This window comes from Ulvibacter antarcticus, from assembly GCF_003688405.1.
In the GTDB taxonomy this organism is placed as follows: Bacteria; Bacteroidota; Bacteroidia; order Flavobacteriales; family Flavobacteriaceae; genus Ulvibacter; species Ulvibacter antarcticus.
Window position 1 is genome coordinate 230,686 of record NZ_REFC01000012.1, and the last position, 57,671, is coordinate 288,356.

At 35.9% G+C, this 57,671-nt stretch carries 37 protein-coding genes and 1 pseudogene (2 of these 38 only partly in view); 13 read left to right on the top strand and 25 right to left on the bottom strand.

All coding sequences use genetic code 11. The annotated features are described in order from the left end of the window. The 6 genes in view from BXY75_RS05895 to BXY75_RS05920 are tightly spaced (at most 34 nt apart) and all read right to left on the bottom strand, a layout consistent with a single transcriptional unit that may run on beyond the window. On the bottom strand, positions 1–214 hold the beginning of the coding sequence (locus tag BXY75_RS05895) for a carbohydrate kinase family protein (RefSeq protein WP_121906789.1). 668 nt of this gene lie to the left of the window's left edge; 214 of the gene's 882 nt are visible here — the first part of the coding sequence; the start codon lies at positions 212–214; the stop codon falls past the left edge of the window. Then, positions 215–1,711, bottom strand: a complete 1,497-nt coding sequence (locus BXY75_RS05900) for a mannitol dehydrogenase family protein (protein WP_121906790.1) — start codon at positions 1,709–1,711, stop codon at positions 215–217. It abuts the gene before it with no gap. A 14-nt stretch (positions 1,712–1,725) separates the two neighbouring features. Beyond that, positions 1,726–2,694 carry an ABC transporter permease gene (locus BXY75_RS05905; protein ID WP_121906791.1) on the bottom strand — a complete coding sequence of 323 codons (969 nt, stop codon included), beginning with the start codon at positions 2,692–2,694 and terminating at the stop codon, positions 1,726–1,728. 29 nt (positions 2,695–2,723) lie between these two features. Further along, on the bottom strand, positions 2,724–4,238 hold the full coding sequence (locus BXY75_RS05910; protein ID WP_121906792.1) for a sugar ABC transporter ATP-binding protein: 1,515 nt from the start codon (positions 4,236–4,238) through the stop codon (positions 2,724–2,726). Between the two features lie 18 nt (positions 4,239–4,256). Continuing rightward, positions 4,257–5,321, bottom strand: a complete 1,065-nt coding sequence (locus BXY75_RS05915; protein WP_245962927.1) for a substrate-binding domain-containing protein — start codon at positions 5,319–5,321, stop codon at positions 4,257–4,259. Positions 5,322–5,355: 34 nt separating this feature from the next. Continuing rightward, positions 5,356–6,234 carry a hypothetical protein gene (locus BXY75_RS05920; RefSeq protein ID WP_121906793.1) on the bottom strand — a complete coding sequence of 293 codons (879 nt, stop codon included), beginning with the start codon at positions 6,232–6,234 and terminating at the stop codon, positions 5,356–5,358. Positions 6,235–6,483: 249 nt separating this feature from the next. Between BXY75_RS05920 and BXY75_RS05925 the strand changes: the two genes are divergently transcribed. The 5 genes from BXY75_RS05925 to BXY75_RS05945 all read left to right on the top strand — a co-directional run bounded on the left by BXY75_RS05925 (position 6,484) and on the right by BXY75_RS05945 (position 9,704). Then, positions 6,484–7,221 carry an NUDIX hydrolase gene (locus tag BXY75_RS05925; protein ID WP_121906794.1) on the top strand — a complete coding sequence of 246 codons (738 nt, stop codon included), beginning with the start codon at positions 6,484–6,486 and terminating at the stop codon, positions 7,219–7,221. Next, positions 7,221–7,871, top strand: coding sequence for a hexitol phosphatase HxpB (gene hxpB, locus BXY75_RS05930; protein WP_121906795.1), 651 nt, complete (start codon positions 7,221–7,223; stop codon positions 7,869–7,871). The genes BXY75_RS05925 and hxpB overlap by 1 nt, the downstream gene beginning before the upstream one ends. Positions 7,872–8,078: 207 nt before the next feature. Then, positions 8,079–8,693 (top strand): DEAD/DEAH box helicase, encoded by a 615-nt coding sequence (locus tag BXY75_RS05935; protein ID WP_121906796.1) that lies wholly within the window; start codon positions 8,079–8,081, stop codon positions 8,691–8,693. A 70-nt stretch (positions 8,694–8,763) separates the two neighbouring features. Beyond that, positions 8,764–9,405, top strand: coding sequence for a thiamine phosphate synthase (thiE, locus tag BXY75_RS05940; RefSeq protein WP_121906797.1), 642 nt, complete (start codon positions 8,764–8,766; stop codon positions 9,403–9,405). Positions 9,406–9,479: 74 nt separating this feature from the next. Further along, positions 9,480–9,704, top strand: a complete 225-nt coding sequence (locus tag BXY75_RS05945; protein WP_121906798.1) for a hypothetical protein — start codon at positions 9,480–9,482, stop codon at positions 9,702–9,704. 9 nt (positions 9,705–9,713) lie between these two features. On the opposite strand, the gene BXY75_RS05950 is transcribed toward BXY75_RS05945, so the two are convergent. Beyond that, positions 9,714–11,783, bottom strand: a complete 2,070-nt coding sequence (locus tag BXY75_RS05950; RefSeq protein WP_121906799.1) for a TIR domain-containing protein — start codon at positions 11,781–11,783, stop codon at positions 9,714–9,716. Between the two features lie 447 nt (positions 11,784–12,230). Here BXY75_RS05950 and BXY75_RS05955 point away from each other — a divergent pair, with 447 nt between their 5' ends. Further along, a complete protein-coding gene (locus BXY75_RS05955) occupies positions 12,231–14,459 on the top strand; it encodes an APC family permease (protein WP_121906800.1) in 2,229 nt (742 codons plus the stop codon). Positions 14,460–14,731: 272 nt separating this feature from the next. Here BXY75_RS05955 and BXY75_RS05960 read toward each other — a convergent pair whose 3' ends face one another. The 12 genes and pseudogenes from BXY75_RS05960 to BXY75_RS06015 form a co-directional block, all read right to left on the bottom strand. After that, positions 14,732–15,505, bottom strand: a complete 774-nt coding sequence (locus BXY75_RS05960; RefSeq protein ID WP_245962928.1) for a 3-hydroxybutyrate dehydrogenase — start codon at positions 15,503–15,505, stop codon at positions 14,732–14,734. Next, positions 15,495–16,277 (bottom strand): alpha/beta fold hydrolase, encoded by a 783-nt coding sequence (locus tag BXY75_RS05965; protein WP_121906802.1) that lies wholly within the window; start codon positions 16,275–16,277, stop codon positions 15,495–15,497. The genes BXY75_RS05960 and BXY75_RS05965 overlap by 11 nt, the downstream gene beginning before the upstream one ends. A gap of 11 nt (positions 16,278–16,288) precedes the next feature. After that, entirely contained in the window at positions 16,289–18,778 is a 2,490-nt protein-coding gene (locus tag BXY75_RS05970) for a TonB-dependent receptor (protein WP_121906803.1), read from the bottom strand. Between the two features lie 158 nt (positions 18,779–18,936). After that, positions 18,937–20,346, bottom strand: a complete 1,410-nt coding sequence (locus tag BXY75_RS05975) for a hypothetical protein (protein ID WP_147437237.1) — start codon at positions 20,344–20,346, stop codon at positions 18,937–18,939. A 2-nt stretch (positions 20,347–20,348) separates the two neighbouring features. Next, positions 20,349–21,218 carry an alpha/beta fold hydrolase gene (locus BXY75_RS05980; protein ID WP_170152856.1) on the bottom strand — a complete coding sequence of 290 codons (870 nt, stop codon included), beginning with the start codon at positions 21,216–21,218 and terminating at the stop codon, positions 20,349–20,351. Positions 21,219–21,289: 71 nt separating this feature from the next. Continuing rightward, the gene (locus BXY75_RS05985) at positions 21,290–22,795 is read right to left on the bottom strand and encodes a class I adenylate-forming enzyme family protein (protein ID WP_121906806.1); all 1,506 of its coding nucleotides are present in this window, start codon (positions 22,793–22,795) and stop codon (positions 21,290–21,292) included. Continuing rightward, complete coding sequence (locus BXY75_RS05990; protein ID WP_121906807.1) at positions 22,770–24,278, bottom strand: sodium/pantothenate symporter; 1,509 nt, start codon at positions 24,276–24,278, stop codon at positions 22,770–22,772. Before BXY75_RS05990 ends, BXY75_RS05985 begins: the two co-directional genes overlap by 26 nt. Positions 24,279–24,688: 410 nt before the next feature. After that, a pseudogene (locus tag BXY75_RS05995) lies at positions 24,689–25,297 on the bottom strand (NAD(P)-dependent alcohol dehydrogenase); the annotation flags it as partial. A gap of 151 nt (positions 25,298–25,448) precedes the next feature. Then, entirely contained in the window at positions 25,449–26,318 is an 870-nt protein-coding gene (locus tag BXY75_RS06000) for a hypothetical protein (protein WP_121906808.1), read from the bottom strand. A gap of 106 nt (positions 26,319–26,424) precedes the next feature. Continuing rightward, positions 26,425–27,762, bottom strand: coding sequence for a DEAD/DEAH box helicase (locus BXY75_RS06005; protein WP_121906809.1), 1,338 nt, complete (start codon positions 27,760–27,762; stop codon positions 26,425–26,427). Between the two features lie 43 nt (positions 27,763–27,805). Then, complete coding sequence (locus tag BXY75_RS06010) at positions 27,806–28,255, bottom strand: KTSC domain-containing protein (protein ID WP_121906810.1); 450 nt, start codon at positions 28,253–28,255, stop codon at positions 27,806–27,808. Between the two features lie 123 nt (positions 28,256–28,378). Further along, positions 28,379–28,570: a cold-shock protein gene (locus tag BXY75_RS06015; RefSeq protein WP_121906811.1), complete on the bottom strand. Its 192-nt coding sequence runs from the start codon at positions 28,568–28,570 to the stop codon at positions 28,379–28,381. A gap of 660 nt (positions 28,571–29,230) precedes the next feature. Here BXY75_RS06015 and BXY75_RS06020 point away from each other — a divergent pair. The 6 genes from BXY75_RS06020 (at position 29,231) to BXY75_RS06045 (ending at position 46,065) form a co-directional block, all read left to right on the top strand. Further along, on the top strand, positions 29,231–29,683 hold the full coding sequence (locus BXY75_RS06020) for a hypothetical protein (RefSeq protein WP_245962929.1): 453 nt from the start codon (positions 29,231–29,233) through the stop codon (positions 29,681–29,683). Positions 29,684–29,858: 175 nt separating this feature from the next. Next, complete coding sequence (locus tag BXY75_RS06025; protein WP_121906812.1) at positions 29,859–31,169, top strand: hypothetical protein; 1,311 nt, start codon at positions 29,859–29,861, stop codon at positions 31,167–31,169. A gap of 85 nt (positions 31,170–31,254) precedes the next feature. Next, on the top strand, positions 31,255–32,712 hold the full coding sequence (locus tag BXY75_RS06030) for a T9SS type B sorting domain-containing protein (RefSeq protein ID WP_121906813.1): 1,458 nt from the start codon (positions 31,255–31,257) through the stop codon (positions 32,710–32,712). A 1-nt stretch (position 32,713) separates the two neighbouring features. Beyond that, positions 32,714–35,281 (top strand): PorP/SprF family type IX secretion system membrane protein, encoded by a 2,568-nt coding sequence (locus BXY75_RS06035; protein ID WP_121906814.1) that lies wholly within the window; start codon positions 32,714–32,716, stop codon positions 35,279–35,281. 82 nt (positions 35,282–35,363) lie between these two features. Then, positions 35,364–45,038 carry a T9SS type B sorting domain-containing protein gene (locus tag BXY75_RS06040; RefSeq protein WP_121906815.1) on the top strand — a complete coding sequence of 3,225 codons (9,675 nt, stop codon included), beginning with the start codon at positions 35,364–35,366 and terminating at the stop codon, positions 45,036–45,038. Between the two features lie 40 nt (positions 45,039–45,078). Next, positions 45,079–46,065, top strand: coding sequence for a PorP/SprF family type IX secretion system membrane protein (locus BXY75_RS06045; RefSeq protein ID WP_121906816.1), 987 nt, complete (start codon positions 45,079–45,081; stop codon positions 46,063–46,065). A 73-nt stretch (positions 46,066–46,138) separates the two neighbouring features. Here BXY75_RS06045 and BXY75_RS06050 read toward each other — a convergent pair whose 3' ends face one another. From BXY75_RS06050 to BXY75_RS06065, 4 genes are all read right to left on the bottom strand, one after another. Beyond that, positions 46,139–48,202, bottom strand: a complete 2,064-nt coding sequence (locus BXY75_RS06050) for an amidohydrolase family protein (RefSeq protein WP_121906817.1) — start codon at positions 48,200–48,202, stop codon at positions 46,139–46,141. 338 nt (positions 48,203–48,540) lie between these two features. Next, positions 48,541–51,048: an ankyrin repeat domain-containing protein gene (locus BXY75_RS06055; RefSeq protein WP_121906818.1), complete on the bottom strand. Its 2,508-nt coding sequence runs from the start codon at positions 51,046–51,048 to the stop codon at positions 48,541–48,543. Continuing rightward, positions 51,045–51,416 (bottom strand): BlaI/MecI/CopY family transcriptional regulator, encoded by a 372-nt coding sequence (locus BXY75_RS06060; RefSeq protein ID WP_121906819.1) that lies wholly within the window; start codon positions 51,414–51,416, stop codon positions 51,045–51,047. The genes BXY75_RS06055 and BXY75_RS06060 overlap by 4 nt, the downstream gene beginning before the upstream one ends. Positions 51,417–51,680: 264 nt before the next feature. Next, positions 51,681–53,672 carry a TIR domain-containing protein gene (locus BXY75_RS06065; protein ID WP_121906820.1) on the bottom strand — a complete coding sequence of 664 codons (1,992 nt, stop codon included), beginning with the start codon at positions 53,670–53,672 and terminating at the stop codon, positions 51,681–51,683. A gap of 290 nt (positions 53,673–53,962) precedes the next feature. Between BXY75_RS06065 and BXY75_RS06070 the strand changes: the two genes are divergently transcribed. Then, positions 53,963–55,045, top strand: coding sequence for an endonuclease/exonuclease/phosphatase family protein (locus tag BXY75_RS06070; protein WP_245962930.1), 1,083 nt, complete (start codon positions 53,963–53,965; stop codon positions 55,043–55,045). Between the two features lie 67 nt (positions 55,046–55,112). On the opposite strand, the gene BXY75_RS06075 is transcribed toward BXY75_RS06070, so the two are convergent. Then, entirely contained in the window at positions 55,113–56,438 is a 1,326-nt protein-coding gene (locus BXY75_RS06075) for a hypothetical protein (RefSeq protein WP_121906822.1), read from the bottom strand. A gap of 193 nt (positions 56,439–56,631) precedes the next feature. Beyond that, positions 56,632–57,671, bottom strand: the 3' portion of a protein-coding gene (locus BXY75_RS06080) for a monovalent cation:proton antiporter-2 (CPA2) family protein (RefSeq protein ID WP_121906823.1). It continues 823 nt past the right edge of the window; 1,040 of the gene's 1,863 nt are visible here — the last part of the coding sequence; its start codon lies beyond the right edge, outside the window; its stop codon occupies positions 56,632–56,634.

The window sequence follows — 57,671 nt, forward strand, 5'->3', positions numbered from 1 at the left end:
CATCAATTTGAATATGTTCTACACTAATACCGCGTTTCTTAATAAGGTCAATTATTTCTTCACCTTTGGTATCATCTCCTATGCTACTAATTATAGAGACATTATTCTCAAAAGATTTTAGTCTAAATGCAACATTTAAAGGAGCCCCACCAATTTTTTTGTGATTAGGAAAAACATCCCACAATATTTCGCCAAAGCAAACTATATTTTTCATCTAAATTTCATTTAATACATTACTATTAATATCCTTCACCGATTTCTCTATGCCATTCTGTACGATGTTTTGGTACGCTTTGATGTATGCTTCAACAAAAGTTTCATTGCTTTTAAGTTTCCCGAAAATGGATTCTATTTCTAAAAAGGCTTCGGGATTCTTTCTGGATAGGATCGCTTTTTCATTTAAAACTATTTCCATAGCATCTTTAATAATTAGTTGCGTCCCAAATTCATTTACACCGACGCTATATATTGCAAAAGCAGCAATTACAAAAGCTGCATAATCAATGGATCCTTTTTTCTCTAGCTGCTCATATACAACGGGCAAAATGAATATTGGAATTTTTGCTGAACTCTGAGAGCAAATTCTATCAATTTGGTCTTTTATATAGGTATTACCAAACCTTTGTATTAATGAAAATTTATAATTTTTTAAATTTACACCCTCTAAACCTCCTAAAGTTGGGGTTACTTCATTTCCCATATAAATCCTTAAAAAAGAACTAATATCTGCATTACTTGCCGCTTCATCTATTGTAGAGAAACCATATAATGCCCCTAAAATACCTAATACAGAATGTCCTGCATTTAGTAATCTTAATTTCATTTTTTCATACGGAACAACATCTTCGACAAATTGTGCACCAACGGTTTCCCAAGCAGGTCTTCCTTCTATAAAATCATCTTCTATAACCCATTGTTTAAAAGGCTCACAAACTACTGGCCAGGCATCATCTATATCAGAAGATTCTTTTAATATTTCAATATCTAGGGCTGATGTAGCTGGTGTAATTCTATCGACCATTGCATTTGGAAAAGACACGTTTGCTTCTATCCATGCCACCAATCCAGGTTCTGCCACTCGTACATAACTTAAAAGCATCTTTTTAGCTACATGACCATTACCCTGAATGTTATCGCAAGATTGAATAGTACAACCTTTTAAACTGCGTTCTTTTCTAAGCTTTAAAGCTTGTGTTAAATAGCCAAAAATAGTTTTTGGTGCTTGCGGATTATCTAAATCCTGCTGAATTAAAGTATTGCCAAAATTAAATGCACCGGTCGCTTCATCATAATTATAACCACCTTCTGTGATGGTTAATGATATGATTTTAACTTCTGGACTAGCCATTTTTTCAATCACTTTTTTTGGGTCTTCCGGAGCAAATAAATACTCTACAATAGAACCAATTACACTTTTGGTTAAAGAACCGTCTAATTCTTTTACAATCAATGTGTAAAGTCCGTCTTGTTCTTTTAATGTATTGTAAATTTTAGCGTCAAAATCTAACAATGCCACACCACAGATACCCCAATCTTTTGTGGTTTCATCATGTAACAACTGATCTGTGTAATATGCTTGATGTGATCTATGAAAACCACCAATTCCCACATGAACAATACCCGTTTTCAATATAGATCTATTATATTGAGGTACTAATACCTTAGCTGCAATCTGAGACAGGTTTTGATTATTTAGTTTAAAACTGGCCATTGTAGTTAACTTTTTTATTTGCTTTCAAATTTTTGAAGTAATACAGCGAATATAATGATACCACCTTTTACCACTTGTTGTGGGTAAGAAGGTACATTTAACAGATTTAAAATGTTACCTATCAAGCCTAAAATAAGAACACCTATTAGGGTATTTATTGCGGTTCCTTTACCTCCATTTAAACTTGCACCACCAATTACTACAGCGGCAATGGCATCCAATTCCCAAGCCATTCCCATGTTAGGTGACCCTAAATTTGTTCTGGAAGCAACAATTATTGCGGCAGTAGCCGCTAGAGCACCTGAAATAGCATAAACCAAAAATTTGTATTTATTTACTTTTATCCCTGATAATCGGGACGCTTCTTCGTTACTACCTAATGCGATAATCAATCTTCCAAAGACATTGTATCGAAGCATCACCATAGCCAATACAACAATAATTAAAAACACTATAGCAATGTTAGGAATACCTATAGTTGAATTGTTTGCAAAATCTGCCATGAATTCTCCCCCTGGAGATTTAAATGTAATAGGTGAACCCTTAGAGTAGATAAATCCTAATCCTCTTGCTATGGTCATTAAAGCTAGAGTTGCAATAAATGGTGCCATTTTTTGAAAGGCAACCAGATATCCTGATACGCTTCCTATACTAAAACCGATAATAATTGTCAATAAAATTGCTACTGGCAAAATCACTGTATTCACCAAAAGCGCGAAGATAACAGCCAGTAATGCGACTAAAGAGCCTACGGATAAATCGATTCCGCCGGTTAATATTACGATGAGCATACCAATACTAATAATACCTATACCCGATACTTGTTTTAACAAATTGGTAAGGTTTGCCGATGTAAAAAACACATCGGAGATCAATGCTGAAAAAATTACCAGCACTATAAAAATAAATATAGTGTTGTACTTTATTAAAAACTTAAGTATTCCTCCTGGGCTACTAAGCTGTTGTTTTATTGTTAAAGCCATAACTTGGATTTTTTAAAGATTAAACTGGATTATTTTATTGGTTCTCCAATGGAGTAACGTAATATGTTTTCTTCGGAAAATTGCTCTTTCTGTAATTCTCCATAAAAGGTGCCTTGATGCATCACAAGAATACGATCTGAAATCCCCATTATTTCTGGCATATCTGAAGAGATAACAACAATGCCGACGCCTTTTTTTGCAACTTCATTTATAAGGTTATAAATTTCCACTTTAGCGCCAACATCAACTCCTCGTGTAGGCTCGTCAATAATAATTACCTTACTATCTATGCTTAACCATTTAGCTAAGGCTACTTTTTGTTGATTACCACCACTTAAGTTTTTAACATCGACCTCACAACTTGGGGCTTTTATGTTTAACTTATCAATTAGACCTATTACATTTTTAAATTCCTTATCTACCTTTAAAAAGCCCAGATTAGTACAAATAGATTTAAAACTCGTTACACTAATGTTTCTTCTTATTGATAGCGGTAAAAAGACGCCTTCTTCTTTTCTATCCTCCGATACAAAACCAATTTCAAATCCTACGGCATCTACGGGTGATTTTGTTTTTATCTCTTTTCCATTTAAAATAATTGTTCCGGATTGCTTTTTACCGACACCAAAAATAAGTTTGGCAGTTTCTGTTCTACCACTTCCTCCTAAACCAGCAATGCCTAAAACTTCTCCTGGTCTTACTGAAAAAGAAACATCATGAACCAAGTTGTCTCTTGCCGTCAAATTTTTGACCTCAAAAATTGGCTCTTTACCTATTTCAATATCACGTACCGGAAATAAATCCTTTAGATCTCGACCAATCATGAGTCGTATTACACCGTCGGTATCTGTTTCTGAAACCGGTAGACTCCCAGTATCTACACCATCTCTGAGTACGGTAACAGTATCTGCTATTTTAAAGACTTCATCTAAATGATGGGAGATATAAATTATCGATATTCCCTGTTTTTTTAATCTGAAAAGGTTTTCAAATAATTTTTTAATATCGTTAGGGTCGAAAACCGTAGTTGGCTCGTCTAAAATTAAAACCTTGGTATCTTCTGACAAGGCTTTTGCAATTTCAACTACCTGTTTTTGAACAATACTTAAGTCTCTAACTCTCGCAGCAGCATTTATATCAAATCCTAAAGAATCAATTAATTCTTGTGCATCTTTTATTAATTCTTTCCAGTTCATCCAAAATTTACTGGCACCCATTTTATGCAAATAAATATTCTCCGCAACAGATAAGTCATTAACCAATGACAATTCTTGATACACCACACTAATGCCCAAAACTTGACCGTCATGCGTGTTTTTAGGGTTAATTTCTTTACCATTTAACAAAACCTTTCCTCCGTCCTTTTGATGAACACCACTTAAGATTTTCACCAGGGTCGATTTTCCGGCTCCGTTCTCGCCAAGTAAGGCATGAATTTCGCCATGCTTTACCCTTAAGTCCACACCTTCGAGCACTGAAACAGGCCCAAAGCTTTTTGATATTCCGGTCATTTCAACCCGGTATTCACTTTCTGAATTTTCCATATCAATTAGTTTGATTTATTAAAATAATGCCTTAGGATCGTAGTAATTAGCGGCATTCTCTTTTGTTATTAGTAAGGGTGGAGTAAACGATGTTTTTGAAAAATCTGTTTTTCCGTTCATATACTGTATGGCATACGTAACTGCATTTTTTCCAATCTGTACTGGACTATTCATTGCTGTACACCCGTAGAAATCTGTATCCATAATGTATTTAATAGCTTCTTTTTGACCATCGGCACCAGCAACAATTAAAATATCATCAGTTTTTCCTGCTTGAGCAATGGCTTTAATAGCACCTAACACACAAACATCAGACTCAGTGATTACGACGTTGACATCTGGATGTGCTACCAAAACATCTTCCATCGCTTTTAAGCCACCGGCATAAGACCACTCTGTGTACATTTGGGTCTTTATATCTAAGTCGATATGTCCTTGAGTTCTTAGTTGCTCCTCAGTAATGCCTAGTAACAGACCTTCCTTTCGTGTTTTTCCTACTGGATTTCCTGCATTTCCACTTAACAAAGCAATATTCATTTTTTTACTTCCAAATCGTTTAGCTAGCCACTCACCTGCCAATTGGCCATTCGCCAAATTATTAGATTGAATAGTAGTTACAAAATCAGCTGAAGGGTCTATAGAACTATCTATAATAAACACAGGAATACCCGCAGCTTTTGCCGCCTTGGTAACGCCAACTAAAGCATCAGGATCTAGGGGATTTAATAATAACGCATCAATACCTTTGGTAATTAAATCTTCTGTCGCTGCAATTTGCTTGTTAATGTCATTTTGCCCATCCGCCGACAAGAAAATCATACCATTATTTTCTGTAGTGGCTTTAATACTTTGAAATAATGCCTGATAATAAGGGGCATTTAAAGATGGTGTACAATAGCCAATTTTCTTACCTGTAAGGTCGATAGTAGTTTCAACCATCTCCTCATTGTCCTCCGCACTATTTACATCTGTTTTTGTCTGATCGCCTTGCTCAATGCAGCTAAACAGGCTAAAAATAATCGCACTTATCATTATGGGATTCATAAATTGTTTAAGTACCTTCTTAATCTCCATTGTCTTCATAATTAGTTGATTTAAGTTAATATTTATTTTTATTCTAGAATAAAGTAATGTCTAATTGTAGTATTGTTTTTTCCTTTTCAGGATTCCACATAGCAGTGACTTCAATAGGTATATTATAGTTTCCAATATTAACATCCTTCCCAAATGCAGCCCCTACATTAATTATATTCCCTGCGCCTTCTGTATAGAAGGTTTTATCTGTTGTAAAAGACCAAGCCCCACCCGCGAAAAGAGAAAGTTTGTAACCGCCTTTTTCCCAAACCTTGCTTTTTACTTCAAAATATTGAGTCCATGAATCTTTTAAGGATCCATCTTCTTGCAATTCATAATCACCCGAGCCACCGCCGACAATAGTTGCTAAATACAATAATGTGTTTGGTGTTACGTAATATCCAAAATTCACGTCTACAAAATTATAACCTTGCGTTTTATCATAACTCCAATAGTTTAATTTATCCCCCCTCTCCTCTACTCCTGTATAATTATTGTGCGAAACAGCTTCGATAAAAAACTTATCAGAAAAACGATACACACTGTATATCGAAAATTCTTTATAATATGCACTTTCTTTTTCACCAGTTTCTTTGTTTTCAATATCAATAGTCGAAAAACTGGCACCTCCCCAAACTCCAAAAGTAAATTTGGTGTTTCGAGTATTATACTCCAGGCTAGTCGCGAGCATAGCTCCCGGATGTACTACAAATCCATGCCATGTATGCATATTCTTTAAATGTGCGCTGGCATTAAATGCTTTATAGACATCCTTTTCAACTTCAGTCTGAGCAGAAATAAAATTTACGACAAATAACATTAGAATACTAATTGAAAAAGTGACTATTCTATTGTTTCCATTAATCAGAATATTAAAAACTGATATCGACTTTTCTTCAGTATTTAGAGTTGTTGGTTTCATGGATGTAAGGTTTAATGTTAGTGTAATTTATAAACGTCATAAATACGTTTATTTTTCAAATGTATATAAAAAATTTTATATAATATCATTTTATTTGTCATATAAAAGCGAAATTATCAATTATACCCTTCTAATATTGCTATTTTATTAGTATTATTGCTTATTAATTATTTATCAACAACACGTTATTTTTACGTTTATTCTTGTATTTTTGTACAATGTTGTATAAATCATATCTATATTTATCTTATGAAATTTGAAAAAATCCCAAATATTTCAGTAGACTGTGTTGTCTTTGGTTACGATATAAACACAAAATCACTTAATGTTTTAGTTATGAAACGTTATCTAGAATCAAAAACAGGAACTGATGTTTTGGTTGACGATTATGTATTGACCGGTTATCATGTGTACGAGCACGAAACCTTAGATGGCTGTGCAACTCGTGTATTAAAGGAGTTAACAGGCCTGACTAATCAATATAAAAAGCAGTTTAAGGCTTTTGGAAATCCTGATAGACTGACAAATGAAAAAGATCTAATCTGGATTGAAAATGAAGGATTTAATCTGAGAACAATTACCATTGCGTATTACTTTTTATTAAAAACCGAAGATGTTGATCTAAAGAATAATAAACATCAAGAAAAGTGGTTTCCGATCAAGGAATTGCCAGAATTAGGCTTTGATCATAGAAAAATTATACTTGAAGCATATGAGGATTTGAAAGTAAAATGTTTATCAGAGCCTGTCATTTTTAAACTACTGCCCGATAAATTTACTATTAATGAAGTACAAGAATTGTATCAATCTATTTTAGGTGTCGATTTTGACAACAGAAATTTCAGAAGAAAACTTATCAAAAAAAAATATATAATACCATTAGATGAAAAACAAGTCGGTGTTTCAAAAAAACCAGCGCAATTATACATGTTTAGTAAAGATGTATATGAAAAGATGTTTCAGAAAAACTATTTAATTAGCATTTAATGAGCTTAAACACATTTATATTCGACATGGATGGTGTTATTATTGACTCAGAACCTTTTTGGAGACAAGCTCAAATTGAAACCTTATGGAAATACAATATTTCAATAACTGTAGAAGATTGTATCAAAAACACTATGGGTAAAAGAATCGATGACGTAGCCTTAACTTGGTGTCAACTGCACCAATTAAACATTAACCCTAAATTAATAGAAAATGAAATTGTCACAACAGTTATTAGTTTAATTTCTGAAAAAGGGAAGGCTAAAAAAGGTCTGTACGAACTATTAAATTATTTATCGAAAGCCAATTATAATCTTGCCTTAGCAACATCCTCTAGCTTATCAATAATTAATGCTGTTTTTAATAAGCTTTCTATATCACAATATTTTCAAGTTGTTTGTACTGCGGATGATGAGGAATTCGGAAAACCACATCCAGCAATTTATCTAAAAGCTGCAAAAAAACTAGGAGTCAGCCCAACGAATTGCCTAGTACTTGAAGATAGTGTTACAGGTTTAATTGCGGCAAAATCAGCTGTTATGCGAACTATTGTAATACCTGAGAACAAATCAGATCCTAGATTTAGTTTAGCCGATAACATTTTCTCTTCGATGCTAGATGTGATTAGTTATTTAGAGTTTGAAAAATAGTTAAACATCTGTTCTTAACACTTTGTGCTTCAATTCTTCACATCGACTGATCTCGACACAGGCTTTGTCACAAAAAAAAATTACTCACACAGCTTTTATCTTCAATACGATAGAAAAAGGAACTTCAACCCTTAAAATCGTCTGCAGATAGTATCTTTGCCTTAATTATTATAAATAGGACACTAAACAGTCATCTCAATACCTTCTATGCCGTTTACAAAATTAAATTCCGAAATAAAAGAGACACTAGAGTCTTTAGAAATTACTACACCTACCCCATTTCAGAGTAATAGCATTCCTGTTATAAAAAGCGGTGCCAACGTTTATTGTACTGCTCCTAAGGATAGTGGAAAAACGACTACGCTTATCCTAACTACCTTGCAGAAATTAAAATGCAGGGCAATGGGAAACACCCCAAGAGCTGTAGTTCTCGTGGAAAACAAGGAGAAAGCCATGGAATTGTATGATGCTTTTTTAAGATATACTAAATATAACTCGTTACGGGTTTATGTAGGCTACGAAGAGCTTCATGTAGATGTACAAAAATCGGAAATCTTTATGGGGATAGACATTCTTATTTCCACACCGAAGTCGATGAACAGGTTGTTTTTGTTAAATGGAGTCAATACCGCCGAACTAAAGATATTTAGCATTGATGACGCCGATTTTCTAATTCAGAAATCAGCCTATGCCGCTCTTATGTCGATTACACAGAGCATTAAGAAAAGTCAGTATGTGATATATTCAGAAAAAATACACCCTATGCTAAAACGTTTTGAATCGCATTTTATGGAATACTCTAAAAAAGTCACTGCTAACTAAGAGGAACTACTGTTACACCGAAAGAAGAAAGAAGAAAGAAGAATATTAAGTAAGAAACTGATTCAAGAATATGATACCGAAACTACATTATATATCTCAAGGAAGTTCTTCGGAAGAGCAGCTTGAAAACATTCAAAAAGCGTGTACATCCGGTGCAGAATTAGTGCAATTACGTCTGAAAAATGTTTCAGAAAAGAACTTTTTAAAAGTAGCTGAAGCTGCAAGAGAAATCACTTCTCACTTTCAAACCAGATTAATTATTAACGACTATTATAAAATAGCAAAAGAAGTTAAAGCAGATGGTGTACATTTAGGAAAAACAGACTCCTGCCCTACTATTGCTAGAAAGCATTTGTATTCTTGGCAAATTATCGGTGGGACGGCAAATACCTTACAAGATTGCGAAACACTTCTTGATAAACAAATAAATTATATTAGTTTAGGGCCTTTTAGAGAAACTACAACTAAAGATAAATTACCTCCAGTTTTAGGTTTGAACGGTTATACCGCAATTACAGATGTATTGAAAACCGGCACTCCCATTCTTGGAGTTGGCGGCATTACAACAGAAGATGTTACGGCCATACTAAAAACAGGTATTTCAGGAATTGCTGTTTCCGGTGATATTACCCGCGATTTTAGTAAAATACGAACATTTAACCAACTACTAAACGCATCTTCAACAGCAGAACAGCGTTACACATTTGAATAAACCAGCTCATGGCAAACGGTAATAAAAGTTTAACTAATCTCAACTTTAGTATCTTGCATTAATAAAATAGTATTATGAAATTAAACTTATTGTCATGTGATGCTCAGAGGCCAGATAGAAGAGCCATAGCCAATTGTATTTTAGAGATTTCATTAAATATGAATGAATCCTTATCGAATGAACTTACAGACATTCTCTTAGAGGGAGATCTTGTAGATATTGAAGTTGAAGATAAAGACACTGGATCTGTTTTAAGAGCCTTACGGAAGCTATCTATTGATTACGAGATTGTAGAATGAGCCAAATTTTTAGTTCTGTGGTTTTAAAACCAAACCATTTACATCTGGTTTGGTGTTCATCCGCTCAAGAATTAAATCCGGATCCAATAAATAGATCATAAATTCTTCAAGATCTTCTGTGCTCATTACATTACATACAAGTAAAAACCTACCGTCTTCCGAAAATGAAACATAAGGTCCCAATCTTGCCAAGGGATCAAATTTTATAGGGATTATCAACGAGTTTGTAGTATTAAATAATCCTTCTTGTGTTAGAAGATAGTCTGAATTGGGTGACAAAATACTAATGCTATTCCCAATATAAAATTTACCAAAAGCACTATAATTTACTCTTCTTAAATCATGTACAGTATCAAATTTGATTTTATCACCATTTTCAGAAACATATTCGAATCGCTGATTCACAGAAGAGGCATAACGATCGGCGTATGCTGTAATTGTTCCTTTTTCTGAAGGCTTTTCGGGGTTTACTTCTGATTTTTGGTTAACTAAAGGATATAGAATTCCCTTATTTGATTCTTTCAAATACCAATACCTTTTGAAGTTAGCCGACTCACTTACCAGATACTTCTGATCTTCACTAAAATTAAGGAATATTATAGCTTCACCATTATGACCCGATAGTGTCCAGTCACCGGCAATCTGTGTAGCACCATATCTTAATTTCATAAGGCGAATACTTCCATCTTCGGTACCATAGGCTATTTCATCGCCACTTTTATTTATAGCAACCGCTGTCGCATGTTCCGACTCTCGTGAGATGATACGTTCATCATCCATTCTAACTTTTATAAATACGTCGGCCTTAATGACATCATCATAATTTGCATTTCTTAAACTCAAAATAATGTCTTCATCTTCATCAAATACGATGACATCGCTTTGGTAATTAACAAAACGAGAAAAAAGTCCTCTGGATTTTGCCATTAAGTCACCTTGCATATTATATATCGCATTATTAACATGGCTTGTAAATATATCTTCCCCAGTATCTGAAATCTCGGCCTTATCTCTTATAACAATTAATTTGCCCTTGGGTGAAAACGAGACAAAATCGATTCCTTCAGAAGGAGTGTAAAAATTAAATGGTATAAGCTCACCACTCACTTTGGTAAATACCACTGAATCATAGAAGCCGGATTCTTCATTTACTACTAGTGAATTACCATTCAACTCGCGAACTTCTTTGACTATCGATCTCTGCTGAAGTGCTAATTCCGGATCAGGATCAACAATATACATAGGACTAGAATCGTACAATAACTTTAAAAGTAGTTCTGAAAATTCGGTATTCTCCATTTCGAGCGAATCACTAAATCGATATCCTAAAAAAGCAACATTAAAAGCTTCCGTTTTGTTAGTAAAATATAGGAATTGCGCCGTCGACAGATAATTAGAGACTTTTAATTTTGAAGCTTCCTGAACAGCGATATTTTTCTGCTGAAAGGCATAGAAAGCTAGTATTACGGCTCCAATAAAAAAAGCGGTTAATACAGCAATGGCACTATTTCGAAAACGCAAGGTACGTCGGTGTTGTTTTACATCCTCTCCAACCATATCGCCTACCGCCTTTCCATGAAGTGTTGCAGCTAATAGTACTACTTTGGACTGAAAACTGGCATTGTCTAAATGTAATTCTGCTACTTTTTTCTCTCCACGGAAATCTACGTATAAGGGTTCATTTTTGAGGCTTCCTGATAAGTTCTTCGGAAGTGCGTTCGTTTTTCCCCAATTAAAATCATTAGAGGCTTCTTCCCATTCTAATTCGCCTTCTGTTAAAACGACCAGAAAATTATCCATTGATTTATTCGCCATCCAATGCTCTACTTCTTTTTTACACCATATAGATTGAGCCGCTGCCGGAGAAGCAAGGAATATAAAATAATCTGATTCATTTAAAGCTTCCACGATCTTACCCCACAAATTTGGGGAAGCAGATAGATCATTCGAATCGCGAAAAATATTCAATGCACGACGCTTAAAAGTAGGTTTGGCAAACTGCTCAAGGCCTTTTTCCAAGAATGGAGCAAGCTTTGAGTCCTGATCGTGACTATAGGAGATAAATGCACTGTATTTCATTATACATAGCTTCTGAATTAGTTAAATTACAATTTAAATTGATAAAGGAATAGATATTCTAACTTTTCAGATTAAAACTTCATGATTATTTCTTTGAATTATATCTTTAAAAATGATCTGGCGGTTTAAAATTAAATGGAATGCTATTTATAAAATGTATCGTAGATTGATTAAAAATTTGTGGTAAACTTAATTCAAACTACTACTCTTCATCTCACTTCCTTTCTTTGTTGCAAAAGCTTTTGCAATCACTAAAATACTTCACCGAAACTGCTATGGTGGCAGGATAGCTATGACTTCTCGTCGACGATTCGCAAGCAGCTTACGATTCTTAAATCACACAGGATGAGCACCTCACTGAATACTTCAGTACATACTAAATAATAGTTAGCTATCTAAATTTAACTTATCTTTAACAGTATCAGCTAATTAGACTAACGCACAAACATGGCAAAAACAAACAGCAAACCACATAAATTTGGGACTTTTCTAGGCGTATATACACCCAGCATTTTAACTATTCTTGGCTTGGTAATGTACTTGAGATTTGGATGGGTAGTTGGAAATGTAGGTCTAATAAAGACCATTTTTATTGTGATAATGGCGAGTTCTATTACGTTTATTACTGGCTTAAGTGCTTCAGCAATCGCTACTAACATCAAAGTTGGGGTTGGAGGCGAATATTATATGATTTCTCGAAGCCTAGGCCTAGAACCTGGTGGTGCCATTGGTATTCCCTTGTATTTATGCAGAACCTTAAGTGTTACTTTCTACTGTTATGGTCTTTCCGAAGCTATACTAGTGTTATGGCCGGAGCATCAAAGCTTACTTCCATCATTTGCACTACAGGGCCTAACCATTATTTTTATCGTTTTAGTTACTACATTATCCGGGAAAAGTGCAAAACTCGTTTTAAAATCCCAAATTCCAATAATGATTATTGTTGGTGCATCAATTCTCGCTTTAATCATCGGTGTACTTAGCCAGGACATTCATGCACCAATTACGAAAGCGACATATCAAACAGCACCTGAGGGTTTTTGGTATGTGTTTGCTGTGTTTTTTCCTGCGGTTACAGGGTTTACAGCTGGAGTGGGTTTGAGTGGTGATTTAAAAGACCCACAAAAATCAATACCTAAAGGCACACTAGCCGCCGTAGTATCAGGAGCTGTAATCTATCTTATTATACCACTACTTTTAGCAATAACCGGAGCACTTACATTAGAGCAAATGACAGACCCTAATGCCGGTGTAACAATTTGGACACGTCTCGCCATTTTTGGACCATGGATTGTTTATCCTGCCGTTTGGGGGGCCGTTTTATCATCTGCTTTTGGAAGTATTTTAGGAGGACCAAGAATTCTTCAAGCATTGTCTATGGATGGATTAATGCCAAAATTTTTATCGAAACTATCTAAATCTGGCCAGCCTACTATTGCCACTTGGATAAGTGGGTTTCTTGCGATAGCCGCTGTTTTTCTTGGCGGTTTGAACACGATTGCGCAATATGTATCTGTTCTGTTTTTAACGCTCTATGTGGCTGTAAATGTGAGCGCAGCAGTTGAGCAACTTATAAAAGAACCTTCGTATCGCCCAAAAATACAAGTACCTTGGTTCGTATCCATCCTTGGGGCTATTGCAGCGATGGTAGTCATGTGGTTGATTAATCCATGGGCCTTTGTTTTCGCATTGGGCCTTGAGGCACTGATTCTCATTTATTTATTTAGTAAAAAACTGGAACAACAATGGGGTGATGCTTCTACCGGAATTTGGATGCATATGGGTAGATATGCCCTGTTACGATTGAATTCTAAAAATATCCATCCCAGAAACTGGCGTCCAATTATACTTCTATTTGTTCATGAATTAAAAGCACAGTTGCCATTAATTCAACTTATGGAAATGCTAGGGCAAAATAGTGGCTTGTTGACTATTTCAAAACTGATCACTTTTGAAGATAAACAAGAATTAAAAATGCGCAAAGATATTGCCTTTAAAATGCAAAAAGAATTGGCAAAAGAAGGTCTACAGGCTCTAACTGAAGTGAATGTAGTTAACGATCTAAAACATGGTATTTATCAAGTGGCCGCGTCTCATGGCATAGCAGGTATAAAAACCAATACCGTAGTCTTTGGTTGGTCTAGTACTATGGAAGGTAAAATTCAAGAACTACAAATCGTTAATAATCTTGCTGCATCAGGTAAGAATATTCTAATTGCGAATTTTAACGCTCCATTTAATGATCGTCCTAATAAACGTATTGATATATGGTGGCGTGGAGAAGATAGAAATGGTGACTTGATGTTACTGCTCTCTTATCTAATGTGTTTAAATAGAAAATGGAAGAAAGCAGTGATAAGTATCTTTTCTATAGCTGCTTCGGAAAAAGAAAAACTCACATTGGAGCGCCATATAGAGTATTCAATTAACGAAGCACGTATTGATGCCGAAATACATGTGCTTATTAAAGATAGTGAAGACATAGTTGGTATGCTTATCAAAAAGAGTCAAACGGCTGATATTGTTTTTTGTGGATTGGCAAGAAATAATGATGCTTTTGAGAAACGTACACAAACTATGGAGCGTATTGCAAAAAGTTTAAAGGTTGTTGTATTTACCCAGAATAATGGAATGGAGAATGTGATTCCTGTTATTTTCAGTTCGACAATAGAATAGTATATAATAGTGTGTTTTGATATACTTAATACTCATTTCTCAAAATCTAGACATTAAAAAAATGGTATTTCGTGCGTTGTTTTCAAAACCAAGTAATTTGCATCGGGTTTAGCGCTCATACGTCAAGAATTATACGGTTTTCTTCGCAGGAAGAGCTGATGACTTGGTCAAGGCTATATAAAGCTTTCAAACTACATAAAAAATCAATTCAATTTAAAAGAAGCTAATTAAGAAAGTAATAAACCAGTTAGAACGGAGTATTATGAATCTATTTATTGAGCACTCCAACCTCCGTCTAAGGCAAAAGATGTTCCTGTAATAGTAGAAGAAGTCTCTTTTGCTAATAATAATGCCATGTCCGCGATGGTATCAACCGGGACAAATTGTTTGACGGCTTGTTTCTTAAGCATTACTTTTTCTATCACTTCTACTTCAGTCATATGGTGTGCTTTAGCCTGATCTTTTATTTGACCTTCAACCAAAGGCGTTTTAACATAACCGGGGCAAATGGCATTGCATGTAATATTAAAAGGTGCGCCTTCTAAAGCTAAAACTTTTGTCATCCCAATTACACCATGCTTCGCCGCAACATAAGCAGATTTAAATTCTGAAGCTCTCAAACCGTGAACGGAAGAAATATTGATGATCCTGCCAAACTTTTGACTCTTCATTTGTTTCCAAGCAGCTTTTGACGCATAAAAAGCAGCATTCATATTGATCGCAATAATATCCTCGTACTTAGAATTTGGAAAATCTTCTATGGGTGACACATATTGAATACCGGCATTATTGACTAATATATGCAACTTTCCAAAGGAGTTTATGGTTTCCGCGACAAGGTCTTCCACAGCATCCGATTTTAACAAATTCGCTTTAGAAAAAGCTACCTTTACCTCATACTTCTCTCCTATTGCTTTTGCAATTTCGTTCCCATTCGACTCCAAACCGTGAAACATAATTTGATAGCCTTCCTTGGCAAATTGTTTGGCTAATGCCAACCCAATTCCACTTGTGCTTCCAGTAATAAGAACGGTTTTATTCATCATCTAAAAATCTTTTAAGTACTTCATTAAATGCGTCGGGTTGATCTATTACTACGCCGTGTCTGGAATTCTTTATGACACTTAATCTTGCGTCGTACATTCTTTTAACGTATTCTTCCTTAAAGCCGATGGGTGTATAGTCCATATCTGAAGCCACTACCAAAGTCCTTGTCTTTATATTTTTTAGTTTATCTCCCAATCCCCATTCCATCAAGGTTACAAAGGATTGGTAGTAGGCATTATAATCATTGTTCTTACAACGAATTTCAAAGGCGTTTCTCAAATCCACTTGATGTGCTTCAGGAAACATATTAAATGAAATCTCTTCGGCTAATAATTCTAGGCCTTTAGTCTCCATAAACTCGGTTCTGTTCTTTAAAAGATCGTCGCCAATGCTGCCCATATCATTGAAATCAGGACCACTATTGACAATAACCAAATTTTCAACATAGGCAGGATAGCTGGATGCCATTTGAAACGCCACAGCACCTCCCATTGAAAAACCTACAAAAGTTGCTTTTTTAATCTCTAATTGATCTAAGAATGCCTTTATGTCTTCTGTCATCAATCCAACGCCATAAGCATTATCTGGTCTTGTAGAGGCTCCATGACCTCTTAAATCTAGAGCAATTACCCGATACTTTTTAGAAAAGAAAGGGACTTGTGCGTCCCAATCTTTTTTTGTTGATCCTAATCCATGAAGCAATAGAAGTACTTTTCCGTTTCCATAATCTTCATAATCAAGTTCGATATTATTAACTTGTATTTTTGACATGGTTTGAAAGCTTAATTAATTGCTACAGACTTATTTTTAAAGAAGTTGATATTGTATTTCAACTCAAAAGATACTAAGGTCTCTATAACTGGCGATGCCACAAACTCTCTAACTTCTGCGTTAAACAGGTTGGTAAGGCTCACACCTAAAGAAAGACTGTCTGAAAAATTATAACCTGCATTAGCATCTACTGTGAAACCTCCAAGTTGTCCGTAATTCCATGTTCTACCTACTTGCGCATTTTCAACAATTTCATTGACACCATCTCCATCTTGATCTTGTGTTTCAGCCGCGACATTAATACCTGAGAAGAAATCATATTTTTGAACATATCTTCCATAAAGAGCACCGTAAAATTTTCCATTGTTGTAGTGAACCCCTGCGCTAAATTTGTGATTAGGGGTATTGATAGGCAATTCACTCTCCAATACTTGGCCATCTAAATTTCCATCATTGGCAAGGTCATCTTTATCAAGATTACGATCAAAATAAGAATAGTTGAATGAGGTTCTAAAGTTGTCGTCAAAATAATAATTTAATCCAACGTCAACACCATAGGTATCTACATGACCGAAGTTTAAATAAGTTAATACAAAAGCACCCGTTGAGCCTTCTATTACTTCACCAATGGGCTGGTCTCCAATATGAGTTACAAAGTTACCATTTGCCGCATCTGCTATATTTCGTAAAGGACTAATAAAATTATCTGATTGATTATAGTAAGCGTTTGTGTCAATAAATAATTTATCTGAAAGTTTTCCTTTATAGCCTATTTCGTAAGAGTTGATAGTTTCAACATCTAACTTCTCAATTTTAGTCCCATCTGTTAGTGTAAAGCCTTCTCCGTTACCAAGAACTAAACCACCAAACAGATTTCCTTTTAGATTTAAAATTGAAGGTACTGCAATACCTTTTCCGTAAGTTAATCTGAAGGTTCCATTATTTATTTTTTTAGTCACTGCTACTTTTGGAATAAAGTTAGATCCATACAATTCATGATTATCTAATCGACCTCCTAGTAAAAAGCCTAAACCTAAGTCTTCCAGTTTGTATTCCAATTGCGTGTAAAATCCTGTTTGATTTAGATCGATACCGCCATCATCTAAAAGGTAAGTTCCTTTGGAATCTGCCATATCCAGCTGGTACTGTGCGCCCAAGGTTAAATAGAAACTACTCCAATTATTATTGTACTGTCCTTCTGCATTAAAACGTCTTGAGGCATCTTTGAATACGGCGCCACGTTGCAGTACAATTCCTTCACCCTCGCCTGTAGGAAACCATTGCTCTGTAAAAGAACGTTCTCGAGCCTCTTGCTCAGAAAAACCATTTTCTATAAAGGATACATAATTTTGTGTTCGTTGATTCATGGCGTAAGTGTCTTCTGTGTTACTCCATGTATAGTAGGTGTTAGCGAAGAAATTCTTAGACACAAATTTTAATTGAGCTACATCTATGCTCCAATCTTTAATTTGGTTACGTCCAGCACTTGTAATACCAATGTTGTTTGTGTTACTGTGACCATAATATCCATTTATCTCTGAGCCTTTAGTTGGCTTGTAGTATAATGATGCTCCATATTTTTGAGTATCAAAATCACGATCCAATTCAAGTTCCGGATAGCTCTTTGTACCCACATATACTGTATCTGTATACTTATATTCTGTACCCTGAGATCTTTCAAAATGAAATTTATAGGCAAACTTGTCATCAATAACTTGTGCGTGTCTAAGTCTGGCAGTGATTACACTTTGATTTCCAGCACCTATCGCAAAAGTTGTTCCTTCAGATTTTCTTGGATTTTTTGTGATAGTGCTAACGAGGCCGTTGTGTGCATTTGGACCATAGAGTGTTCCATTTGGACCAAGAAGAATTTCAACACGCTCAATATCATCCTTAGTTACGGTTGAAAAAGAGCCCATAGGCAATCCTGTTGCGATCAAAGTAGAAAGTCTATCATCTGTGACTTGTAAATTTTTAGCATTAAAAGCAGAATTGAACCCTCTAATGTTTATTCCCGTTCCTAAGACTCCACTTCTTACAAAATCAACTCCTTTTTGTCTGGCGGCCAATTCACCTACATTAAAACTTGGGAATTCTTCAATATCCCTTGCCGTAATCACATTTACAGTTGCCGGTACATCTGTAATTTTTTGTGGTTGTTTGTTCGCTGTTAAGATCACTTCATCTAAAATCGTATTAGATTCGTTCAATGAGCTATTCAATTGTGTCGTCTTACCTTCAAGTACCGAAATACTTTTGGTAGAAGTTTCGTGACCTACATAAGAGAAAGTAACATCATAAGTACCGACTTCTACGTTTTCGATTGTATAAGCGCCATCAAAATCGGTCATGGTGCCCTTGTTCAAAAACTTAATAGATACAGTTGCACCAGATAAAGGTAAGCCGTTTACATCTGTAACTAATCCATTAATCGTTCCGGTCTCTTGTGCATTAGCTCCAAAAGTAGCAATAAGCATGAGTAATAAGAGTATTTTTTTCATATAGCGAAAGTGTTGATTGAGTTTGTTTAGATGGCAATCTATTATGAAAAAGCAAACATTACGTGGTCAAAACAAAAGGATATAAGTATGACTTTTACGGCATATCCCGTGCTAATTGGCAACTAACTTATTGATATTTAAGACATGTACTTGAATTATTAGATATGTGACTTTAGTTTCAAAAATGCTTCAGGTAAGTTTTTTGAAAGGCGATCGATGACTTTAATCATCAACTGTTTTTGATTTGTAGTAGGATGAACGTCTATAAGTGGTGCTTTTATTTCATTCAATAAACGTTTTGAATTTATTTTACCTTCCATATATCTAGCCAATGATATGCTCCAGGCAATATTTGGGACGTAATTATTTTGTTTCTGTCGCTCACCTTCCTTTTTAATAAGGTCGAATTTGGTGGAAAGTTTGAGCACTTCTTCATATTTCTCTTGTACGATTAGTGTACTAATATAAGAGGTGAAAAAATGGTGCCAACGGTGTTTTAAAACCTCGTTTTTATATTTTCTTAAAAAGGTTTTAGCAGTGGCTTCCGCAAGACTATTTTTTTGAAGTTCAGAAAGCACACGAATTTGATATGAACTGTATCCAATTTTTTGATGATAATTATGAGTTTCTCTATATAAATCAGTATGCTTTTCTAACAATGAAAATGCTTTTTCAGGCTTATTATTTCGCAATAAGATTGCAACTAAATTATTCAAATACATTAAAGTGTCATTGTTGTTTTGCCGAATAGAGAGATAGCCATAAAACTCGGCTTCCTTAAACTCATCTTGTTTAGAATGTAGCAGCACCCGACTTGCATAATAATTAGATAATAGCCGTCTTGAGTACATCTCTCCTAAACTGAAATAAATATCAATTTGATTAAACAACAGTTTTAATTTGTCATTTTCATCGTAGTTGGAGTACATAAACGCAAGTAAAATAAACGCCTGATATCTGTTCTTTCCACTTATTGAAGCTTCGTTAAACACCTCTAATAGCCAATTTTCTAAATATTTTGTATCGTTGTTGTTGAGTGTATATTGGTCGGTGATTTCAGCGGTGGCTGAATAAAGTTTCTCAGTAATTTCTCTGGCTTTAATGTAGGAGGCTTTATTTTCTAGAATAAAACCAGCCACAATCTGATGATCTTTATAGCGCATTCTAACTAATAAATACGATTTATACTCCTTAGCAAGATCGTATAAACTTTGAAAGCTAAAATCAATGTTTTTATAGGATGAAATATAATTTAGAAATTCTTTTTCTTCTTTTGACGAGATCGCATCGGTTAGTATCTTTTTGTTCAAAGACATAATCCAACCAATAGTTGCGTCTACATCGATGCTTAGCAATTTCTTATTAATCCAATCTTTAATATAGGAGTATTTCCTCTTATCAATATCTGCATCAAAGTCCCTAAAAATGTTTTGAGATAAGGCATTTTCAATTACTAGTTTAATAATTTGAAGCTTTTCCTCATCTACAAACTGAAATTGAGTTTCAAGATATTTAGCTTCGTTTGGTAAAATGGTTTTGCTGAATGCTGTAAATTTTTTTAACTTCATTTTCATTTATCATCAACAAATTGCTTTATAAGTATATTGGTTTCGTTCGGTTTTTCAAACTGAACGAAGTGTCCTGCATCTTCAATAAATTTTAAACACACCTTATTAATTTTCTCTATGGCAATGTTTCCTACATCTTTAGTAGTTATTGTAGGATTAAAATACCTATTTGGTATGAGTAGATCCTTGCCTCCAAATATCACTAAGGTTTTTTGAGAGATAGCTTTTAAATCATCATAAACCGAGTCATCAAGCATACCGTAAACACTACTTACAATGGCGTAACAGTGAGCATCGAAATCTGAGGCTACTTTAATCCTTTTTCTATCATCTATCATTTTAGTGACCTCAAATGGTTGTACGTGAAAATTGAGCGCGTAGTTCTTTTCAATTTGTTCATCTGATGTGTTTTTAACCAATTCTGAAGTAAAAAAGGATTTCATTAAAACTACATTTGTTTCTGAAAACTGTTCCAAACCTGCCGGAGCAATTAGGATAAGTTTCTCAATTTCATTAGGAAAGGTGCTTACAAATTTAATGCTTGCTTGTCCACCCATAGAATGACCGATAAGGACAATATTTTTTAACTCTAATTTTTCAATGAATTGATGTAGAATTTCTGAAAAGTATGAAGGGGTATAATCTACATCAGGTTTTGATGATCTGCCATATCCAGGTAAGTCCAGAGCAATGCATGTATAGTCCTTTCGTAGAATTTCGATGTTCTTTGACCAGGCATCGGAATTACTACTAAGACCATGTACAAACAACAGTGTTTTTTCACCGGAACCCTCTTTTATATAGCTTATTTCTAAATCGTCTAAGGTTGTCGTAGACGATGTAAAACTATATGCTGAAAGTAAATCTTTCATAGGTTTGTTTGGATTTTGTGAATATACAGAAGCATTTATTAGGGAGAAGAAAAGCAAGTAGTAAATTAGTTTCATTGAGCTGATTTAATTTCGTTAAAATAGTAATAGAGTTTCTTTCTGGAAACTTTTCCGAGGCTAGTAAGAGGAATTTCATCTAAAACAAATATGTATTTTGGGTGTTTGAACGCCACAAGCTTGGACTTTAAATACTCTCGAATTTGTACTACCGAAAGATCTTCATTCGTTGATGTCACAAAGGCAATACCACATTGTCCCCATTTTTCATCCTTCGCGCTTAAGACCACAGCTTTGCTAATCTCTTCATTCTCTTCAAGAATGGCTTCTACTTCTTGCGGGTAGATATTTTCTCCCCCAGAAATATACATATCGTTTTTACGGCCTTTGATATACATAAATCCTTCGTTATCACTAAAAGCGAAATCACCGGTAGATAGCCAGCCTTTCTTTATTTTATTACTTGTTCTAACCGAATCGTTCCAATATCCAGGCGTCACGATATCACCTTTAATACACAACTCCCCTACTTCATATGGATTTACTTTATCTCCTTTTTTATTTACAATTTTTACGTTCAAATAAAAGTTAGGTTTTCCTATGGAATTAGGTTTTAGCTGTGCCATATTATGATGTAATGAAGTGATGCTTGGTCCTGCCTCTGTTAACCCATAACCCGGTCTTATGTAAATATTTTTTTCTTGTTTCCAATAGTTGACTAATTCTGAAGGCACTCTTTCTCCACCAGAAATAATGTAACGCAATTTTTTTAGGTTCACATCTTTAAATACGGGTGCTTTTTGCATCATCAAAAGCATAGTAGGCAAAGCCATGAACAAAGTTGTTTTATTCAACTCCAACAAACACAATACTTTTTCAGCATCGAACTTTTCCAATATGCCGATATGCGCTCCTTTGTGCAATAATGGTGTTACAAAAATATTCCAACCAGAAGTATGATAAGGTGGTAGTATGTTTACTGTAGAATCCCTAAAAGTAATTCCAAGTTGCATGGATGTGTTTAAACTGTTCCAAAACAACATTTTATTAGTATATATAACCCCTTTTGGTGCCCCCGTGGTCCCTGAAGTATAAAAAATAAAAAGTGGGTTTTCAGCTTTGATTTGAAAGCTTTTCTCAGGAAAATTATTAGCCTGTCTGTAATACTTGGATAAGCTATTAAATTCAACTTTTTCTAAGGCTGGAAATACTAAATGCTCTACTTTATCTAAATGATTTTCAGAATAAATAAGTATTCTTGGTGTGCAATCTAAAATGAGTTTCGATATTTCCGATAAAGAAAGTCGATAGTTCAAAGGAACTATAATAATACCCATCCGCTGACAAGCCACGAAAAGCACCATATATTCTAAACCGTGTTCAGCTAAAACAGCTATTCTGTCGCCTTCTTCCAGTTGCATTTCTGCAAATTTGGTTGTTAACCGATTGGCGTAAAAATTTAATTCTCGATACGAGTAGCTTTCATTGGCGTCGTATGAAGTAATGGCAATATTCTCTGGCGTATAATCCGCCCATTTAGCTGTCCAATCTAATGTGTCCACGTTGTTTTTTTTCGTCTAATTTATAAAATACATATCCGACTATTAATGATGTTACAATTCCTATCGCTGCTGAAACCCCCGGATTGTTTACCGGCTCCTGCATATAAGGTGTTATTCGTCCATAATATATACCAAAATGTACTACGATAGCCGTGATGCTTGCAGTAAAAACCGCTCTTGTGGAAACATTCTTTAAAAATGTCCCGAAAAGCACAGGGACAAAAGCTGCTGCAAAATATGCATATACCCCATTTTGAGCGAAAATAGCAACACTGATGTCAGGATTTTTAATCTGATTCCAACTTAACAAAAAACTAACAAATCCTAATGCGATAATCACCACTTTATTTATTGAAATTGTTTTATCCGCAAATTTACCTTTAAATAATGGGTTGATAATATCTGAGGTTATGGTAATTGATAAGGACTGTATAAGACTTTCCAATGTCGATAATCCTGCCGAAATTAATCCAACCACTATAATTAAACCAACACCCACAGAGAATTTAGAAACCACATAAGTGGGTATAATCTCGTCCATTTTTAAGGCTACTCCATTCACCATAAAATCCGGAAAACTAATTCGTGCATATAATCCGACAATGACCACTAAAAAGAAAATGATCATAAACGAAATACCGCTGAATAAATAAGTGTTTATTTTACCTTGGTCTTTTAGTAATAAAGACTTGGTGATGATGTGAGGCTGACAAACAATGGCAACGCCAATAACGATTTGTGTTGCAATTATTTCAAAGTAATCTCGAAATAAAAAGCTGGTGGGATTGGTGGGTTTCGATAAATTCGGGTCAATGGCGTTCAGTTTTTCAAAAAACCCAGTTATGCCATCCGTAAAATATTCAGCTCCTGATCCAATTAAAATTATAGCCACAATAAACATTATAATTGCCTGAATAGTATTGGTATAAACCATGGAATTTGCACCACCAAACATCATGTATCCAAACACAAATACGGTGATACCCATAAGTACATAAAACGGATCTGCATTAAGTGACTTGGATATAACTTGGGTAAGTCCAACATTAATCAACACTATAAATGTTATTAGTAAAAGTGCGATAACAGCGAAGAAAAAGGCATAGTTTTTACTCTGATAGCGTTTGCCAATCCATTGAGCCATGGTGGTTGCTTTTACGGCTTTCCCTTGTTTTGCAAATCCTTTGGTAAATACAATCAACGAAATAAATGCAGCAATGGGTAACACCAAGGCAAACGAAATAACCCCAGAAACACCATAAAGAGCGATAAATCCCGGATTTATTATAAATGTTGCAGCACTAGTCATGGAAGCCGCTAATGATAATCCTACAACCCACGCAGGAAAACCAATATTACCAACCGCGTAATCTTCCAGATTTTTGTTTTTTCTGGCGCCTCTTATAACGAAAAATAGGATGACTCCTGCATAAACGACCAATAAAATCCACATGTAAGTAACTAAGGTATCTGATGCAATCATTTGAATTAGGATGTTTAAAAGCAAATAACAAACTTTAAGTTAGTTTAGTTTTGTCTTTTTGAATTTCATTAGGTGTGACTTTTAGTAAAAAGTGAGACTTAATTTTAAATAGCGTAAACATAATGTAATTAATCATGTATATGACTTTTATATTATTGAATCTTTAGAGAGTAATATTATTTGTTTTTGACATGAAGGATGCTCATATAAATGCAGCATGTTTCAGAAGCAATTAAATGTAAAAAATATCATTATTTTCAATGAGGTTTTAGGTAGGTCGCTGTAAAAATTATTACTTCAAATTGTAACCTATTTAATTTCTTTACGGTAAACCCTTATGAAGAAACCAAAAAAAAGAATCACCTGCTATTGAAACAGGTGATTCTTTTAATTGATAAATAGTTTGCTTTCTAACTTTTAAGCGATTTCATATCAATTACGAAACGATATTTTACATCACTGTTTAACATACGTTCATAGGCTTTATTAATATCTTGAATTTTAATAACCTCTACATCTGAAGTGATATTATGTTTTGCACAAAAATTTAATAATTCCTGAGTTTCTGCAATTCCACCAATAAGTGATCCCGCCACAGACTTACGCCCCATTATTAGAGGTACTGTTACAAGCATTGGATCTAAGGGGCCTAAATAGCCTACAACAACCAATGTGCCGTTTGTGTTTAATGTGCCAACGTAGGGATTCAAATCATGTGCATAAGGCACAGTATCGATAATGAGATCAAAACGTCCCATCGCTTTTTCCATTTGAGCTTCATCGGTCGAAATAATAACTTCATTGGCTCCTAAGGCTTTAGCGTCTTTAATTTTATTAGTAGATCTTGAAAATAAAGTAACATGAGCACCAAGCGCATGTGCCAACTTGATAGCCATATGGCCTAATCCGCCGAGACCTACGACGGCGACTTTACTTCCTTTAGTAACTTTCCAGTGTCTTAAAGGCGACCAGGTTGTAATTCCCGCACATAAAACAGGTGCAATCCCTTGAAGACACAATTCCTTGTTATTGTGATCTTTACGAATAGTGCGGAATGGCTTATGAAAGAAATTATTGAAGCTCTTTTAGCGCAAATTGGGAGATAAAATAGTCGCTTGTAACTTCTACATATTATCACTAAAAAACAAAGACAAAACTGCTTCAGTTAGATTAATCTTTATCATCACAATTTACGATAAAAAGACTCTTGTCTAAAACTACAATGCCTTCCGAAGATAAAAATGTAGCATCTATTCGTGTAAAAGGTACTAAGTCGGCTTTCGTTGGATTTTCATAATACGGAAAAAACTCATTACCATACTCCAACAATTTCGGTAAGATTTCGGTCTTAGTATATTCCTGGATATATAACAGGTCTTCTTCTCCTATGTCCTTGTAGTCAATACTTTTTTTGACTTTACCCTGGTTTTCAATATCCATGATTCCGTCTTTATAAACAGCATTAAAGGAACCCGCTCGAGAATATTCGCTAGAGAGTCCAACTAAAATAAAGTCATTATAAGCCTCTTTTATTCTGAAACTATAGAATTCCGGTGAATTGGATATTTCGCCCTCATGATAGTAATTTAAATTTGGTGCGTAAGCGTCTAAAATGTTAATCGTTTCATGTTGTTTATAGATATAGGGATAACTGAAACAGTTTGCTCCTTTATTGAAAATAGGTGAGAAGGCACCGACTGAATCAGAATTAAAGCGTATCGCCAGTTCTTTATTAGCATCCACAGACATATTAACCATTACGGTATCCTGAAGATTGGTATTGTGACGCCCATAAAGAACAAATTTGGGCTCTACATGGTAGGTAAATTTGTATTTATTGTCTTTAAGTTCCCAAGTGCCTTTGCGCATCCCTCCGAAATAGCTCACAACAAAAGTATTGTTGGGCATAACAATCATGTTTGTACCACCTTCCGGATTACCGCTACTCATATAATAAGAACCTGTAATATCGTTCTCATTGTTTTGTGAAAGACAGCCTATGCTGAAGCAGAAAACTAAAAAGAAGATGAAGTTTTTCATAGAAATTATCTTATTCAATCTATTGACATTGCTAAAAATGGAACCACTTAATGGGACTTTTACCAAATAGATCTAATGTACATCTTTTCTACTAACCTCTATATTTTTATTTCTTTTTCTTTTTGGGAACCACAGGTTTTGAAGTTGCTACCGACGTTTGATTGAAATGATCTGCAATCATTTTTTCAACCAATTCATCTTTAGTCAGGTGATGAAATATGGTTTTAATTTCCGTTTTAAATTCTTCGGAAACATCCCTATTTGGTTTTGTCTTAAAAATTTTACGAGCCCAAAGTATCGCATTATTTTCTTCAAGTGCGCGGGCATTAGCTTTTTTCATTTCAGAAAAACTTATTCCTAATTCCATTTCCAGATCAGGAATGTCATTTACTTCATCTTCTTGTATTACGCTTAAAGAGAGTCCCTTCGCTCCTGCTCTTGCAGTACGCCCACTTCGGTGCACGTAGGCATCATAGGTATCTGGTAAATGGTATTGCACAACATAAGAAATTTCTTTTACATCAATCCCACGGGCAGCCAGATCTGTTGCTACAAGAATACTTATATGTCCTTCCCGAAATTGCCCCATGATTCTGTCTCGGATAGCCTGTGCTAAACTCCCGTGTAAGGCTCCGGACGAAAACTTATTAATTGCTAGATTTTTCGCTAGTTTATTTACAGCTGCTTTCGTCTTGCAAAAAATAATACCTCGTTCGCCTTGTTTGGTGTTTAAGAAATGCATTAACACCTCTAGTTTTTCAATAGGTTTTACCACAACATATTGATGATCTATGCCCTGATGTCCAACTGTTGCCATATCTGCTTCGATATGAACCACGTGTTTAGACATATAGTTTTGCACCAATTGCTTTATGGTACCGGGCATTGTTGCCGTAAAGAGTAAGGTTCTTCGGGTTTTAGGAATTTCTTTAATGATGGAGTCTAATCCCTCTTTTAAAGCGGTGACCATTTCGTCTGCTTCATCCAGTACCAAATACGAAGTGTCTTTAATTGAAATGGCTTCTCTTTTTATAAGATCTATTAAGCGACCAGGAGTAGCAACAATTATATGAGTGGTTGTTTTTAGTCGTTCTATTTGAGGCTTGATAGGTATACCACCACAAATGGAAGCTATGGATATTTTTGGATTATCCACTGCAAAATCACTTAAGTTCTTAAAAATTTGCTGCCCTAGTTCTCTTGTTGGGGCTAAGATTACCGCTTGAATAGTCGATTTTTCTACATCAATAAGTTGTAACAATGGCAAACCAAAAGCAGCTGTTTTACCGGTACCCGTTTTTGCCAAGGCAACTACATCTTCTTTTTGTTTTAAGACAACAGGGATTACTTTTTCCTGAATGCTGGTAGGCTGTTTTAAGCCTAAAGCAGTTAAACTTTTTACGATAGAAATCTCTAAGCCTAAATCTGAAAACGTATTCGCCATATTTTTATTGATTTTATTTCCGCCTTAATACAATCTTATTTTATTAAGCTTCTTGAAGGATTCGTTTGGATTGACGGTATGCGTATTTTGGATAAATATTCCGTTTTGCAAAACGATTAAGATTTCCGGCGCTTATCATTTTAAGGTAGATAGGCTTAGTGATTCCAAAATACTCATAAGTTGTTCCGTCGGTAAAGGTAATTTCAAGTAACAATCCTTTATGCTGATAATCTGCTATAGCCGATTGAGTAATTGTTTCGGTATAAGCTGGTAAGTTTTTCTCTTTAGTTTCGGGAGCCATACTCACTAAAAAATGATAGCCATCTATAATTTTTCGGCTCTGTACCTCCGCTTCATGTTGCAATGAATCTCCGTCCTGAAATTTATCCGGATGCCATTGTTTTACTAAGTCCCGGTAATTCTTTTTAAGTAGCTTTAGATCTATCTCCTTTTCTACTCCAAATAATTTACTGTATTCATTTATTCGTTTCATAATCAGGGCTTTTAATTTGGCGCGAAATTACCTCTTTTTAATGGATATACTTTTAAAAAAATCGCTAATAAAAAAAGCCCGTCAATTATGACGGGCTTTGTTTGAAAATATTGGGATATATATTTAGCTAACTTTTACGTTTACTGCGTTTAATCCTTTGTTTCCTTCTTGAAGGTCAAATGTTACTTCATCGCCTTCTCTAATCTCGTCGATTAATCCAGAAATGTGTACAAAGTGATCTTTTTCAACTCCTTCTTCAGTGATGAATCCAAAACCTTTAGTGTCGTTGAAAAATTTTACTGTTCCTTTACTCATTGTAATGTAATTTAATTTATTAATACTTTTAACTAGACAAAGATGGTGCCATTAATTTAAAATACAGCGAATTAGTTCAATTATTATTAAAAATTAGATCTGAACCTTTAAGTATTCATTGTACCCTTATCACACCCGTGACCAAAGAACTATGTAGATCACTACTGCTTTAACGCTACAATCGCACAACTGTGTTCTAGCTTAATACACAATATCAATCGCTCGTACTTTTTCAATGTCACATTGTATCTATCTACTTGTTTATAGTTGATTTTGCACAACTATTAAGAAGATTCGATTTGCTAAGCATACAAAAAGTGGGCAGTTTGTTCACAGTAAACTCAGATAAGATAACTTTTATACTTAAACAATGCCGCTTATGGTCATTTTGGCCACAATATGCCGAAATGGCGACTAATTACCGATATATGTATTCCATACACTCCCCATACACTATCCATACTTAAGCCATACTTAAGCCATACACCTACCATAGCAAAGCTACCTATTGGATTGAAGACATAAAGAGGTTTTTGTATGATTTTAACATTTGTTATTTTTAAATAGCGTATTTTATCGATGATATTTGCATTTTAAAGGATTTATTCGTAACATTACTATTTATAGGCATAATGCCCCTGAACTTATAAATTAGAATTTATGACTCCTCATTTTAAACTAAATCTACTCACAATTGTGTTATTACTCTTCACAACAATGGCTTTTGCCCAAAAAAAAGGTGATGATCAAATACTAATTCGTGGCGACCTGAATATTAAAAAATATCACGATCGTGAAGAATTGGAAGCTATGCAGAAAGGTAAACTTCTCGATCTGTACAACATTCGAATTGAGATAATCATTAATATTTTACCAAATATTGCATTCGCCAGTAAGCCGGGAGTGACTATGACCTCTTTAGGTATTCCGGATACTAAAGATAACCGCAAAGCTCTAAAGGAAAACCTTGAAGCTACCACTACTTACTTCGATAATACGATCGAATTTCAAAAGATGGTACTTCCCTATTCAGATAAATCGAACTTAATTGCGGCGATTTTATTCTACGAAGAAACTTTAAAAGCCCTGCATACCTATAATGACTTTAACTAGGGTTTAAACCATATTTCTATACAGAATTAATTCATAAATCTTAAAGGATTTGCTTAAAAGAGCATTTTCTTAATTGTTAAATAAAGTGCATTTCATCGTATTAATTTGCTTTTAATAGATTTTATCATTAAGTTTAGTCTATATTAAGTATTTATTTTAACATAATTAGTATAATATGTTTACAAAATTACGCCCCTTCCTAATAGTATTCTTCATCTCTATAGGTACTTTATTTTCACAACAAGAAAAAGGTATATATGGTATTGAAAATTGGCTGAGCATCTGGACCGATTTTAATCCGGGAGCCACAACTTATAAAACACCAACACAAATTCTTTCTGGAACGATTACAGAAGATACTAAGTTATTAAAAAGAGAAACATATCTTTTATTAGGAAATGTGTTTGTTGCCGATAGCACTAGTCTAACCATCGAACCCGGTACTGTGATCCTTGGTGATTTTAAATCAAAAGGTTCCTTGATAATTAGCAATGGTTCTAAGATTATTGCTGAAGGAACTCAAACAGATCCAATTATCTTCTCTTCCAGTAGAGGAATTAAGAAAAAAGGTGATTGGGGAGGTATTTTTATCTTAGGAAATGCACCCGTGAATAAAATTGACGATGAATTGGTATTAGACTACGGCTTAAAACCATCTTCTACAGAACTTGTACGCTATGGCGGAAATGATGTTGAAAGCAATAGCGGAATTTTAAAATATGTTCGTATCGAATATGCAGGAATGAGAACTAAAGATTTCGGTTATTTTAACGGCCTTACTCTCGCAGGTGTAGGTAGTGAAACAAGAGTAGAAAATGTTATGGTAACATATTGTCAGGGAAGCGCCTATCAAATTTTAGGAGGAAATACGTATCTCTCGCAATTGGTTTCTTTTAGAACAAGAATAAATGACCTTGTTCTGAACTATGGTGCCCATGCTTCAATAAACAATTCATTGATCGTTCGATCTCCCTATTTTACACAAGCAGGTGGAGCAAGTAGTATTTATCTTGCCACTTACGCGAATATAGAAGAGGCAGATCCCTCGAAAGAAAATACACATCTAAATGCCGAAAACTTAACGCTGCTTACTCTAAGTGATGACTTAAAAGCAGATATCAAAATTGGATTAGTCTCTGAAGCTATGCATGTAAAAGAAGGCGCCTCCTTTTCAATAAATAAAAGTATTTTTTCAGGTTTCAATCCTGCGGTTGTGCTGGATAAAAGTATAACTATTAATGCAGCAAATTTGGATATAATGGAATTCAGTAATATGTATTTCAACAATTGTAATGGAAATATCTTCACTGAAGGTTACTCGAACAATGAAGACCTTGAAAATTGGTATGGCAATAACATCTTCAGAAATGTGTATTCGAAAGGATCAGATTCTGAAACCTTTATTGATACTAAAAATCTGAAAGAACCTGACTTTAGATTACGAATAAATAGAATTATAGCAAGTAGTCTATTAGATGATGAATAACAATTAAACAGTAAACTTTCATTACCTACTTAAATGATGAAAGAATAGCATTCTAGAACTGTTATAACGATTAATAAATAGTAATATGGCAAAAACAAACCTTCCCCAATTCGTTTTGTCAGTATGTAGTTTTTTCAGTGTTGTTTGCATTGGAACGATGAACGCTCAAATTGTTATTGGTACGCCCAATCTTGAGTTTAGTCAGGCCTGCGCAAACGAATCTTTTAATACATTCGGCACCACTTTTATGTTTAGTCCTGAAACGGGTGTGGATCCTTCCAATCAGTTTATAGTCGAACTATCTGATGATACCGGAGATTTTTCTAATCCAAGTGAAGTTTTCACTTCAAACCCAGGATCAATTATAGAATCGCCTGCCATAGTTTACTTCTCAATTCCAACCACCACCACTGGCGAAGGATATAAAATAAGAATAAAAAGCACAAATCCGGAGGCTATTAGTACCGCCTCTCAAAGTTTTCCTGCCTATTATAAACTTCAGGATAGCCCTTTTACGATCAATAATATGATAGCGAATGCTAGTTTTTGCCCAGGAGGTAGTTACTTATTAACTATTGATAATCCGGGTACAGGTGACAATGATTCGCCATTAAACTATCCTTCATTAACCTATAACTGGTATAAGGAGATTACTTCGACAACTTTCGCATTAGTAGCCCAAACCCCTACTCTAACTGTATCTCAGGAAGGCATTTATTTTGTAGAGACAAACTATGGCAGCTGTACGTCAAACTCGTTTTCTAATCGAGTAACTGTTACAGCAGCAACTTCAGGAGAGGTTGTAGATGCGACAATCAATTCCAGCCTGGGAAATCCATTTTGTGCGGCGAATGGTCCAACAACTTTGAGTACCATAAACGGAAATAGCCATACTTGGTTTAAAGATGGAATTATCATTCCTGGCGCTACAAGTCAGACTTATATAACAGACATTTCCGGTCTTTATTCTGTAAAGGTAGACTTCGGAAGCTGTGAAGCTTCGGGGAGTTTAGAACTTGAAACGGGAGATTTTACAAGTAGTATTGATGTTGATGAAAATAATTTGTTGGAAACAGGAGATTCACTAACTATAACTATTAGCTCCGACGCTATCAATCCAGAATTTACATGGCTCTTAGACGAGGAAGAAATTCCCAATGCATCGCAAAACACTTTTACTGCAACTAATTTTGGGACTTACCGTGTACTTGTTACACAGACATCGGGCTGTATCATGACAATCGAACATGAATTTCATATAGAAGAATTATACAATCCCTTCCCGGAAGTAGCCCATATACCAAATTTGATAAGCCCTAATGGGGATGGAATTAACGACACGTGGATTCTCCCTACACAATATGTAAGTGGAACTAATACTGAAGTGGTTATTATAAGCGCTCAGGGAGAAACTGTGATGCGTACCAATGATTATTTTAACAATTGGCCAGAAGACGTACTGACTTCAAATGAGGTCTATTATTACTATATAACACCAATAAACGAACAACCGAAAAAAGGTTTTATCTCAATAATTAAATAAATTGAAAACACTGATCTCCATATTATTATTTTTCTGTTTCACAGGAATGATCTATGCTCAAAACGAGATTGGAGCGGTAGGGCTTGATGTGCCGGTTCGGAATTCAATGATGTTCAATAGATTTGAGGTGAATCCGACTTTTAGTTTTGTACGGGAACAAACAAAATATATATCTGTCACTAACAAAAGAGAACATGTTCAGATTGAAGAAGCTCCCCAGACATATCTTCTCAATTATTCAGGAAGATTTGGAGAAAATATAGGCTCCGGTATAGGTGTATTTCAACAAAATTATGGAGTGTTCACCACCTTTGGAGGTATGGTGAATTTTGCCTACAACGTACGTATACAGGAAGAAAGCAATCTTACATTTGGGATAAATATTGGTGCCTACCAAAGCGGTGTAAATGCCGGAAAGGTTATTACCAATTCCCAAGATCCAGCCTTAGAAAATGTTCCTTCAAATTTCTTACTAACCGCAAATCCAGGTCTTAATTATGGAACTGGTTTTATGGATTTTGGTGTTTCTCTCAATAATGTTGTTACGTATAATTTCAGTTCTTCAGGTTTAATAGAAGAAAACCCGAAACAAGGGATTCAAGGGCATATTATGTATACCGGTTATACTGGTGGTTATGGCTTTTTTGGCGACAGTCGTTTTTCAGCCTTGGTTAGAACGGAATTACAAAAAGAAACTACTGTATTTTCAGGAGTATTTATGCTTACCGTTCCTAAAGGAATTTGGGCACAGGTAGGTTATAATACAATTTATGGGGCTTCCGGAGGTTTAGGCGTGAATATTACATCGCAAATTGCGATCGAATACAACTATGAGAAACCATTTATGGGACTTACCGATTTAGGCCCGGCTCATGAGATTACGCTTGCCTACCGATTTAAAAACAGCAACTATTACGATTATAGTCGGGATGATGATTTGGCAGGATTGATTTCGTTAGAGAAAAAGAGAAAACCAATTGCAAAGAAAGCGGTTGCAAAAACTACAAGTGCTTCGGAAACTACTACAGATTTGAAAGATGAAACTATTGCGATAGCTTCGGAAGAACAAGCAACGTTAAAAGCAGAAGAAGCAACAAGAATCGCTTCCGAAGAGCAAGCAAGACTGAAAGCAGCAGAAGCAACAAGAATAGCTTCCGAAGAGCAAGCAAGATTGAAGGCAGAAGAAGCAACAAGAATAGCTTCCCAAGAACAAACACGATTGAAGGCAGAAGCAGCTTCAAGAATCGCTTCCGAAGAACAAGCAAGGTTGAAGGCTGAAGAAGCAACAAGAATCGCTTCCGAAGAACAAGCAAGATTGAAGACTCAAGAAGCTGCAAGAATAGCTTCAGAAGAACAAGCAAGATTGAAGGCAGAAGAAGCAGTAAGAATAGTTTCCGAAGAACAAGCACGACTGAAGGCAGCAGAAGCAGCAAGAATCGCTTCCGAAGAACAAGCAAGATTGAAGGCAGAAGAAGCCGCAAGAATTGCTTCCGAAGAGCAAGCAAGGTTAAAGGCTGAAGAAGCAACAAGAATTGCTTCCGAAGAACAAGCAAGACTGAAAGCTGAAGAAGCAACGAGAATAGCTTCCGAAGCACAAGCACGACTGAAAGCTGAAGAAGCAGCAAGAATCGCTTCCGAAGAACAAGCGAGACTAAAAACTGAGAAGAATTCTATTGAGAATTTGATTGAGAATCCAATTGACGAAATCGGGAAATCGATACGCGCATTAGCAATAGAATCTGAAGCCTCAAAATTGGCTCAGACAGAATTATTAACGCGATTAGAAACTGCAGTTGTTAATAAGAAACTCGATTTAAAAGATCTAAAAGAAGAAAACGATCTTAGCGAGCAAAATATATATGTGGAGCCAAAACCTTTTAAAAGTATAAGTGAAGAGAATAGAGCAATTGAGACTTTAATTATAAATCTTGATACTGTTCTTTTAAGGCAGAAGAAAAAAATAGCACAACTGGAATCTCTGCTAGAGACGCGGGTAAAATCCATGAATAACCCGAGTGACGAATTAAACGGTTATTATATAAATGCATTAACCGATTTAAAAACCGAACAGGATAAGGTTGCCAGATCACGCGAAACGCTGATTTCTTCATTAAAACAAATAGCAGTCGCCACCGAATTTGAACGTAAACGAAGAATAAAACGTGCTGCTTTTGATAATGAAATGGATCGTTACGCACAGGATAGAAGTGCGTTAAAAAGACTTCGACAGTCTGTATCAACAGCTGAAACTCCTTTGACAAAAGATGACTTTGATTACGGAAAAGAAGGTGGTAAGAGTATTCAGATCCTTAAAAATGTTGAGAATACTGAAAGTGCCTATTATCTGGTACTTGCAGTTCACAGTGAGCTTAGCAAAAGAAATGAATTTTTAACTCAAGTGATTGCATCCGGTTATAAGGATGTGGATTTCTTCTATGATGTGAATACCAGTAAATATTATATATACAGTAAGAAAGCGTCTTCAATTGATGATGTTAACAGATATATGAAGACAAAAGAAAGTGCTGCATACAATGAAAATATGTCCGTAATTAAAATTGAAAACTAACAATGACTTAAACGATACTATACCCCCACTCCTGCTGAAATAATTCCAGGAGTATATAGAATCAACTAAAAACACAGTTGATATGAACAAACCTAACTTACTAAGAATTCCCCACATTCTTGGCATCCTAATATTAAGCATACAAGCGTATGCTCAAAATTACGTCCCATTTGAACCTAGATTTGATGAAGATCTTAAGGGTGATATTGTATTAATTGGAAACAATATTCTGGGACCAGACAATAATCCGTTCAACGATAACTCTGTTTACAATCACAATGTAGATATGCAGTATATTGATATTGATGGTGACCCAACTACATTTAGTTCTTCAAGTGCTGATTTAGAAATTCCCAATCCGAATTGCTATATAATTCGCTATGCCGGTTTATACTGGGGAGCAGTAACAAGCGGAGCTCAACCCATTACCAATGTAAAATTTAAAGGTCCGACAGGCGGATACAATGACATAACGGGGACTCTAATATTCGATGCTGATGGAACTTCGGTAGATGGAGGTAATAGTTTTCCTTATGCATGTTATGCAGATGTAACTGATATTGTTACAGGATTAGGACCTAATTTAGGAACGTATACAATCGCAAATGTTTCCAGTGCATTAGGTGAAACAGGTGCATTTAACCCTTACAACGGAACAGGTTATTCTTCGGGATGGTCGCTTTTCGTTGTTTATGAAGACCCAACTTTACCTGGTAAATCCATCACTAGTTTTGATGGTTTTAGTGCAATAAGTGTTTCAGGAGGTAATCCGAATTTAGATATTCCAGTGTCAGGTTTTAGAACCATTCCGGCACCAGCTCCAGTGAGGGCGAACTTTGCATTCGCAACTTTAGAAGGTGATAAACCAATCACAGGAGATCGATTAAAAATTAACGGCACCAGTCTTTCGACTGCAGATCGCCCGGTAACTAACTTTTTTAATAGTTCGGTAACCCAACTTAATGCGTTGCCCGTTAATAATAGAGTCCCAAATAGCACCAATACTCTTGGGTTTGACACAGGAGTTATTGCTGTTCCCAATCCCGGGAATACAGTAATCGATAATGATGCTACTTCTGCCACTGTTAGGTTAGAGACCAGTGGCGATACCTATTTTCAATACTTTTTTGCCTTAGCTGTTGAAATAATAGAACCACATATAGTTCTCACTAAAATTGTGGAAGATGAATTTGGAAACGATATTGGTGGGCAAGTTGTAAATCTTGGTCAGGAATTAACCTATGTGATAGGATTTCAAAACGTTGGAAATGATGATGCCACTAACTTCTCTATTAGGGACATTTTACCCATTAATATTATATTCGACTATCCTTCCGGGCTCACGTTACCTCCTGGAGTAACAGTGGCAAGTTACGACCCAACTACTCGGGAAATTGTTTTTGATATAGAAAATTATCTCGTAGAAGAGAACGATCCTGCTTATGAAATAAGAATTGATGTTACCGTTGTGGAGTCTTGTCAGCAGTTAGCAGATTCTTGCTCAAATATTATCAATAACCAGGCATATTCAACCTATCAAGGAACATTGAATCCTACTTTCATAATTACAGATGATCCAAGTTATAGTACGAACACGGGTTGTCTTATCACGCCTCAAGCGACTAATTTTTTGGCAGATCTTGATGACTGTGTATTTAGTCAGGAAGAAGTTTTATGTGGTGACGAGCTAGAACTAACAGCTGCAGATGGATACGATACCTATTCCTGGTCAACGAGTCCTACAGGTACTCCTGTTATTGGAACGACACAATCAATAATAGTTACTGCAACCGGAACCTATTATTCTTTCAACACTGCAATTGCTCCATGTCAATCGATTGTACAGCAATATAATGTGACACTCTATGGAGGGAGCATAACGAACCCTGTGATTCCTTTTGCAGATGAAGTAGTTACATGTCCCAACGATGGTAAACTATTACCCAATATATTTTTATGTGGGGAAAACGATTTTAGAGAGATATTCACTGATATTGATGGTGCGGTTACCATCATTTGGGAAAAACTGGATGAGTCCAGCTGTACCCCTGTTTCGAATACCGACTGTGCCAATGAAAATAACGCATGTACGTGGGATCTGGTGGGAACAGGTCCGGACTATGTTGCAAATACCGCAGGTCAATATCGATTGACCATTAATTATAGTGGAGGTTGCTTCAATCAGTTTTATTTTAATGTTTATCAGAATTTATTAGATCCAACGGTTACCGTAACTGATATTATATGTACAACACCTGGAAGTATTACTGTTGGTAACGTTCCTAGTGGTTATGAATATAGCCTGGATGGTATAACGTACCAGTCAAGTAATGTATTTTCAATCACTACAGCAGGTATTTATACTATTTATATAAGACAAGTTGGCGTTCCTTCGACAGCCTGTGTATTTACGGTTCCTGATGTTTTAGTTAGAGCTCGGGATTTTACGGTTTCTACTATTATTAACCAACCCCTTTGTAATGGAGATAAGGGTAATATTTATCTAGCAGCCAATGACGCAGAGCCGCAGTATTTCTTTTCTCTTTATTTAGGAGGAACTTTAGTGAATAGCGTTGGACCCATTATTGAAAACAACTATCTTTTTGGGAACCTGAATTCTGGTACTTATACTGCCATTGTAGCAACTGAAGATGGTTGTACTTATACTGAAGAAATTACAATTATAGATCCGCCTTTGCTAACAGTAACGGCTGCTATCACTATTCCACTAAGTTGTACTGATGGTGAAATCACAGTCTATCCGCAAGGAGGTACTGCACCCTATTTTTACTTTGTAAATAGCACGACCGTTTTTCAAACTGTTCCGGAGATTGTAGTTACTTCTCCAGGAGTTTATAATATTATGGTGGTGGATTCAAATAATTGTAGTGCAGAAACTACTATCACAATTAATGCTACCCTTCCACCCGTTTTTACAGTTACAAGTTCTGATATTCTATGTGCCGATTCCGGTAATACAGGAACGATTACCATCGACGTTACGAATCCAAATGGTAGTAGTCTACAATACAGCATTGATGGAGGAATTGTATTTACAAATTCACCTGTGTTTACGGGACTTGCAGTTGGAACTTATATTGTCTTAGTGCAATACACAACTGGTCCATCGGTTTGTTTATCAGACCCACAGACGGTAATAATTACTTCGACTACTGCAATTTCAGGCGAAGCGGAACTAATTTCACCTTATACTTGTACATCTACCGGGACGATTGAAGTTACAAATATTACTGGAGGTACTCCCCCATATATGTTCAGTATTGATGGGATTACTTTTCAAACAAGTCCGATCTTTTCTAATTTAACATCAGGTACTTACACAGTCACCATTATGGACGCTAACGACTGTACTTTTGTCACCAATGAAATTACCATACTACCACTTGATCCACCGACCGATTTAACATTTATTCATGCTCCTTTAACTTGTCCTACGAACACCACTACGGTAACAATTACCGGGACAACAGGTGGGGTGGCTCCTCTGGAGTATCAAATAATCGCACCAGTTTCGGCAGCGACACCTTATCAGACTTCAAATATATTTCCTGGATTAGTTCCGGATATTTATACTTTTCAAGTTAGGGATGCGAATGATTGTATTTACAGTGAATCCTATTCTATAACTCCCTTACCTACTATCGAGATTTTTGGTGAAACAATCGCAAATGTAAGTTGCCTGGGCACGGCAGACGGAATTGCACAATTCATCGTAATTGGAACGACAACTTTTGAATATAGCATCAATGGAAATCCCACTGTAACAGGAACGTCGCCAATAATTCTAACAGGCTTGAATGCGGGTACTTATACTATTGTGGTAACTGATCTTAGTTCAAATTGTGAAGCAACTGAAACAGTAATAATCGATGAACCATCGACTGCTTTAGTAATCACAACCGAAATCGATCCAATCACCTGTGTTGGAAATGGAAGTATTCAAATTACAGCCTCCGGAGGTTGGGGTGGTTATACATTTTCACTTACCCTTCCGGATTTAACGACATTACCAACGCAATCATCGGGAACATTCTCAAATTTAACGCAAGACGGAGTTTATACAATTAATGTTGAAGATGCCAATGGTTGTATTACTTCGGAAACTTTTACGTTAACTATTCCTGATCTGGTTACTGCCAGTATAAGTACAACATCAGACATCTGTTTTGATGGAGATGGCGCTACAATTGAAGTTGACGTAACTTCTGGAGAAGCACCATTTGAATATAGTATTAACGGAGGGCCCTTTCAATCGAGCAATATATTTTCAAATTTAGTTCCAGGCAACTACATCATTACTGTGAGAGATGCTTTTGGTTGTGAAATTACATTACCGTCACAAATCATTGCACCACAATTAATGGTAAACGCCGTTTTAACGAAAGACTTAGATTGTACTTCTTCACCGGATGCCGTAATAACAGGAACTATTGCAGGAGGAACAGCACCGTTTATACTGGCTGTTTCTATTAACGGCGGTGGATTTACAACACAAGGTACAACCGCGACACCATTCACTTATTCTACGGCTATTGATGGAACTTATCAGTTTCAAATTACTGATGCCAGTGGATGTATAGCGACATCACCAATAATTACGGTAAATCCGCTTTCACTACCTGCGATAGATTTCGTCACAGAAACTCAACCCATCTTATGTAATGGGGATGAAAATGGAGCTATTGATATTACTATAGACACAACGGTGGGTACTCCCCCATTTGTGATTAATGTAAACAATGATACCACAGGAACGAACTACGGAACACAAACATCAGGATTACCAGCAGGTGTTTATACTGTAACTGTAACAGATGCTAATTCTTGTGAGGATACAGAAACAATTACCATAACTGAACCAGACCCAATTATTGTGGATTATGACGCCATTGATATTACTTGTGGCCCCGGTGGAGTTTCACAAGGATCTATTATTATCAATAGTGTTGTTGGAGGTGTTGCACCTTATAATTATTTTGTGACAGGTTCTAACGGTTACTCTAATTCAGAATTAAACGCTACTGGATCAACTTCTGTGAGTTTCGATGTTGTTGATTTCGGATTGTATGAAATTAATGTAGTAGATTCGAACGGTTGTTCTGTACTTATACAGGATATACTAGTAGCTTCTCCTCCATCCGATTTAGATATTGATATTACGAGCACAGTGAACTGTATAACTGGCGGACAGGCAGTTGTAACCGTAAGCTCAGTTCTTGGTAGTAGCGGGCCGTTTTGGTTTACTATTTATCAAGGTCCGATTTCTGTTTATCCTAATCCGCCGGGATCATGGATTCCAGAGGCACCACTTGGGAGTCAATCTGCTACTTTTAACGGATTAATACCGGGGGTTACCTATACATTCATTGTATATGATGAATCTACAAATTGTAGTTACTATGAACCTGCGACTACTCCAATACCTACCAACTCAACTTTGACTGCTACTGCGGTAAGTTCAGATAATATTACGTGTACAGGGAGTGATGATGGAGATGTATCTTTCACTATAAATAGTGTATATGGTACAGCGGTAGACGTTAATTATGAGATTTTTGACTCTTTATCATTAATAACCACAGGAATCTCAGGAACGGGTACTGTACCTACCGGTGGTTCCCTAGTTGTTTCCGATTTAGGCCCATTGCCTTTCGGTACATATTTTGTTTTGATTGAAGAAACAACAGGTCCTAATGCCGGTTGTGGAGTTGTAACTGTGCCATTTTCTATTACAGAGTCCGCGATACTTTTAAGCCTAACAGCCACAGTAGATCAAAACGCTAATTGTAATCCGAATTCTGGAGTAGTTAGTGCCATTGCACAAAATGGAACGGCACCCTATTTATACCAAATAACTACCACGCCTACGGCACCAATTGCTACCGATCCATCATGGGCTACTTCAAGTACGTTTAATGTAAATGCAGGAAGTTATTATGTACATGCAATGGATGCTTATGGATGTATTGTTTCGAGCCCTGTTCAAGTCGTTCCTATGGATCCATCTCCGGTAATTTCGGCCGATACTGCGAATCAGTGTTCTTCGAATGAAGGAGAATTTGAAATAGATGTAAACCTGGTAACTTCAGGAATGCCTCCTTATAGTTTTAGTATTAATGGCGGAGCTTTTCAGACTCAATCAGCGCCATTTACAATTTCAAATTTATTTTCAGGAACACATACTGTTGAAGTAAATGATGTGAATGGTTGTGGAAATCTAGTCACCGTTATAATCGAGCCACAATTAGGATTAACTCCTGCCGTGACCGCGCTACCAAGCTGTGACGATGACGATGGAGAAATTACAGTAACCGCTTCCGGAGGAACAGCAAACTATGATTATAGTATTAGTCCGAATCCGCCATCAATTATATTGACAGGCAATGTATTTTCGGGAGTGCCTTCAGGAACTTATATTGTTACAGTTACAGATACTGTTACGCTTTGTTCTGAAGATGTTACAATTACATTAGAGAATGCAACTCCTGTTATTTTCACAGCTGAAGGAACCGATACAAGTTGTAATGGTGCTAGTGATGGTACTATAACAGTTGATCTGCCGCCTAGTAATAACAATCCAATATACACCTATGAAATTACAGCGCCTATTGTAGTTCCTGCTCAAACCAGTAACATTTTTACAGGATTACCGGCTGCAACTTATACTGTTCAAGTAATTTCTGGTAGAGGTTGTATTGCCACTACAGATGTAACTATAGATGAACCAACATTATTGGAAGTTACTGGCAGTGCAACAACATTTTCTTGTGATCCAAATAACACAGTAAGTACTTCTGTAATAACCATTACCGAAGTTGGAGGAACTCCAGCCTATTTATACAGTATCAATGGCACAAATTACTTTAATAGCAATGTATTTGAGGTTGCTGACACCGGCGCTACGCAGACCATTACGGTTTACGCTAAAGATGCGAATAATTGTATCGCGACAAATACAGTGACTATTGAGCCATTACCAACTATTACAGCAACAGCTTTCGTTATTGGAACACCGATTGATTGTAATGAAACGGGATCGGTTTTAATAAATGTAACGGGTGGTTCAGGGAATTTTACTTACCAAATGTTACCAACCGGAGCCCCACAAGTATCAAATAGTTTTGATATCTCAGGACCAGGAACCTATTATTTTCAGGTAAATGATATGGATACAGATTGTTACTTTTTAACACTTCCCTTTGAAGTCTTACCATTTGATACAATAGATGCTACTTTGATAGCTTCGGAAGCAAACGATTGTTTTGGTGATAATAATGGTGAATTGGAATTGACTATTAACGGGTATATCGGAGCATACACCTACCAATTATACGATGGAGCCGGAACTCCCGTAGGTGTTCTTGTAACTGCCAACACTTCAACAAACCCTGAAATTATTAGTGGGTTACCCTCAGGTAATTTTTCGGTAGAAATTATTGAAACTGAAACGCCATTTTGTACAACTTCGACGAACGTTGTTACTATAGGTTCTCCTCCTACGCCCTTATTGTTGGAAATATCTGAAACATCGAATGTAACTTGTACTAACGATCAGGGAACAATTACTGCTATTGCAAGTGGCGGTACAAGTCCGTATGAATATGAACTTACTGGTGCCAGTACTATTCCTTATTCTTCAAATAATACATTTACAGATCTTAGTGCAGGAACTTATACTGTGAATACTAGAGATGCCAACGGCTGTATCGCCACGGACGTCCTTATTCTTATGGAACCTGAACCTATTGATGCCGATTTTGTGCCGAATACAACTATGCTATCTTGTTTTGGGGATCAAAATGCTACAATAACAGTTCTAGATGTTACAGGTGGACAAGTTGGAAATTACAGTTATACGTTGAATACAATTTCGCCGGTGTCAACCACATCCGGACCACAGACATCGAACGTATTTGAAGGTTTAGGAGTTGGTATTTATTCTGTGACAATTACCGATGGATATAATTGTGTATTTACTTCTTTACCAATGACCATTGACCAACCTGAACCAATAGTTTCGAGTTTAGTTGCTAGCACTACTCCAACATGTTTAACTGAGGCCACACTTACTTTAAGTGCTTCAGGAGGAACCGGAATGTATGAGTATAGTGATAATGCTGGTTTTAATCCAGTGCTGGGTAGTTTTGTCTCTTCGGAAACATTTACAGTTTCAGAAGGTACATATACTTACTACGTTAGAGATGCTAACAATTGTATTGCAATTGTTTCGAATGAAATTACAATTGATCCGTTACCAACTCTTGAGATCGATTTGGTTTCAACGAATCCACAGATTAACTGTGTAGGCGATGATACCGGTATCATTGAAGCAACCGCCTTAGGAGGTCTTGGTAACTACGTTTATATTTTACAGGATTTACAAGGAAATACTATTCCGGCGGAGCAAAACAGTCCGGGGATATTTACCGGATTAATTGTAGGAACCTATGTTGTTTATGTTGAAAGTGGTGATTGTTTAGCAACTTCCGAAGAAATAAATATTACAGAACCTGCAACTTCTCTTGAAGTCGATTACGACGTGACTGAGGTAATTTGCTATGGAGAAGATAATGGTAGTTTGGAAATCTTTGCAACCGGAGGATCGGGTATTATTCTCTATGCTATTTCACCACAATTGGATCAGTTTTTTGAAACAAACCTCTTCGAAAATCTAAGCCCGGGAGCTTATGACGTTATCGTGCAAGATGAATTAGGTTGTTTTTTAACCTTCAACTTTGAAATTGAAGAATCGCTGCCGGTGATAATCTCAATAACGCCAGATTCGATCTTTCCTGAAGTTTGTGAAGGTGATGCAAATGGTTCTTTTAGTATCGAAATTGAAGGAGGGACCCTTCCCTATAGTGTGAGTTTGGATGAATATAATGGTGTTTATGTTACCGGAGAACCAGATCAAACAGAATTTGAATTCATCGAATTAAGTGGTGGGAATCATATTGTCTACGTGCGTGATAGTTTAGGTTGCGAATCTGAATGGAATATTGCCTTCCCTGATGCTGTGCTTATTGTACCAATTGTTGAAGTAGAATATATCTGCTTGGAAAATGCAACTGTGAATCAGGTGACTGTAACGGTTGACGAAAATTTAGTGGATATAACGCAATTAGATTATTCATTAAATGATGGTCCGTTTCAAACGAGCAATGTATTTACAAACATTCCACCAAGCAGAGACAATTACATTACGGTAAGACATACCAATGGTTGCATGCAAATAACCGAATTTTTTGATCTTCATGTGTTTACTCCATTAACATTAGTGCTTAGCGAAGGAGATATCAATGAAATTGTGGCAACGGTCAATGGAGGTACGGGTGAATATGAATTTACATTAAATGATGTTAATTTTGGTGACACCAATGTATTTACTATCACTGAATCCGGAACTTTTACGGTTATTGTTACCGACAGCAGCGGATGTCAACTCGTTGCAGAAATTACAAAAGAATTTATTGGAATCTGTATCCCAAATTACTTCTCACCAAATAACGATGGTGTGACCGATTATTGGGCTCCCGGTTGTGTAGATAATTATCCTCATCTGGTATTTTCAATTTATGATCGTTATGGTCGTAGGGTTGCCATGATGCGGGTTGGTGAAAAATGGGATGGAAGATATAATAATACCGAGTTGCCTACGGGAGACTATTGGTATGTCGTTAGAATAGACCCATCAAACAACCGTGATTTCGTAGGTCATTTTACGCTGTATAGGTAATAACTACCTATCATCTTAATCGTTACTAATAAAGACTATTATGAAAAACATACTAAAATACCTACTCGTTTTAATGGTAGTTCAGAGTTCAGCACAAGAACTCAATTTACCCGTTTTTACTCAGTATTTAGCGGATAATGATTTTGTGGTTTCTCCAACCTTTGCTGGAATAGGTGATAATTTTAGAATTAGAGCCAATGGATTAACACAGTGGGTTGGTATTAAAGATGCTCCGAGAAACGCGGCCTTGTATATGGATATAAGAATGGCAAGTCGCTCCGGGGTAGGGATTTCGGCCTACACAGATAGAAATGGAAACACACGTCAGCAAGGCTTGAAGTTTTCATATGCCCATCATTTAATACTAGATTATAAGACGCGACAATATTTATCCTTCGGACTTTCGTATAACATAAACAGTTTTAAAATTGATTTCTATAATTTCGAACCCACGTATGAAATCCCCATTGTGGACCCAAATATTAATGATGATAGAGCTGTAATGAATAACAATTTCGACATAGGCGCTCTTTATAGACTTAGAAAATTCTGGCTTAGCTTCAATGCTAGTAATATTTTACCAAAAAAAACGGATGCTTTTGATGGGTTAGAACCAAATTCACTTTTAAACTTTCAAGTATATTCTGGTTATGTTATTAAAAGCAATAATCAGTCTGAAATTGAACCTTCGGCATTTTACCAAAACTTCGCTAGTGATAATAGATCGAGTACCGATATAAATATAAAGTTTAGAAGATACAATCGGGACGATGATTTCTTTTGGTTTGGAGCCTCCTATCGTTTTTTAAATGATCAAGTTGGAAAACCTTTAAATATTGGACCTATGGCAGGTTTTAAAAAATCTATCGTATACTTTTCATATGCCTACCAAATCACGCTGAACGAATTAACAGGTTATAACTCTGGAACACATGCTGTCACTATCGGTTTCGATTTTCTACAAGAATTAAGTGACTGTCCTTGTACTGAAGGAAAATACGATCCTGGAAATAAACTATGGCAGTAATTACAAACTAGTATTTTGAATCATTTCACGTTTATGAACCATCGTCGCAAATACTTCCGAAGATAAACCCAACTTAAAGTTTTTTTAATGCTTCAATCGCATAGTTGTTTTCAGGATTGAGTTCCAACGATTTTAGATAGTTCTTTTTCGCCAGCATTTTGTTTCCATCTGTCAAATAAGCTTCACCCAGACTATCATAAACATTCCATGACTCGGGGAAGGCTGAAACGTTCATTTTAAAAACAGCGATCGCTTCTTTGGTTTTATCTTTTTGTAGAAACAAATAGCCAACACCATTCATTTCATTTTCATCCAACTTATATTCAGGATTATTTCTGTTTTTTTCGAATTCTACTTCTCCAGCTGTGATACCTTTATTTATAATCGCCATATAGACAGACAATCCAAGAAACTTTTGTGCTTCGGGAAAATTGATCCGATTAAACTCATGAAACTTTGCTAACAAAGCGGTCTTTCCCTCTCTTGCTAAGCGATACGCCACGTTTGTGAGAATAGTACCATCAATAGTAAATGTTCTATTTGGAAAGTGTTCTATATACAACTCATGAGCTGTCATAGCCTCTGCTATCTTGCCACCTCCAATAAGTTCTTTCACCGTATTTCGTAACTCACTGCTTTCTAATTCGCCATAGGTATCATCAGACAAGGCATTCACAAACCAGTTCTTACCGTTTTCCGGGCCTACAGTTATCATTAATTGCATGAGTTCATGACCCACGGATTTCTTCAGCATAAAAACTTGTCCGTCTTTGATCACCGTCTTTTCCGATAAAATATTCTTTACATTATCAAATGGATCTTTTTCAAAAAGTAAAAGGTCGGCCTTCTTCCCTACTTCGATTGATCCATAATTTTTATCTAAATCCATGGCCCGATACCCGTTTAAAGTAGCCATCTGTAATACATCTTCGATGGAAAAGCCTGCTTTATTTAGTAAAATTAGCTCCGATAGCAAAGCACGCCCTCCAAATCGGCAGTCTGTTCCAATGCGTAGGCTAACACCTTTATCATAAGCTATTTTTAAGTAGTTCGTCATCGTTTGATATGCATCATCCAATTGCTTTTGTTGTGCTTCGGAATAGGACACCATTGGTGAATTCCGAATAGGAAAATATTCAAATGATGTGAAGAAATCTGACTGTCCGCTGGCTGAAGCTAAAACGTTCAATGCCGAACTTAAGGTAGCACCTTCCGAAGCCATTTTATCAAATAGAGCGAATAATTTCGCTTCAATTTCCGGCTTGGTTTTTATATATCCGAAGAAAAACACCATTTGCGCAGCAAACTCATCAATACTCGAATTCATTTTAATTCCGAATTTTTCATTCATTAAAGGCCAGTGATCATCGTACGACAAAACACTTGGGGTTAGCGTAAAGAAATGCTCGAAATTTTTAACACCATAATCCATTGCTTCCCCGATGGTTACAACATTGTTGTCCACATGAGAATTTATAATAATCCCTTGTTTTTTTGCTTCATCAGCCATCGCTTCATAGTCCGGTTTCCGAAGTTTACTATAGAGTTTCATATACTTCATGCCTTTTGCCGCATAGTCTCTAACTTTCTTTCTTCCGTCTTCGGGATTCATGACTTCTATGTGATGAGAAGGCTGTCTTCGATCTTCATCAGAAACTATTGATCCACCGTTGATGTAGAGATTTGGATAATGTGGCTCAGGATTCTTTTGCCAGTTTAAAGTGAGATCCATCCAAGTTTCCGGTTGGCCCATGTCAATAATGGTGGTCACCCCATAGTTGAGATAATGATATGCCGTTAAATCCCTAATCATTTTAAGGCCGTCATCTTCCAAATGGTCTGAAGGCAAATCGGCATCTACCCCATAGTTCCCAATAAGATGCACATGTGTATCTATAAAACCCGGTGTGAGTAACCGATTATTACCATTTATAGTTTGCTTTGCACTAAATGAGTTGTCAACATCAATAATCGCTGCAATTGTATCGGCCTTTATCAAAACTGTTTTATTGATAGCCACCGTTTTAGTCTTACTGTCAAATATTTTGACATTTGTAATTGCTAAATCATAATCCGGCTTATTGCTACAAGTAAGTATAAGCATAGCTAGCGTAGCTAAGAAAACAAAGTATTTCATTAGTTCGTTTTTTAATTAGGTAAAGCTCATTAGAATTTGATGTACACTAAAGTTAGCATGTCAGTTCGAGTAAAATTCTGTCTGCCTCAGGCTGAAGTATCGAGAACCACGCTCTTCCTGAAGTTTTTAAATATCGCAACACTTTGGTGCTATAACGAAATCACCTACAAGAAACATCCCTCTAAATCTCCCTTCAAAAGGGAGACTTTAAATTTTACCTAGATATTATACGATGTTTATTCGATGTGAGCCCTTGCATAGTTTTCAGATACATTCTGTGGACGGAGCTCATCAACAATTTCATTTTATATTGGAACCTCTTTCCTAAAGAAATCGTGTCAGTTCGAGTAAATATGCTCAGCGCCTGTTGAAAGCAGATAATCTACCACAGCTTTCTGTCCGTTTCGTGAAGCAGCTGCCAATGCTGTTCCACTGCCACTATTGTATAAATTGACATCCGCTCCTTTTTCTATTAAAAGTTGCACAGTTTTTAAACGGCCGTTTTTAGCTGCTGCATGCAATGCGAATCCACTGCCGTCACTTTGCAAATTAATATCTGCGCCATTTTCCAGTAGTAAATTGATCATATCATGTAATCCATTGGCAGAAGCCGCAATTAAGGATGAACCGCTGCCGTCTGTAATGCCGTTCACATTTGCTCCTTTAGCCACTAAAAGTTTTACTGTATCAATAAGTCCGTTTTGAGCAGCGGCAACCAACGCAGAGCCGCTACCATCATTTTCTAAGTTAACATCGGCACCTTTTGAAATTAAAAGTTCAATTGTTGAGTTATTGCCATTTCTAGCAGCTGCAATTAAAGCCGAACCACTACCATCAGTTTGAGCGTTTACATCAGCTCCTTTTTCTATCAAAAATGATACATTATCATTCATTCCGTTTCGGGCAGCAGATATCAACGCCGATCCATTTGAGTTACTTTGAGAATTGACGTTCGCACCTTTGCTAACCAGGTATTTTACAACATCCATATGTCCGTTATTAGCTGCAACACTTATTGCACTTCCTTGATTTAGTGAAATTAGATTTACATCCGCTCCTTTTGTCACTAAAAAAGAAACGACGTTTTGATACCCATTATTCGCAGCAACAATAAGTGGGGTACCTTGATTTGGAGCTATCTTATGGATATCTGCCCCTTTAGAAATTAAATATTTAACCGTTTCCAGATGCCCATTACTACTAGCTGCGATAATGGCATTACCTTGATTGGGGGCGATAAAATTTATATCCATTCCTTTCTCCAATAGAAATTTCACCACTTCAAGATTCCCACTTGAACATCCGGTGATTAAAGCATTTCCTTGGTTTGGCGTATATGCATTAATGTCCATTCCTTTAGAAACTAAAAACTGTACCATTTCAGCATTGCCGGAACCTGCGGCAGCAATTAATGCATTCCCCTGATTAGGAAAGCTGCGATGAATATCTGCTCCTTTTTCTATCATGTATTTTACAAAATCGAGCTGACCATGTTGCGCTGCGTTAATTAAAGCAGTTCCTTCACCGTTTGCTACCAATGAGACATCGGCATCTTTCGCGATCAATAGTTTTGCAATTGCCACATTACCGGTTCTTGCTGCAGCAGTTAAGGGAGTATTCGCCCTTTCAGACTGCCATTTATGACCATTTTTGGTAAACACATCGTAACCGGGATTTGGGTCTATGCAATTTGCATCGGTCGATTTAAGCAGCGTTTTAACCAATTCGATATCGTTAGCTCTAATCGCATCTAATAGTTTTGTGCAGTTGGATGTAACAATCACTTTATCGTCGTTTGCGGAATTTATTAAAGCCTCTGAAGACGTATCATCTACTTCATTTGTATTCACTACCTCATTTAATTGTTTTGCTTCCTGACCGGATTGTGCAAATACCGTATTGGGCTTATTTAAGAGTAATACTATTGCTAAAAATAGTGGCATGGTGAATGCATATTTCCAATAGCTGTGCGGATTTGATTTTTTCTTGTTCATCATTGCTATTCGTTGTTTGATTAATGATTGATTGTAATTGGTAGTAATAGTTAATGGTTTATTGTAGGTTGCTATCCTTAATAAATTCATTTGATAACTATCTTTTTTTGTGGCATTGTTGTCTAAAAGATGATTATCTGTCTGATATTCAATATTTTTCTCTACTTCTTTTCTGAAAAGCCAAACAAATGGATTGAACCACAACAGAATGACCGCAATTTCAGACAACATAAGATCTATACTATGTCTCTTTTTTACATGAATTTTCTCGTGCGCAATAATCTGTTCATAGATCTCGAACTCATATTGTTCAGGATTTATAAAAATGTAATTGAAGAAAGAACACGGCTCTTTTATACTGCTCGAATTAATAATAATCCCATCGGTGTCTCTGATTTTATCTTTGCTGCTAATTACTTTAAGTAAAAGATTAACTATCTGTGATAATAGGTTTAAAAACAGAACTATTACACCAAATATATAGATGTAAAACAATATGCTTAACCAACTAAATGTAGGTCCAATATTTGTAGTTTCTACCGCCAGGTTTTCTTCGGAAAGATCTGCAATTACAGATTTGTTCTCTTCGGAAACCGGGACAGGTATAGGTTCAAAAATCCTAGATTGATCCGTCTCTTCTGAAGCTTTTTTAGTTTCGATTAGAGTAGAAACAAAACCCTGATTTTCGATTAGTTTTGGTAGTGAAATAAAAGGTAAAGCAAAGGTGAAGATTAACCCAGCTATCAAATAAAATCGATTAGTAGCATAGAAGGTTTCCTTTTCAATAATAAGCTTGTAGAAAGCAAGAACTACCGCGATTATGATCGATGTTTTTATAAGAAGTAGGATCATGATTTCTTAGATTTATTCGTTTTAATTACTTCAATTAATTCTGAAATATCTTCTTCAGTTAGGTTCTCCTCTTTTGCGAAATAAGCCATCATTTTAGGAAATGAGTTTCCGAAGAACTTCTTTTTAATATTTTCCAGTTTATTATCCCGATACTCTTCAAACTCAGCCACCGGACTGTATCGGTGCGTATTCCCTATCAATTCAGATTGCAAAACCCCTTTTTTAACCAGGATCTTTACGATAGTAGCTACAGAATTGTAATGTGGTTTCGGCTCGGGAAGTCTTTCTATTATATCTCTTATAAAGGCGGTTTTTAATTGCCATATAATTTGCATGATTTGGTCCTCGCGTTTGGTTAATTTTTCCATGTCTGAATGTTTAGAATACTCAAAACTACTAAAAAATTAGTAGGTCTACTAATTTTTTAGTAGTTATTTATGGAAGGAGCAGAAAATTACGTTGAGCTTATGGATTGTATACTTCAAGAATCACTTTTAGTAGATCTCTCATAGTCGATGATTAGAGGCTTGTAATATATCCCTAAAACTAGTTGTAAGTGTGAGTGAGATAGAATTATAAAGTACAACTAGTTTAATCCTATTATTGAATTAAGAATTGAGCTCTACCAATTTTTAATTCATGGTCCCAATATCATAATCGGTTATAGTTGCTACTTGATGTGAAGCCTTGGCTTCTGTTGTCTTATTAACCTTCTTTTGGTAAAAATTAAAATTAAAATAAGTTTTAGAATTATCATTATAAAGATAAATACCATAAACATCACTTTTGCTTCTACCTAGTTCTTGATATTCAACCAAATCACCTGATTCATTTGGTCCAATCCAATTCCCATCAGGTGTAATATGGAATTCACCCATAGATGTGGATATGGTCGTGATATTAACGGGATGCTTAACTTTTCCATCATAATCGTCGAATACTTTTTCCTGATAAGAATATAATTTGGACATTCTTGGATTAGGACCAAGTTCCGGAAGGCCTAACAATATCATATTGTATCGAGCCTTAATATCCTTTCCATCTATTTTGAAATGATTTTTACCTACATTTTCCCAAGTGTGCTCATACGTCCTGCTTCCAACTTGCACTAAAAGCTTACCATTTGCCTTAAAAAAAGCAAAAGATTTGTTCTGATATTTATCAAAAATACTCCATGTTCCAGGCATAAATTCGGCCACTGCATTGCTCCATGGGTATTTAATATTATTGCATTCCTCGAATAATTCCGGATCATAAGTCTTGATCAATTTTCTGATAGCTTTTATGAAATGACCTGAAGTACCATCTATTTCGCGTCGAATCCAAAATCCAGAAGCGACATCTGCATAATAAGGAAATAGGCCAAATTGAAGCTCTTCCATTTCATTTAAATAATCATCATAGGTTGAAGATCTGAAAAAATTTCCGGTTTTTCCGGAAGCTAAATGTTCGAGATACGCTGCTTTTTGAACTTCTACAAGATCCTTATCCAATTGTAACGCCTCATACGTCCTACAATATGCACGTGCCAATGTTTTTAAATGCTTGTCATATACCGATTGAGATTTTTTCCTAAAAACTACATCATCAGCACCGGGGATGAGATATTTGGAGGTCCATTCAATGAACTCCGGGTTGTAATGTCCAAATTCGTTTGAGTACCAATTATACTCCTCCTTATGTGGTCCACTTTTAAAAATCGGCACTGGGGATAAAAAGCGAATTTTCTCCAAACTGATAAGTGATTTTGCGTGCGCTACCAATCCACGAATACCTTTAACATCGTTTTGTGGAGAGGTATATTCTTGAGCTGATGACCACGTAGATCTTATCACCCAAGGAACAGTTTCGTCTTTAGCCTTCCTTGCATTGTCTCGTTCCTGAATCGCAATTTGTTTCTGCTTCTGCGCTTCCTTAGTTTGTTCTTGAGCTTGAGCTTCACTTGTTAATGCTCTAGCTTCATTATCTTCTGCAAGGTTCTTTTGTTGAAAAGCATAAATGGCAGTGCTTGCTGCGGCAATTAAAAGCATACTCAAAATGGCTATAGCACTATTCCGAATACGCAAAGTGCGTCGATGTTGCTTTATGCCTTCCCCAACCATATCTCCCACTGCTTTTCCATGCAGTGTGGCGGCTAATAAAACTACCTTAGCTTGAAAATCGGCATTGTCTAAGTGTAAATCTTCCACCTTTTGCTCTCCGCGAAAATCGACGAACAAGGGTTCGTTTTGAAAACACCCGGACAAGTTTTCAGGGATGGCTGTGGATTTATTCCAATCAAAATCGGCTTTTTCTTCATCCCAAACCAGTTCACCTTCAGTGAGTACCACTAAGAAATGATCCATCGATTTATTGGCCTTCCAATGCTCTACTTCTTTTTTACACCATCTGGATTGTGCCGCGGCGGGAGAAGCAAGGAATATAAAATAATCTGATTCATTTAATCCTTCCACAATTTTACCCCATAAATCCGGTGAAGCCGAAAGATCATTCGAATCGCGAAAAATATTTAAAGCCCGACGTTTAAAAGTCGATTTTGCAAACTGTTCCAGCCCTTTTTCTAAGCTAGGTGCAAGCGTAGAATCCTGACTATGGCTATATGAGATAAATGCGTTGTATTTCATCTTGCCTACTTTTCTAAGAATAGTTCAAAATACGATTTAATCTAGTAAATAATTAGTATTATTCTGATTTTCAGTTTAGTAAAGCAATATTCCTCTAAAAATTGTAACTAAAATAATGAGAGGTTTTAACTGCCATGTTAATTTCATGATTAATTTTACGCATGGCTAATTTTCGTTTGTCTAATGCTATTGATTAGTCAAACCTCAAATTTTTAGTAGTTTTTTAACTAAGCTTCAGTTTGCAATGCATTAATTTAAGTCCGTATCTTGTGGGCTTAAATACTTGACTATTGAATAAATTTACACTTAAAAATTTTTTAACTGGCTTTGGAGTAATTGCAATAGTATTATCACTAGTGCCCTACGTTCCGTTGGATTATTGGTGGATAAGGATGTTCGATTTTCCTCATTTGCAACTCACAGTCCTAACGCTAATCGCTTTATTGATTTATATAATTCGTTTTGACTTTAAGCAATGGAGAGATTATACATTCGCGACTGTTTTAGTTTTGTGTTTTATATTTCAGTTTAGTAAGATATATCCATACACGACATTTGCTCCTTTTGAAATGGCTAATTCTACCGGAGATTCAACTTCAGAATTGACCCTATATACTTCAAATGTTTTACAAAAAAACAATAAACCAGACAGCCTATTTGCGCAGATAAAAAAATACAATGCCGATCTTTTATTATTCACTGAAACAGATAAAATTTGGCAAAATCGACTAAAAAATAAAGTTGATGCAAAGTATTTCTATCAAGTAGAAGTTCCATTGGATAACACCTACGGAATGTTGCTTTACTCGAAATTACCGCTTATAGACACTCAAGTAAAGTATTTGGTGAGCGACAGTATTCCATCTATTCACACTAAGTTAATACTATCATCTAAGGACACCATACAATTGTATGCAATCCACCCCACCCCACCCATGCCGCAGGAAAACCCGAAGAGCACGGATCGGGATGCAGAAATGATGATGGTTGCAGAATTAGCATTAAAATCAAAATATCCTGTGATTGTGATAGGCGATTTTAACGATGTAGCGTGGTCTGTCACTTCCAAATTGTTTCAAAATGTTAGTAGATTGCTGGATGTACGCAAAGGCAGAGGATTGTTTAATACGTATAATGCAGAGAGTAAATTATTAAGGTGGCCTTTAGATCATATTTTTATCGCTTCAGAATTTAAATTGAAAAGAATCGAAAAATGTGATGACGTAAATTCAGATCATTTTCCGTTGTTTACCTCCCTTACTTTTGAACCGCAAGGTAAAAATGCTCAGCAACGTCCTTATCCCACAAAGGATGAACTCGAACGAGCTCAGGATCAAATCGATAATTTTCATAAAGCTGAAAAGAATAAATAAATTTTAAACTAATTTTTAAAAGAGAAGATGAAATTCATCCACTCCTAATTTTAAAGTGAACTTAAAATCACCAGGCTCTTTTCTTTACACTTTCTTCCTTTAATTTCCATGGGTTTTTAGCAGTGATAGCATCTTCAAAATCAAAGACGGAATAATAATGTAACAATTGGTCGGGATCATTCGGGTCTATTCTGATGGGAGCTATGGTTGAAGAAAGATTACTTTTATGAATAGCAAAACTATTCATCACCTGCTTCCACTCGTTATTCCGAAGAACAAATAAAAAGTATTTAGAAAAATCGTCATCATTAATGTTGGCAGTAAAAAGAAGGTAATCTCTGTCACTACCCTTGAATTTTAAAGATCTTATGCGACCGCCAATTGTATTTGAAACTACCAAAGGTTTGCATTTCGAGTTTTCAAAACAAATTGTAGTACTCTCATTGGCTCTGTTCACAGCGCTGATATGAGCATAAAATGAATTTCGATCCCCGTTAAAGTCGGCTCGGACTTTCTGTACTTCAGAAACCGAAGCTAACTCTAAATTTTTGGTAGAGCCAGATACATTAATTCTACTCTTCAAGGCTTGATCCGCCTGCTCCTCTCCAATCATTTCTACATAAACTCGACGTATTTGTAACGCTCCTGCAGTGCTAGTATCAATTGTTTCTTTTAATAAATAAGTGTTAGAATTTAAAGCGTTATCCGCGTCACTTTTAGAGGAAACAGTTATTTGAGTTGGTGCAATGATAGGGGATATATTATAGGTCTCTATCTGTTTCGAATAAGAAGTAGTGCGACTAAGATCGTTTGTATTAAGTGCATTCGGCCCAGTTGTCGTCATCTCATTATTGTCCAGATTGTTTTGTTTTGCTAAAAGAGCCTTTTCGGCCTCTTCCTGACTTATTTTTTCAACAATTATATACGGGCTTTCCTCTTTTTGGACAACAACAGCATGCGCTATGATTGGAAGGTTGGAAAAAGTATCTAAAACCTTAGCTGGTTGTGTTTGTTCCGGAATTATTACGACTTTCTTATCTCTTGCCTTAAGTAGGCTTTCGATACGTTGCTGTTCAAGTTGCAGTTCCCTAATGTTGTCCTTTAGAAGTTGAAGTCTTTTATCTATATCGACCATATCAAAAGACTCAATCGACCTTGACGGCTCAACTGAAGATTTATTTTTTACTTCTGAAGAAGAGTTTCTTCCATCAATTAACACATTTTCGAAAAATACATTTCGGATTTGCTCTTCTTCTAATTTATCTTTTTCTGAAATTGTTTCATGGTCTAATGGTTCGCTTATTCCATCATCCTGGCTAAAACCATCGCCGAAAATCACAAAAAATATGACAAATAAATACCTATGAAGATTTTTTAGTTTTTCTACAATCACAATGACTACAATTTATAGTAAAGTACCGGGGAAGAAATACTTAGGTACCTTAAATTTAAAATAAAAATCGGACTTTTCCTAATTTTTATAAATGCTGAATCGTTGTGATTTTATGTCTATTCTACTCTCGTTCACCAATAAGCCTTGATTCTCTTGAACATAACAAATTTGAAGATAAAACGGCCGAAACTACTTAGGTCTCCACTGAACTCTTATAATCTATTCGACTACTCCCAATATTTCTGTCTTCTTCTAGTAATTTTTCTTGTTGAGCAATCTCTGCTCTTGCTCTAAAAATATACTCTTTCTCGTTTTTAGGAGTATTCGCTAATCGTCTTAAACTTTCCTCGTCGAGTTGAATGAATTTCTGTGCTTGCTCATCGGTTGCTTTTTTGTCGAAACCTATATGTTGAAGTACATCACTTGCCAATTTAATAGAAGTATCGAGCGATTCCCGATAAATATGATCCACTCCCATATTTACCAATTCATAAGCGTCATAGCGGTTCTTTGCACGTACCATTAGTTTTAGATTAGGATATTTCAGTTTAATTTTCTTTACGAGATTTTGAGAATCGACCGGATTATCCAAAGCAAGAATAAGGACGTCGGCTTCAGCAATACCGGCAGACTCTAATAAGTCTATTCTAGTTGCATCGCCATAGTAAACTTCAAAGCCCATTTTTCTTAGTAAATCTACACGATTTGAATCCTGATCAAGTACGGTAGTTTTCACTCCATGAGCACGTAGAAATCTACCGATAGTACTTCCGAAGTGCCCAAAACCAACCAAAAGAACTTTGTGAGTCTCATGAATCGTATCCATTGGTTTATTCTCAGAAACCTTGGTGCCAATGCGCGGAAGAACGAAGCGTTCATTTACAACTGCTAAAATTGGTGTGAGCGCCATTGTTAATGCAGTTACAACCAGCATGATATCGAGCTGTTCTCTGTTGAAAATATTAAGTTGAAATGCGAATGACAGCAATACGAATGCAAACTCCCCTATCTGTGCCAACCCAATGGCTAATAATAAATTTTGATCAATTTTCAACTTAAATAACACCCCAACCAAAAGCAGAACAGCTGCTTTTAAAATTATGATTCCAACAACAAGACTCCCTATTAATATTGGGTTATCCCCGATTACTATAAAATTAATGGATGCGCCTACTGCCATAAAGAACAATCCTAATAGCAAGCCTTTAAAGGGTTCCAGGGTACTTTCCAATT

Bases quoted from the DNA above. Each gene is read 5' to 3' on its own strand.
- BXY75_RS05900 (WP_121906790.1), bottom strand. From the start codon at position 1,711: ATGGCCAGTTTTAAACTAAATAATCAAAACCTGTCTCAGATTGCAGCT.
- BXY75_RS05905 (WP_121906791.1), bottom strand. From the start codon at position 2,694: ATGGCTTTAACAATAAAACAACAGCTTAGTAGCCCAGGAGGAATACTT.
- BXY75_RS05910 (WP_121906792.1), bottom strand. From the start codon at position 4,238: ATGGAAAATTCAGAAAGTGAATACCGGGTTGAAATGACCGGAATATCA.
- BXY75_RS05915 (WP_245962927.1), bottom strand. From the start codon at position 5,321: ATGAAGACAATGGAGATTAAGAAGGTACTTAAACAATTTATGAATCCC.
- BXY75_RS05920 (WP_121906793.1), bottom strand. From the start codon at position 6,234: ATGAAACCAACAACTCTAAATACTGAAGAAAAGTCGATATCAGTTTTT.
- BXY75_RS05925 (WP_121906794.1), top strand. From the start codon at position 6,484: ATGAAATTTGAAAAAATCCCAAATATTTCAGTAGACTGTGTTGTCTTT.
- hxpB (WP_121906795.1), top strand. From the start codon at position 7,221: ATGAGCTTAAACACATTTATATTCGACATGGATGGTGTTATTATTGAC.
- BXY75_RS05935 (WP_121906796.1), top strand. From the start codon at position 8,079: ATGCCGTTTACAAAATTAAATTCCGAAATAAAAGAGACACTAGAGTCT.
- thiE (WP_121906797.1), top strand. From the start codon at position 8,764: ATGATACCGAAACTACATTATATATCTCAAGGAAGTTCTTCGGAAGAG.
- BXY75_RS05945 (WP_121906798.1), top strand. From the start codon at position 9,480: ATGAAATTAAACTTATTGTCATGTGATGCTCAGAGGCCAGATAGAAGA.
- BXY75_RS05950 (WP_121906799.1), bottom strand. From the start codon at position 11,783: ATGAAATACAGTGCATTTATCTCCTATAGTCACGATCAGGACTCAAAG.
- BXY75_RS05955 (WP_121906800.1), top strand. From the start codon at position 12,231: ATGGCAAAAACAAACAGCAAACCACATAAATTTGGGACTTTTCTAGGC.
- BXY75_RS05960 (WP_245962928.1), bottom strand. From the start codon at position 15,505: ATGATGAATAAAACCGTTCTTATTACTGGAAGCACAAGTGGAATTGGG.
- BXY75_RS05965 (WP_121906802.1), bottom strand. From the start codon at position 16,277: ATGTCAAAAATACAAGTTAATAATATCGAACTTGATTATGAAGATTAT.
- BXY75_RS05970 (WP_121906803.1), bottom strand. From the start codon at position 18,778: ATGAAAAAAATACTCTTATTACTCATGCTTATTGCTACTTTTGGAGCT.
- BXY75_RS05975 (WP_147437237.1), bottom strand. From the start codon at position 20,346: ATGAAGTTAAAAAAATTTACAGCATTCAGCAAAACCATTTTACCAAAC.
- BXY75_RS05980 (WP_170152856.1), bottom strand. From the start codon at position 21,218: ATGAAAGATTTACTTTCAGCATATAGTTTTACATCGTCTACGACAACC.
- BXY75_RS05990 (WP_121906807.1), bottom strand. From the start codon at position 24,278: ATGATTGCATCAGATACCTTAGTTACTTACATGTGGATTTTATTGGTC.
- BXY75_RS06000 (WP_121906808.1), bottom strand. From the start codon at position 26,318: ATGAAAAACTTCATCTTCTTTTTAGTTTTCTGCTTCAGCATAGGCTGT.
- BXY75_RS06005 (WP_121906809.1), bottom strand. From the start codon at position 27,762: ATGGCGAATACGTTTTCAGATTTAGGCTTAGAGATTTCTATCGTAAAA.
- BXY75_RS06010 (WP_121906810.1), bottom strand. From the start codon at position 28,255: ATGAAACGAATAAATGAATACAGTAAATTATTTGGAGTAGAAAAGGAG.
- BXY75_RS06015 (WP_121906811.1), bottom strand. From the start codon at position 28,570: ATGAGTAAAGGAACAGTAAAATTTTTCAACGACACTAAAGGTTTTGGA.
- BXY75_RS06020 (WP_245962929.1), top strand. From the start codon at position 29,231: ATGACTCCTCATTTTAAACTAAATCTACTCACAATTGTGTTATTACTC.
- BXY75_RS06025 (WP_121906812.1), top strand. From the start codon at position 29,859: ATGTTTACAAAATTACGCCCCTTCCTAATAGTATTCTTCATCTCTATA.
- BXY75_RS06030 (WP_121906813.1), top strand. From the start codon at position 31,255: ATGGCAAAAACAAACCTTCCCCAATTCGTTTTGTCAGTATGTAGTTTT.
- BXY75_RS06040 (WP_121906815.1), top strand. From the start codon at position 35,364: ATGAACAAACCTAACTTACTAAGAATTCCCCACATTCTTGGCATCCTA.
- BXY75_RS06045 (WP_121906816.1), top strand. From the start codon at position 45,079: ATGAAAAACATACTAAAATACCTACTCGTTTTAATGGTAGTTCAGAGT.
- BXY75_RS06050 (WP_121906817.1), bottom strand. From the start codon at position 48,202: ATGAAATACTTTGTTTTCTTAGCTACGCTAGCTATGCTTATACTTACT.
- BXY75_RS06055 (WP_121906818.1), bottom strand. From the start codon at position 51,048: ATGATCCTACTTCTTATAAAAACATCGATCATAATCGCGGTAGTTCTT.
- BXY75_RS06060 (WP_121906819.1), bottom strand. From the start codon at position 51,416: ATGGAAAAATTAACCAAACGCGAGGACCAAATCATGCAAATTATATGG.
- BXY75_RS06065 (WP_121906820.1), bottom strand. From the start codon at position 53,672: ATGAAATACAACGCATTTATCTCATATAGCCATAGTCAGGATTCTACG.